Annotated in this window: 56 protein-coding genes and 1 pseudogene (1 of these 57 running past the window's edge); 37 read left to right on the top strand and 20 right to left on the bottom strand. The window is 32.5% G+C overall.

What is annotated here, in order from left to right; genetic code table 11:
- Both DT250_RS27235 and DT250_RS27240 read left to right on the top strand, forming a co-directional pair.
- Nucleotides 1-186, top strand: partial view of an alpha/beta fold hydrolase gene (locus DT250_RS27235; protein ID WP_046955760.1) — the final stretch only. 573 nt of this gene lie to the left of the window's left edge; the window shows 186 of its 759 coding nt (coding positions 574-759); its start codon lies off the left edge, out of view; its stop codon occupies nucleotides 184-186.
- On the top strand, nucleotides 183-1,028 hold the full coding sequence (locus DT250_RS27240) for a DUF2785 domain-containing protein (protein ID WP_088122076.1): 846 nt from the start codon (nucleotides 183-185) through the stop codon (nucleotides 1,026-1,028). The genes DT250_RS27235 and DT250_RS27240 overlap by 4 nt, the downstream gene beginning before the upstream one ends.
- A 442-nt stretch (nucleotides 1,029-1,470) precedes the next feature.
- On the opposite strand, the gene DT250_RS27245 is transcribed toward DT250_RS27240, so the two are convergent.
- Complete coding sequence (locus DT250_RS27245) at nucleotides 1,471-3,171, bottom strand: pyruvate oxidase (protein ID WP_088063317.1); 1,701 nt, start codon at nucleotides 3,169-3,171, stop codon at nucleotides 1,471-1,473.
- Between the two features lie 82 nt (nucleotides 3,172-3,253).
- A complete protein-coding gene (locus DT250_RS27250; RefSeq protein ID WP_097907514.1) occupies nucleotides 3,254-3,991 on the bottom strand; it encodes a ZIP family metal transporter in 738 nt (245 codons plus the stop codon).
- Nucleotides 3,992-4,126: 135 nt separating this feature from the next.
- Here DT250_RS27250 and DT250_RS27255 point away from each other — a divergent pair, with 135 nt between their 5' ends.
- The 3 genes from DT250_RS27255 (at nucleotide 4,127) to DT250_RS27265 (ending at nucleotide 6,572) form a co-directional block, all read left to right on the top strand.
- Nucleotides 4,127-4,915: a class I SAM-dependent methyltransferase gene (locus DT250_RS27255; RefSeq protein WP_149213998.1), complete on the top strand. Its 789-nt coding sequence runs from the start codon at nucleotides 4,127-4,129 to the stop codon at nucleotides 4,913-4,915.
- A 48-nt stretch (nucleotides 4,916-4,963) separates the two neighbouring features.
- Entirely contained in the window at nucleotides 4,964-5,593 is a 630-nt protein-coding gene (locus DT250_RS27260) for an immunity protein Imm33 domain-containing protein (RefSeq protein WP_097907516.1), read from the top strand.
- Between the two features lie 112 nt (nucleotides 5,594-5,705).
- Nucleotides 5,706-6,572: an MBL fold metallo-hydrolase gene (locus DT250_RS27265; protein WP_088609705.1), complete on the top strand. Its 867-nt coding sequence runs from the start codon at nucleotides 5,706-5,708 to the stop codon at nucleotides 6,570-6,572.
- Nucleotides 6,573-6,735: 163 nt separating this feature from the next.
- Here the strand turns inward: DT250_RS27265 and DT250_RS27270 are convergent, their stop codons facing one another.
- Both DT250_RS27270 and DT250_RS27275 read right to left on the bottom strand, forming a co-directional pair.
- Nucleotides 6,736-7,677, bottom strand: a complete 942-nt coding sequence (locus DT250_RS27270; RefSeq protein WP_149213999.1) for a nucleoside hydrolase — start codon at nucleotides 7,675-7,677, stop codon at nucleotides 6,736-6,738.
- Between the two features lie 33 nt (nucleotides 7,678-7,710).
- Entirely contained in the window at nucleotides 7,711-8,313 is a 603-nt protein-coding gene (locus DT250_RS27275) for a DUF2441 domain-containing protein (RefSeq protein ID WP_149214000.1), read from the bottom strand.
- Between the two features lie 212 nt (nucleotides 8,314-8,525).
- On the opposite strand from DT250_RS27275, the gene DT250_RS27280 reads away from it, so the two are divergent.
- From DT250_RS27280 to DT250_RS27295, 4 genes are all read left to right on the top strand, one after another.
- Entirely contained in the window at nucleotides 8,526-9,011 is a 486-nt protein-coding gene (locus tag DT250_RS27280) for a DUF2798 domain-containing protein (RefSeq protein WP_088063326.1), read from the top strand.
- Between the two features lie 181 nt (nucleotides 9,012-9,192).
- A complete protein-coding gene (locus DT250_RS27285) occupies nucleotides 9,193-9,618 on the top strand; it encodes a DMT family transporter (protein WP_060488717.1) in 426 nt (141 codons plus the stop codon).
- A 19-nt stretch (nucleotides 9,619-9,637) separates the two neighbouring features.
- Nucleotides 9,638-10,333 carry a Crp/Fnr family transcriptional regulator gene (locus DT250_RS27290; protein WP_149214001.1) on the top strand — a complete coding sequence of 232 codons (696 nt, stop codon included), beginning with the start codon at nucleotides 9,638-9,640 and terminating at the stop codon, nucleotides 10,331-10,333.
- Between the two features lie 16 nt (nucleotides 10,334-10,349).
- Nucleotides 10,350-10,820, top strand: a complete 471-nt coding sequence (locus tag DT250_RS27295) for a DMT family transporter (protein WP_149214002.1) — start codon at nucleotides 10,350-10,352, stop codon at nucleotides 10,818-10,820.
- Nucleotides 10,821-10,937: 117 nt separating this feature from the next.
- Here the strand turns inward: DT250_RS27295 and DT250_RS27300 are convergent, their stop codons facing one another.
- On the bottom strand, nucleotides 10,938-11,762 hold the full coding sequence (locus DT250_RS27300; protein ID WP_149214003.1) for a class I SAM-dependent methyltransferase: 825 nt from the start codon (nucleotides 11,760-11,762) through the stop codon (nucleotides 10,938-10,940).
- A 37-nt stretch (nucleotides 11,763-11,799) separates the two neighbouring features.
- Nucleotides 11,800-12,240: a MarR family winged helix-turn-helix transcriptional regulator gene (locus DT250_RS27305; protein WP_088609711.1), complete on the bottom strand. Its 441-nt coding sequence runs from the start codon at nucleotides 12,238-12,240 to the stop codon at nucleotides 11,800-11,802.
- A gap of 530 nt (nucleotides 12,241-12,770) precedes the next feature.
- Here DT250_RS27305 and DT250_RS27310 point away from each other — a divergent pair.
- The gene (locus tag DT250_RS27310; RefSeq protein ID WP_149214004.1) at nucleotides 12,771-13,178 is read left to right on the top strand and encodes a GNAT family N-acetyltransferase; all 408 of its coding nucleotides are present in this window, start codon (nucleotides 12,771-12,773) and stop codon (nucleotides 13,176-13,178) included.
- A 313-nt stretch (nucleotides 13,179-13,491) separates the two neighbouring features.
- Nucleotides 13,492-14,093: pseudogene (locus DT250_RS27315) on the top strand (MBL fold metallo-hydrolase).
- A gap of 124 nt (nucleotides 14,094-14,217) precedes the next feature.
- On the opposite strand, the gene DT250_RS27320 reads toward DT250_RS27315, so the two are convergent.
- Nucleotides 14,218-14,841, bottom strand: a complete 624-nt coding sequence (locus tag DT250_RS27320; protein WP_088063330.1) for a TetR/AcrR family transcriptional regulator — start codon at nucleotides 14,839-14,841, stop codon at nucleotides 14,218-14,220.
- A gap of 117 nt (nucleotides 14,842-14,958) precedes the next feature.
- Here DT250_RS27320 and DT250_RS27325 point away from each other — a divergent pair, with 117 nt between their 5' ends.
- The gene (locus tag DT250_RS27325; RefSeq protein WP_149214005.1) at nucleotides 14,959-17,190 is read left to right on the top strand and encodes an MMPL family transporter; all 2,232 of its coding nucleotides are present in this window, start codon (nucleotides 14,959-14,961) and stop codon (nucleotides 17,188-17,190) included.
- A gap of 47 nt (nucleotides 17,191-17,237) precedes the next feature.
- Here DT250_RS27325 and DT250_RS27330 read toward each other — a convergent pair whose 3' ends face one another.
- On the bottom strand, nucleotides 17,238-17,420 hold the full coding sequence (locus DT250_RS27330) for a DUF4021 domain-containing protein (protein WP_000998381.1): 183 nt from the start codon (nucleotides 17,418-17,420) through the stop codon (nucleotides 17,238-17,240).
- A gap of 185 nt (nucleotides 17,421-17,605) precedes the next feature.
- Between DT250_RS27330 and catA the strand changes: the two genes are divergently transcribed.
- From catA to DT250_RS27345, 3 genes are all read left to right on the top strand, one after another.
- Nucleotides 17,606-18,256, top strand: a complete 651-nt coding sequence (gene catA / locus DT250_RS27335; protein WP_088063332.1) for a type A chloramphenicol O-acetyltransferase — start codon at nucleotides 17,606-17,608, stop codon at nucleotides 18,254-18,256.
- A 221-nt stretch (nucleotides 18,257-18,477) separates the two neighbouring features.
- Entirely contained in the window at nucleotides 18,478-19,404 is a 927-nt protein-coding gene (locus DT250_RS27340) for a GNAT family N-acetyltransferase (protein ID WP_088063333.1), read from the top strand.
- A 152-nt stretch (nucleotides 19,405-19,556) separates the two neighbouring features.
- Nucleotides 19,557-20,069: a GNAT family N-acetyltransferase gene (locus DT250_RS27345; protein ID WP_088063334.1), complete on the top strand. Its 513-nt coding sequence runs from the start codon at nucleotides 19,557-19,559 to the stop codon at nucleotides 20,067-20,069.
- A gap of 39 nt (nucleotides 20,070-20,108) precedes the next feature.
- Here the strand turns inward: DT250_RS27345 and DT250_RS27350 are convergent, their stop codons facing one another.
- Entirely contained in the window at nucleotides 20,109-20,996 is an 888-nt protein-coding gene (locus DT250_RS27350; protein ID WP_088063335.1) for a DMT family transporter, read from the bottom strand.
- Between the two features lie 171 nt (nucleotides 20,997-21,167).
- On the opposite strand from DT250_RS27350, the gene DT250_RS27355 reads away from it, so the two are divergent.
- The 5 genes from DT250_RS27355 (at nucleotide 21,168) to DT250_RS27375 (ending at nucleotide 25,331) form a co-directional block, all read left to right on the top strand.
- Nucleotides 21,168-21,728 (top strand): helix-turn-helix domain-containing protein, encoded by a 561-nt coding sequence (locus tag DT250_RS27355; protein WP_046959396.1) that lies wholly within the window; start codon nucleotides 21,168-21,170, stop codon nucleotides 21,726-21,728.
- A 34-nt stretch (nucleotides 21,729-21,762) separates the two neighbouring features.
- Nucleotides 21,763-22,710 carry a hypothetical protein gene (locus DT250_RS27360; RefSeq protein ID WP_088063336.1) on the top strand — a complete coding sequence of 316 codons (948 nt, stop codon included), beginning with the start codon at nucleotides 21,763-21,765 and terminating at the stop codon, nucleotides 22,708-22,710.
- Nucleotides 22,711-22,877: 167 nt separating this feature from the next.
- Nucleotides 22,878-23,027, top strand: coding sequence for an aspartyl-phosphate phosphatase Spo0E family protein (locus DT250_RS27365; protein WP_000424361.1), 150 nt, complete (start codon nucleotides 22,878-22,880; stop codon nucleotides 23,025-23,027).
- A 114-nt stretch (nucleotides 23,028-23,141) separates the two neighbouring features.
- A complete protein-coding gene (locus DT250_RS27370) occupies nucleotides 23,142-23,870 on the top strand; it encodes an alpha/beta fold hydrolase (protein WP_097906917.1) in 729 nt (242 codons plus the stop codon).
- A 60-nt stretch (nucleotides 23,871-23,930) separates the two neighbouring features.
- Entirely contained in the window at nucleotides 23,931-25,331 is a 1,401-nt protein-coding gene (locus tag DT250_RS27375; RefSeq protein WP_149214006.1) for a protoporphyrinogen oxidase, read from the top strand.
- A gap of 60 nt (nucleotides 25,332-25,391) precedes the next feature.
- Here DT250_RS27375 and DT250_RS27380 read toward each other — a convergent pair whose 3' ends face one another.
- The gene (locus DT250_RS27380; RefSeq protein ID WP_088063338.1) at nucleotides 25,392-25,940 is read right to left on the bottom strand and encodes a hypothetical protein; all 549 of its coding nucleotides are present in this window, start codon (nucleotides 25,938-25,940) and stop codon (nucleotides 25,392-25,394) included.
- Between the two features lie 487 nt (nucleotides 25,941-26,427).
- Here DT250_RS27380 and DT250_RS27385 point away from each other — a divergent pair, with 487 nt between their 5' ends.
- Nucleotides 26,428-26,979, top strand: a complete 552-nt coding sequence (locus DT250_RS27385) for a GNAT family N-acetyltransferase (RefSeq protein ID WP_046954301.1) — start codon at nucleotides 26,428-26,430, stop codon at nucleotides 26,977-26,979.
- Nucleotides 26,980-27,017: 38 nt separating this feature from the next.
- Here DT250_RS27385 and DT250_RS27390 read toward each other — a convergent pair whose 3' ends face one another.
- Together DT250_RS27390 and cspD are read right to left on the bottom strand one after the other, a co-directional pair.
- Nucleotides 27,018-27,203 (bottom strand): cold-shock protein, encoded by a 186-nt coding sequence (locus tag DT250_RS27390; protein ID WP_000286202.1) that lies wholly within the window; start codon nucleotides 27,201-27,203, stop codon nucleotides 27,018-27,020.
- An 86-nt stretch (nucleotides 27,204-27,289) separates the two neighbouring features.
- Nucleotides 27,290-27,493 carry a cold-shock protein CspD gene (gene cspD, locus DT250_RS27395; protein ID WP_000176365.1) on the bottom strand — a complete coding sequence of 68 codons (204 nt, stop codon included), beginning with the start codon at nucleotides 27,491-27,493 and terminating at the stop codon, nucleotides 27,290-27,292.
- Nucleotides 27,494-27,864: 371 nt separating this feature from the next.
- Here cspD and DT250_RS27400 point away from each other — a divergent pair, with 371 nt between their 5' ends.
- Both DT250_RS27400 and DT250_RS27405 read left to right on the top strand, forming a co-directional pair.
- On the top strand, nucleotides 27,865-28,761 hold the full coding sequence (locus DT250_RS27400; protein ID WP_060488737.1) for a CPBP family intramembrane glutamic endopeptidase: 897 nt from the start codon (nucleotides 27,865-27,867) through the stop codon (nucleotides 28,759-28,761).
- Nucleotides 28,762-28,778: 17 nt separating this feature from the next.
- On the top strand, nucleotides 28,779-29,420 hold the full coding sequence (locus DT250_RS27405) for a nucleoside/nucleotide kinase family protein (protein WP_088609724.1): 642 nt from the start codon (nucleotides 28,779-28,781) through the stop codon (nucleotides 29,418-29,420).
- Nucleotides 29,421-29,456: 36 nt separating this feature from the next.
- Here the strand turns inward: DT250_RS27405 and DT250_RS27410 are convergent, their stop codons facing one another.
- On the bottom strand, nucleotides 29,457-30,218 hold the full coding sequence (locus tag DT250_RS27410) for an arginase family protein (RefSeq protein WP_088063339.1): 762 nt from the start codon (nucleotides 30,216-30,218) through the stop codon (nucleotides 29,457-29,459).
- 188 nt (nucleotides 30,219-30,406) lie between these two features.
- Between DT250_RS27410 and DT250_RS27415 the strand changes: the two genes are divergently transcribed.
- Complete coding sequence (locus tag DT250_RS27415; protein ID WP_116300182.1) at nucleotides 30,407-31,033, top strand: PRK06770 family protein; 627 nt, start codon at nucleotides 30,407-30,409, stop codon at nucleotides 31,031-31,033.
- Nucleotides 31,034-31,091: 58 nt separating this feature from the next.
- Here the strand turns inward: DT250_RS27415 and DT250_RS27420 are convergent, their stop codons facing one another.
- Nucleotides 31,092-31,958 carry a LysR family transcriptional regulator gene (locus tag DT250_RS27420; RefSeq protein WP_060488742.1) on the bottom strand — a complete coding sequence of 289 codons (867 nt, stop codon included), beginning with the start codon at nucleotides 31,956-31,958 and terminating at the stop codon, nucleotides 31,092-31,094.
- A 129-nt stretch (nucleotides 31,959-32,087) separates the two neighbouring features.
- Here DT250_RS27420 and DT250_RS27425 point away from each other — a divergent pair, with 129 nt between their 5' ends.
- From DT250_RS27425 to DT250_RS27435, 3 genes are all read left to right on the top strand, one after another.
- A complete protein-coding gene (locus DT250_RS27425; protein ID WP_088063340.1) occupies nucleotides 32,088-33,131 on the top strand; it encodes an aspartate-semialdehyde dehydrogenase in 1,044 nt (347 codons plus the stop codon).
- A gap of 167 nt (nucleotides 33,132-33,298) precedes the next feature.
- Complete coding sequence (locus DT250_RS27430; protein WP_149214007.1) at nucleotides 33,299-34,405, top strand: C45 family autoproteolytic acyltransferase/hydrolase; 1,107 nt, start codon at nucleotides 33,299-33,301, stop codon at nucleotides 34,403-34,405.
- A gap of 66 nt (nucleotides 34,406-34,471) precedes the next feature.
- Complete coding sequence (locus tag DT250_RS27435) at nucleotides 34,472-34,735, top strand: hypothetical protein (protein WP_142291730.1); 264 nt, start codon at nucleotides 34,472-34,474, stop codon at nucleotides 34,733-34,735.
- A 102-nt stretch (nucleotides 34,736-34,837) separates the two neighbouring features.
- Here the strand turns inward: DT250_RS27435 and DT250_RS27440 are convergent, their stop codons facing one another.
- On the bottom strand, nucleotides 34,838-35,740 hold the full coding sequence (locus DT250_RS27440; protein WP_088063342.1) for a LysR family transcriptional regulator: 903 nt from the start codon (nucleotides 35,738-35,740) through the stop codon (nucleotides 34,838-34,840).
- 262 nt (nucleotides 35,741-36,002) lie between these two features.
- Between DT250_RS27440 and DT250_RS27445 the strand changes: the two genes are divergently transcribed.
- The 5 genes from DT250_RS27445 (at nucleotide 36,003) to DT250_RS27465 (ending at nucleotide 42,231) form a co-directional block, all read left to right on the top strand.
- Nucleotides 36,003-36,689 (top strand): MOSC domain-containing protein, encoded by a 687-nt coding sequence (locus DT250_RS27445; protein WP_149214008.1) that lies wholly within the window; start codon nucleotides 36,003-36,005, stop codon nucleotides 36,687-36,689.
- Between the two features lie 261 nt (nucleotides 36,690-36,950).
- Nucleotides 36,951-37,835 (top strand): GNAT family N-acetyltransferase, encoded by an 885-nt coding sequence (locus tag DT250_RS27450; RefSeq protein ID WP_088063343.1) that lies wholly within the window; start codon nucleotides 36,951-36,953, stop codon nucleotides 37,833-37,835.
- A 33-nt stretch (nucleotides 37,836-37,868) separates the two neighbouring features.
- A complete protein-coding gene (locus DT250_RS27455; RefSeq protein WP_001027689.1) occupies nucleotides 37,869-38,465 on the top strand; it encodes a DUF1349 domain-containing protein in 597 nt (198 codons plus the stop codon).
- A gap of 222 nt (nucleotides 38,466-38,687) precedes the next feature.
- Complete coding sequence (locus tag DT250_RS27460) at nucleotides 38,688-40,442, top strand: ABC transporter ATP-binding protein (RefSeq protein WP_149214009.1); 1,755 nt, start codon at nucleotides 38,688-38,690, stop codon at nucleotides 40,440-40,442.
- Nucleotides 40,435-42,231, top strand: coding sequence for an ABC transporter ATP-binding protein (locus DT250_RS27465; protein WP_088063345.1), 1,797 nt, complete (start codon nucleotides 40,435-40,437; stop codon nucleotides 42,229-42,231). Before DT250_RS27460 ends, DT250_RS27465 begins: the two co-directional genes overlap by 8 nt.
- Nucleotides 42,232-42,555: 324 nt before the next feature.
- On the opposite strand, the gene DT250_RS27470 is transcribed toward DT250_RS27465, so the two are convergent.
- Together DT250_RS27470 and DT250_RS27475 are read right to left on the bottom strand one after the other, a co-directional pair.
- Nucleotides 42,556-43,341: a sulfotransferase family 2 domain-containing protein gene (locus DT250_RS27470; protein WP_088063346.1), complete on the bottom strand. Its 786-nt coding sequence runs from the start codon at nucleotides 43,339-43,341 to the stop codon at nucleotides 42,556-42,558.
- A gap of 456 nt (nucleotides 43,342-43,797) precedes the next feature.
- Nucleotides 43,798-44,013, bottom strand: a complete 216-nt coding sequence (locus DT250_RS27475) for a spore germination protein (protein ID WP_088063347.1) — start codon at nucleotides 44,011-44,013, stop codon at nucleotides 43,798-43,800.
- Nucleotides 44,014-44,158: 145 nt separating this feature from the next.
- Here DT250_RS27475 and DT250_RS31860 point away from each other — a divergent pair, with 145 nt between their 5' ends.
- The gene (locus DT250_RS31860) at nucleotides 44,159-44,332 is read left to right on the top strand and encodes a hypothetical protein (RefSeq protein ID WP_176551435.1); all 174 of its coding nucleotides are present in this window, start codon (nucleotides 44,159-44,161) and stop codon (nucleotides 44,330-44,332) included.
- A 41-nt stretch (nucleotides 44,333-44,373) separates the two neighbouring features.
- On the top strand, nucleotides 44,374-44,499 hold the full coding sequence (locus DT250_RS32410) for a hypothetical protein (protein ID WP_255294011.1): 126 nt from the start codon (nucleotides 44,374-44,376) through the stop codon (nucleotides 44,497-44,499).
- 303 nt (nucleotides 44,500-44,802) lie between these two features.
- On the opposite strand, the gene DT250_RS27480 is transcribed toward DT250_RS32410, so the two are convergent.
- A complete protein-coding gene (locus DT250_RS27480) occupies nucleotides 44,803-45,063 on the bottom strand; it encodes a hypothetical protein (RefSeq protein WP_061672984.1) in 261 nt (86 codons plus the stop codon).
- 283 nt (nucleotides 45,064-45,346) lie between these two features.
- Between DT250_RS27480 and DT250_RS27485 the strand changes: the two genes are divergently transcribed.
- Nucleotides 45,347-46,084, top strand: a complete 738-nt coding sequence (locus DT250_RS27485; protein WP_088063348.1) for an N-acetylmuramoyl-L-alanine amidase — start codon at nucleotides 45,347-45,349, stop codon at nucleotides 46,082-46,084.
- Nucleotides 46,085-46,312: 228 nt separating this feature from the next.
- On the opposite strand, the gene DT250_RS27490 is transcribed toward DT250_RS27485, so the two are convergent.
- Complete coding sequence (locus DT250_RS27490) at nucleotides 46,313-46,897, bottom strand: LysE family transporter (protein ID WP_088063349.1); 585 nt, start codon at nucleotides 46,895-46,897, stop codon at nucleotides 46,313-46,315.
- Between the two features lie 115 nt (nucleotides 46,898-47,012).
- On the opposite strand from DT250_RS27490, the gene DT250_RS27495 reads away from it, so the two are divergent.
- Nucleotides 47,013-47,570, top strand: coding sequence for a helix-turn-helix domain-containing protein (locus tag DT250_RS27495; protein ID WP_088063350.1), 558 nt, complete (start codon nucleotides 47,013-47,015; stop codon nucleotides 47,568-47,570).
- Between the two features lie 407 nt (nucleotides 47,571-47,977).
- Here the strand turns inward: DT250_RS27495 and DT250_RS27500 are convergent, their stop codons facing one another.
- Nucleotides 47,978-48,529, bottom strand: a complete 552-nt coding sequence (locus DT250_RS27500; protein ID WP_088063351.1) for a BclA C-terminal domain-containing protein — start codon at nucleotides 48,527-48,529, stop codon at nucleotides 47,978-47,980.
- 210 nt (nucleotides 48,530-48,739) lie between these two features.
- Between DT250_RS27500 and DT250_RS32570 the strand changes: the two genes are divergently transcribed.
- On the top strand, nucleotides 48,740-48,928 hold a 189-nt coding region (locus tag DT250_RS32570), incomplete at its 3' end, for an exosporium leader peptide-containing protein (protein WP_304488584.1).

A 48,928-nucleotide genomic window follows, 5' to 3' on the forward strand; every position in this document is an offset into this window, starting at 1 on the left:
GTTGAAGAGGGATGGCCATCTCAAGAAATATTGGAAATTGAGCAAAGACTCCAAGCAGAATTCCAATGGCTATCAACGTCAAGCAAGTACCGGATTGCTAGTCGAAGTGGACATTATATTCATCATGATGAGCCAGAAGTTGTTATAGAGGAGATTATGTTAATGTTGAAGGAGATGGGGAAATGAGCGATACAAGGACTAAATTGATGCTGGATTTGCAAAGAATTGAGAAGGATGAGTATCAGTTACGCGAAGGTGAGCAGCATCAAGATTTCTTACCTTTGTTACTTCAATATATTGGCGATCCTCAGCCAGAATTACGGGATAACCTGATTTATTCGATGTTTTATATGTGGATTAGAGAAGAGAATAGATTCAGTGAAGAGGAGTTACGAAGCCTCTTAACTGTTCTGACTGATGAGAACCATTTGTTCTATAGTATTGGTAGCGAGGATGATCAGTCAGTTTTTACAAGGACGTTCTCTGCTTTACCTATCGCTTTGATTGTGCAACGTCACAGACAGAATCCATTTTTTAATCAAGCGGAAATTGAGCAATTAATACATGCGATGCTCCGTTATTATAAAGAGGAGAAGGATCTGCGAGGTTACATTTCAGTAGGAGGCTGGGCTCACAGCGCGTCTCATGGTGCGGATGTTTTTGTCGAGCTGGTGCAGTGCGAGGAGAGCAGCGTCGCACTGCTGCGTGAGGTTCTTGTCGCTATTTCTGGCATGCTTCATAATGGTAGACACATTTTTAGCGATGAGGATGATGAGCGGTTGGTAAACATCGTGGATACGATGATTGACAAAGAGTTACTTCCACATCAAGAAATCGCTGATTGGATTAGCGGCTTAGCGCAATGCTGCAATTTGCCGAGAAGTCGCAGTCAGGTGATTGCTCGCGTGAACAGCAAAAATTTTTTACGCAGTCTCTATTTCAGAAGGGGAAAAGATAGCCGAGGGAATGAGCTTAACACTGTCATACTTAGTACTGAGGCAATTTTGAACAGGTTTTCTTTCAGTTAAAGGGTTAGAGGGGCCGTCCCAAAAGCCATCGGAAATTGGCTTTTGGGACGGCCCCTTTTTATGTCAAGAAAAACAAGAAGAAACCATCCATTGGTAAAATGGAAGTACCACCCACCACGCACAAAAGGAGAGGCAAGGGCTGCAATTAAGGCAGTTTTTCCTCATTGAACTAAAGGGTAGCATTTCTGTAAAGATTGTGAAAAAATGCTTATTGAACTAACGCATGCGTTAGTTCAATAAGGTCTAAAAATGTTGTTTTAGTAAATGAGGTCATATGTAGTACAAAAAGGATAGATAATGCATATACTTTCTGCTTTATCTATCCTCTTCTTTTTCGTCTATACAATGTGCAACATTATATAACTATTATTGATATACATATGCTAAATACCTATTTCTTGGTTCTAAATAAAACAAATCGTTTTCAGCTATCTTTTTTTGTTTAAAGTGGTGGTAAATCAATCTTACCTTCTTCAAATAATTCTTTTATCATATGCTTCGTATAACCAGCGGCTTGACCAAAGGTGATTTTTGCTGGCATTGGTGCTTCATTTACATCTACAACTACATCAATAATACACGGACTATTTTGTTTTACCGCACTTTCGAAAGCAGGAAGTAGTTCATCTAAATTCTCAACACGGTATCCAATACCTCCGCACGCCTCTGCGTATTTTGCAAAATCAGGGTTTGTTAAGTCTGTACCAAATTCGATATTCCCCATAACTTCTTGTTCGAATTTAATCATGGCGATTTTATTATTGTTTAAAACGACGACAACGATTGGTAGTTTATATTTAACAGCTGTTACGAAATCGTTCATTGTCATTCCAAAACCACCGTCACCACAAACCGCAAATACTTGTTTATCCGGGAAAGCAATTTTTCCAGCAAGTGCACCAGGTAAACCGCAGCCAAGTGTTGCGAGCCAGCTAGAAATAATAAATTGCTGATTTGTCATACGAAAGTGCCTTGCTGTCCATACTGTTACATTTCCGACATCGACTGATAATATTGCATCATCATGAGCTACTTGTTGCAGTGCATGCATAACGCGTTGTGGTTTAATTGGAGTAGAAGAATCTTCTTCTTGATTGTGTAATTTTTCTTCCCACTTTTTCATCATTTCTTGATGATGCTCTAAGAAGGAATGGTCCTCGTGTTTTTCTACATTTTCAATTAACCATTTTAATGTTTTATCAGCATCACCAGCTAAGCCAATATCTGTTACGTAACGTTTTCCGATTTGGGCAGGATCAGTATCGATATGAATTGTTTTTGCTTTTTCGGGCAAGAAACCTGTGAACGGATAGGATGTACCAATCATAATTAAAGTATCCGCATGTTTCATTGCTTCATAAGAAGGTTTCGTTCCAATTAATCCTAATCCACCGATACAAAGTGGATGTTCATCAGGAATAATTCCTTTAGCTGGTAATGTAAGTACGATTGGAGCACCGATGTGTTCTGCGAAAGTAAGTAAAGAGTCTCTCGCATGTTTCGCACCTTTTCCAGCTAAAATTACAGGCTTTTTCGCTTCATTTATTGCGAGTTTTGCAGCATGTAAATCTTCTTCTTGCGGAAATAATTCAGGTAATGTAAAAGAAGTATTTGTAACACGAGCACCACTTTTTACTTCGAATTTCGGAACATCATCTGGAATCGTAAGAACAGATACACCTTTTTTCGTATAAGCCATTCGAATCGCTTGATTCACGACAGCAGGCAACTGTTCTGCTGACATAATGCGCTGGTTATATACCGCAACATCATCGAATAATCTTTCTAAGTTTACTTCTTGGAAAAAATCCGTCCCGAGTAAATCTGTTTCTACTTGACCTGAAATTGCTAGAACAGGGGCTTTATCGAGTTTAGCATCATATAAACCATTTAATAAATGAATAGCACCGGGCCCTGCGATTGCCATACAAACGCCGAGTTTCCCTGTTAATTTCGCATAGGCAGCTGCTGCAAGTGCACCAGCTTCTTCATGGCGCACTTGAATAAATTTGATTTTATCTTGTTTTTTTCGTAAAGCTTCAATTATAGAATTGATGGAATCTCCAGGCATTCCGTATATATGTTCTACTCCCCAGTCAATTAAAAGGTCAACTAGAGCTTCACCGGCTGTTTTCCCAAACATAATTTTTCCTCCTTATAATTAGGTAGATACTATTATGTTTTGGAGAAAAAGGAAAAATATACAAATGATTATATTATTATCTTTAATGATGACCAGCGAATAGTGTAAATACTGTTATTAGTAAAAATCCACTAGTTGCCCATGTTAAAAATGTCAGGAATGAGAGTTGTCTTTTTGCCTTCCAAAGCATTTCATGAATTGTAACATAGCTAAGGGAACCGATAGCACTTCCCATAATGAGCCCTTGTAGATGAAGAGCTTTTCCTTCCATCAAAATGCCAAAAACAGTACCGGTACCGAGAATAAGTGAAAGTAATAAAGTTGTTAGTAAAAATGAAATATATTTATGCTTTGTAAAGAGAAAGGGGATAATTAAAGCTAATCCTTCAGGAATATGGTGAACAACGATTGCTATTAAAAAAGGAACTGCAGATTCAGCATGATTAATAAAAGCTGTACCTAAAGCAAATCCACTTGGCAAATTATGAATAAATATAGCAAAAGAAAGAAAAAGAAAAGTTTGCCATGCTTGTTGATCTTTTTTATGTATCATTGGATGATGACAATAGTTATCTAATAAGCTCATAACTAAAATACCGATAGCTATACCAAGTATAGGCCCAATTATTTCATAGCTTGCAAATGTTTCAGGAATTATTTCAAGGGATAAAAGCCCAAGCAAAATTCCGCCGCATAATGCGTATAAACGATGCATTTTTTCTTCAATTAGCTGGCGTGTAGCAATGCCAACAGCACCGCCTAATAGTAATCCACCAAATGAAAAAAACGTAACAATCATTGGAATCCATAATCGTTCCATCGTATCACACTCCGATTCTTCCACTTATTTTTAGCTTACGAAAAGGAAAGTTAGATTAGTCCAAGTAATTATGTTTGATTATAGAGAAAAAACTAATAATTCGTTATAATTTATATATTAAACTTAAGTGGAAATATGAAATGGGGAATACGTTTGCAAACAAAATGGAGTCTATCTGAATACGAAAATCCAAAACGATATGATATAGAAAATAAAAGTCTGTCAGATTTTCCGTTCTTACTATCATGGGCGCAAAAACTAAATATACAAAATGAATGGATTCTAGATATTGCCTGCGGAACAGGAAGGGTTACAATTCCATTTATAGAAAACGGATATCAAATGATTGGTGTAGATATACATGAAGGTATGCTTGCTGAAGCAAAGAGAAAATCTATGGATTGTAAAAAAGTAAAATGGTTACAACAAGACTGTTTACAATTAAAGATTGAAGAAACGATTCCATTAGCATTTATGGTTGATCATGGATTTCAACACTTTCTTACGAATACAGATCAAAATAAGTTATTAACATCTATTCATCATGTGTTAGCTGATAATGGTATATTCCTATTCGATACACGTTTTCCTTCAAAAGAAGAATTAATACAACCATTTACAGAAGAATATTGGACAACTATTATTGATGAAAAGGAAAGAAAATGCGATCTATATACTGAAATGACATACGATTCAATTCAGCAAATACAGCATTACATAACAACAAGAAGATTTTATGAGGGTGATATGCAAGTAGAAGAACTGAAAACAACGATTGATCTTCGCTATACGTATCCACAGGAGTTAGAAAGATTATTAGTAGTGAATGGTTTTGAATTATTACATATATATAATGATTGGGAAGGAAATGAGTTAGGGGAAGACTGCTATTCTATGGTAGTAGTTTGCCGGAAGAAAAAATAGTGTTATTTTTAAAATATGAGTGTGAAAAGCTTTTAAGGAGAGAAAAAGATGACTTGGTACTTAGATAATGTTTATGAAATAAATAAAGAAGCGCCCTATACATTCTATCTTCCTAGCTCAGAAGTTTTGGAGAAATTAAAGGTTGGAGATTTGGTAAAGTTAATTTTTGTAACTAAAATCGAAGACGAAGATGGGTTTCATGGTGAACGAATGTGGGTGGAAATCACTGAAAGAAATGAGAAAAAGTTTGTAGGGGAACTGATCAATGATCCATATCGTTTAGATTTAAAAATAGGTGATAAAATTTCATTTGGAATTGAAAATATATGTGATACGGAATATAATGATCCAGCTTCAAAAGATTGGGATTTTTATTTTGATACGAAGGTAATTGTTAGTGATGATGTACTTGAAAAAAGAGAATTTAACTTTATGCTTAAAGAGGGTTCAAGAGAAGAAGGTGACTCTGGTTGGTCAATATTAAGTGGCTATGAAAGTGATGACTATGTCAATAATCCTAAAAACTTTCAAATTATTTCAATTGGAGTCATTTTGAATATAGATGATTCTATTTTAAACTTTCTTGAGGAACCACCTTTATGTGCATATGAAAGAAATGATGAAGGTAGATTCTATAAGATTGAAGACTATGATTGGGATGCTTATTTAAATGGATAGATGAAGTTACTATGTTCTAAAGAAAGCGATATATATTATTTCATGCTATGTGCTGGATGAAGGTTTTACAGATAATAATTGAAGAGAATAGTAGTAAATGGAGGAACTAATTATGCAGCAAATAAAAAAAATAGGAAACTCATTTTGGTATATGACACCTGTTTCTGAAACAGATAGACCTATATTAGGAATGGTCGTTGGACAAGAAAAAACTTTAATGATTGATGCAGGAAATTCAGAAGAACATGCACAATTATTTTTAGAAATGCTAAAAGAACAGAATGTATCAAGTCCTGATTTCGTAGCATTAACTCATTGGCACTGGGATCATATTTTTGGGTTGCCTGTACTACAAGATGCATTAACTATTGCGCATGCAGAAACGAAGAAAGAAATGCAGCCACTAGTATCTTATGAATGGACAGATGAAGCGTTGGACGCACGCGTAAAAGATGGGACTGAAATTGCATTTTGTGCAGATTGCATTAAAAAAGAGTTTGAAGAAAAAGCGAGAAATATTAAAATTATTCCTCCGACCTTAACGTTCCAGGATCAAATTGAATTAGACCTTGGTGAAGTGACATGCGTGTTAAAACATGTCGGCGGAGATCATGCACATGATTCAGTTGTTATTTACGTGAAAGAAGAAAAGATTTTATTTTTAGGAGACTGTATATATGCAGATATCTTCTCTTCAAAGTGGAACTATTCGATGAAACGAACGTTTAAATTAATAGAAGAGTTGGAGTCATTTGATGCTGAAACTTATATTCTTTCTCATGGGACAGCTATAAGTCAGGATGAGTTTTTACAAGAAATGCATTTGTTAAAAACAGTAGGAACTTATACAGAAATTCATAAAGGCGATGAAGAAAACATAAAGACAGCGTATAAACGAGACGTAAATAGAGAATTAAATGAAGATGAATTAGAAACAATTACGTTTTTTGTAAATGGTTATGAAATGAATAATCAGTAAGACACTACACTAATCAAATATAATTAAACTGCATAAAAAGAGTATTGAAAGTTAATTCAATACTCTTTTCAATAGTTAAATATGTAGTTTCAAACAAATTCTAAATATGGGGTTTATCGTCTAAAATAATGCCATTCTATTTATTTTTCATATAGATAGTGGTTCAAGTGGAAGCTTTCTTCGCTAATTCAGTTATATAGTTAAAAAATCCATTGTGGTTTACATCATATACTACATTTACAGGTCGTCCGTCAACAGTTTCCACTGTACGCCCCTGGCTAGGTCCATATGTATGAATAATACTATTAATTGTTTGTAATTTTGCAAGGTCAGATTTCCCGATAAAGGCAGCAGTCAATACATCCCACAAATAGTAAGTAGAGTTAGTTGAGAAATGAACGAGGGGAGGAACCATTGCATAGCATTGACCAAGAAAATCAACACCAATATATTTACGCTCTTTTGCCCAACTTTCACGTATGTCTATAGTTAATGGAACTTGGTTTGTACTTTCTAGCGTTACTAAGTCGATTTTAATTTTTGATTCCCACACACGAGCTACTGCTTCAGGATCCCAAAACGAATTCCACTCAGCCGTTCCATCATGTTCTGGTTCATGTACATTGCCGGCAGTACGAAATGTTCCTCCCATCCAAACAAGGCGCTCAATTTTCCCCTCGATTACAGGTGCTTCATATAGTGCACGCGCTAAATCGGTAAGAGGCCCTGTAAATAATAAAGTTGTTTTCTCTTCAGCTTGTAGTAGGGTTTCAATTAAATGATGATGTGCAGGTTTTTCTGCTACGGGTGTTACAACTTTTCCAGACTCATTTAAAATGGGTAAAGCATCTACATAAAATGCATGCATCCGCCACTCTTTTGGAAATGGATTTTTTGCACGGGAATTTGATGCGGCTACTTCAATATTTCCTTTGCCGAAGCGATCAATAATTTTGCGACTTGCAGACATTGCTGGTTCTAAATAGCAATCTGCAGGGATAACTGAAACACCTGTAAGTTTGACATTATCCATCTGGAGTAATAAAAATAATGAAATTAAATCATCTACACCACCATCATGATTGAAGTACACTTTTTTCATCATTATAATCTCCATCCTATATGATTTAGTTAGGAATTAAATATGAATTGCGGAAAAATCATCAATAATTTCCACCACTTCAATTTTTCCATTGATCAGTAACTCAGGAAGTTCATTACTAACGTTTCCTTTCCAATACTCTCTTGCTTGTTCAATTTTTTGAGAGAAAGGAATACCATCTTCTTTCGGTAAAAGATTTCCGTCACCTTCAAAACAATTTCCAATTACTCGTAGTTTAACAATCTGCAAAACTTCTCGATTGTAAGAATCAAATAATGCTTTCCATTTTAAAGTATCTTCATAGCTCTTTGCAGCATATAAACAAGATAATCTTGAAGGGTATTCAGGGAATTCTTGTAGTCTTACCATTTCTACAATCGTTTCTCTAACGGCTCTAATTGTTTGATTCATATAATTCATAACTACTTTAGCATTTTCATTATTTATATGTAATTCTTCATTTGTATAATGTTCTTTTAAAATTTGCATGGGATCTTCACCGTTAGAATTCAAATGTCCCCTTTCAAAAAAGAAATGAAAGAGGGTATTCGTTTGATTTTTATCGAAATGAATGATTTGTCCAATATTCATTTTTTCCCTTGTAACGATGTGGTATACGTAAAATTCTATGTCATTCATGGTTATCCTCCTAGTAGTAATGTATTTCAATGTTAAATTTAGTAATTCAACATTGAAATATATAAAACCTTTATAAGTAAGAGTGAGAATTTGATCAGAAAGTATAGTGAATATATGATAACACTTTAAATTTGTTCACAAAATGTTCACTTACGAAGAGGTTTCCATAATCGATATAATGACAAAGACTTAAACAGAAAGGATGATAGAAATTGCCAACAACAAGAAAGGAAAACCTCCAATTTGGTATGATGATGTGCCTTGGGATGGTTATTGTAATGACGTTTTATAATTTATTACTGAATGGAGCAGGAGGGCCAATTCATATTAAGGAGATCGCATTAGAACTAATAATTGGATTCATTATTGCATTATTAATTGAAATATGTATCGTTGGACCTTGTACGAAAAAACTTGTATTCATGTTACCGTTTGATAAATCGAAGAAAATAAATATTATAGTTGCGATGGCGACAGCTATGGTAATTGGAATGGTTTTCTTTATGTCTTTTTACGGAATGGCTATGATGTATTTACATGGTGGACTACAAGGAGACTCATTTGTATCGATGTATTTTTCAATTTTCATTAAAAATTTCATTTTGGCGTATCCATTACAATTAATTATTATGGGGCCACTTGTGCGTTTCTTATTTGGAAAGTTTGTTATGAAGAATAAACCTGTTAATATAGCGTAGTTATAAATATTAAAATATTATATAACGATAAAACAATAAAAAACACATCTCAAATATTTTGAGTTGTGTTTTTTATTGTTCATTTGTAGCTATTTTCATATTGATGTGACATTTGTCCTTTTGCCTTTATAGGATTATAGCTTTTAATTAAGTCAGAAATAGAAGATTAGGAGATGATTTTTTGAAAGGCGTTGTATTTGCTATTTTAGCTGGCGTATTTATTACACTTCAAGGTACATTTAATGCAAAACTTAGTTCACATATCGGTATATGGTCGACAAGTATTATTACGCATTTAATTGGATTCATTATTGCAACAACAATATTTTTGTTAAAGAAAGAAGAGAAAATAGCGGATTTAAAGGATGTGAAAAAAATATATTTAGTAGCTGGTGCACTTGGCGGATTAATTATTTGTGCAGAAACAGTAGCGATACATGCAATGGGAGTTACATTAACCGCTGGAACACTTATGGTTGCTCAATTATTAACAGCAACTCTAATTGAAATGAAGGGATTATTTCAAATAAAAAAGATACAGATGGAGAGATATCATATTGTGGGAACAATAGTAATGATTATAGGTATTGTTGTATTTAATATGTAAATGAAAGGAGGAAATGAAAATGGAGAATAGATCAGATTTAATTATCCATTATTTGAAAACTAATAAAATGCTTGAAATTTTTTCAGAGATAGATACAGCTTATTTTCAAGTAAATCATTTTGAAAAAGGCGAGCTTATTTGCAATATAGATGACGCAATGGATCGTTTATATTTTGTTGTTAAAGGTAAAGTAAAAGTTTATACGATTACACCAGAGGGAAAGAAACTGATCCTTCGTTTTATCAATCCATTGGCGGTTGTTGGCGATATTGAATTAATACAAAATAGCAAAGCGCATAATGTCGTTGAAGCTTGTTCAGATGTTATAGCCATCTCTATTTCTCATGCTGTAATTAGAAATAAGTTATTACATGATCCTATATTTATGAACTTCTTGCTTGAAAACATTGCAAACACATTAAAAATATCGACTCGTTTTACAGCACTTAATTTACTTTATCCAGTAGAAGTACGTGTAGCTAGTTATTTACTTTCTATTTCTACTGATAGTAACGGGAATATGTATAAAAAAGATTTGGATGCAACTTCGATATCAAGTATTGCGGATTTTATAGGAGTAAGTTATAGGCACGTCATACGGGTGTTACAAAAATTTTATAAAGAAAAATTAATTGAAAAGAAAAATGGTGTTATTGTAATTAAAGATTTTTTTAGAATGAAGGAAGTTGCTAAAAATAATATATATGAGCAATGAATAGGGGAGAGGGAATATGATTGGATTTAGTTTAGCTATAATAGCTGGCGTATTAATTAGTTTACAATCTATTTTTAATGCAAAGGTAAATGAAAGTGTAGGACAGTGGTTAACAACAGCATGTGTTCTTGGAATAGGTCTCATAAGTTCTATTCTATTTTATATCAGTACAGAAAACAGTATTAGCATTAAAGTGTATACTACAAATTATTTGTTTTATGTAAGTGGATTGTTTGGCATCGGGTTAATTATTTGTATAATGGGTGCAATAAAGAGTTTAGGTCCAGCGTATACGGTGTTAATTAGCCTTATTACTCAATTAGTTGTTGCGTTATGTATTGATACATTCGGATTATTTGGAATGGAGAGCATTCCATTGCAAATAAATAAATTAGTTGGGATAGGTCTATTAATTGTAGGGGTAGGAATTTTTAAAAATCTATTTTCGAGTAAGAAAGCTATTCATATAAATGAGGATAAGAAGTAGTGAATATATTTTGGTGAAGAGTTTACATCTATACAATACAATTATAAGTCAGTAACTAAAGCAGTTGAAAAATAAGAAAAGAAGAAGACCTTGTAAACTTAAGATCTTCTTCTTTTCTTATTTTCTATTGAATCGCACATGAACAAACTTTAACATCTTTATTAAGTTTACAATTCGCATCATAATGCGCGTACTACCATCCCAATCTTTATTTGTAGGTATATCTTTAAAGAAAGGAGAGCAGCTTAATACTTTTATGGTAGAAGACCATTTTTCTATTGATTTTGGATTGTTTACATAAAAATGCATCATTGCGCCGTTATTACCGGATTTCTTTACAGTAGCATTTGAAAGGTTCAGTGCAAATTTTGATTCAGCGTCAAAGTATAATTCGCCTCCAGGAAAACGTTTTGACACAGCGACTATGATTTTCTTCAAATCCTCTTCTTTAAAGTAATAAAACACGCCAGCTGATATAAAAAGAATACCGTCGTTTGGATCATATTTTATATCGTCAAACCAAGAAGTATCAAAAAATGATTTAGCGATGCTCGTGTTTCTTGGTGTATCTTCAATTAATGTTTTTCGAAATGAAATAGCATCGGGCAAATCAAGATTATACCAATGTATCGTACCGTTATCAATTCTAGAAAAAGTAGTGTCTAGTCCAGAACCGATATTTACAATAGTAGCATTTGGATGTTTTATAATGAATTTTTTTATCGTATCATCAATTTTTCGTGCGCGAGTAATGTATGTGATACATCCGTATTCACCAAATGTATTTGCTATTGTTGAGAAGTCAAAATCACATTCTTTAATAATTCGAATTGCTTCCGTATCATCTAAAATATCTTTATTTTTCTCACTGCCATAGGCACGTCCCCATAGCGGAATAAGCATCGTACCTTGTACTGAATGAATATCTATTTCTTTAACCATGAAACATCCTCCGTGTAATAAAAAATTATTTATATTTTTAATCGTTATTTAACATTTTTGAGAGCATTTTATTTGTTTTATACAATCCGTAAGTTAAATCACGTTGATCTTCTTCACTTAGTTTCTCAAGATTATTAGTGAAATTATTATATATTTGTTTCCATCTCTCATAATGTACCTTTTCAGCCTTTTCTGTTAGAGAGATTAATATAGCTCTTTTGTCTACCGTATCTTGTTTTTTTATAATGTATCCATTTAGTTCTAAATTACGAACTGTTACGCTTAATTGTTGTTTAGGTATGTTTAAATAACTGGCAATCATTTTTAAATTTACAGGCACCTTTTTTTGTGCGATATATTCCACTACGTGTTGCTCTATATGTGTAAATTCAGATGATTTTTCCGATAATAATTTGAAAGTACCTGACATATTTAATAATAAATTCATGTATTCGTTTAATAATTCGTTTTGGGTCATCATTTTCGCTTCCTTTATGCATTTAGTAATTATTTTATTACTATTTTAATGATAAAACAAGTGATTTAATCCATCATAGTAAATTAATGTTTACTATTATTTATTTTTAAAATTATATGAATTGAAATAGAAGAGTATGAGAGATGCTTTTAGGAGAGGAGAGTATGACCGGAAAGGGAATATTACTAAATACATATAACTAATGCATGCAATGTCTTTTTCAGTTATTATGTTGTAAATAATTTTATGATAAAATCTTTAACATAATGAAATAAAGGGGTAGTATTCTATGGGGTATTTCTCAAATGGTTTATTAGTTCTGTTTGTGCTTATCGTATGCAGTTGTATAATTTTTGGTTGATAATATAATGAGAGTCTTATAAAAAAGAAGTTATCTTAAGTGAGATAACTTCTTTTTATTTTATGTTAAGAAGGAATTATATTGTTCTTAGGGAAGTTTGTATAAATTAATTTCATATTAAAGATAATTGTATGAAATAAAAACAAACGAGAAAATAAGGAGTATTTACATGAATAATAGTATAAATTATACAATGGAACACCCAACAAATTTCAATGGATTATTAACTGTATATGAATCTTTAGGATGGGATTCTCTTCAATTAACGGTTAACGAGTTAGAACAAATGTGTAAACAAAGTTGGTATGCAATGTATGCTTTTGATGATAAGAAATTAGTAGGGATGGGGCGTATTATATCAGATGGTGTAATAACAGGCGTTATTTGTGGTATATGTGTATTGCATGATTATCAGTCCATTGGTATTGGAAAAGAAATCGTAGAACGATTAATCCAGCACTGTGAACTAAATAAGGTTATTCCTCAACTTATGTGTGTGGAAAAATTGCAATCTTATTATGAATCTAAAGGGTTTGAGGTATTCTCTATTGGGATGACAAAACCTATTAAAAGATAGTGTGGCTTTATATTTCCGATGTACTTGTGCATATTTTCAAACTTCATCATAAAGGAGACTGACTATATGGAGATTGCTAAAGGGGTAGAAATGTTACAACTTGAGTTTCAAGAATTTATCCCGCTTTAATGGGCAGTAAGACCCCCACCTCAAAATTCACGAAAGCAAAGAATTTAGGTGGAGGACCCCCACCTCAAAATTCAACGAAAGCAAAGAATTTAGGTGGGGGATCAACTGCCCATTAAAGTCCGATTGGTTCAACTAATAATCAGTTGGGGATGAAGAAAACCCCCACTGATTAAAGTTTCACTTTATTATTCACCCAATTCTTTTATGGGAGATGAAATGGCAGTTTTAATAGATACTGGTTTTCCTGGACAATTTGAAGATATACAAGTAGGGATGGAAAAGGTTGGGGTATCATTTGATAAGTTAAAAGTCGTGATTTTGACGCATCAGGATATAGATCATATAGGTAGTCTTCCAGAGTTATTGCAACGCTGTGGAAGTAATATTAAAGTTTATGCGCACGAGTTAGATAAGCCATATATTGAGGGAAATTTACCTTTATTGAAAGATGGAAAAGTCGAGAATCCACCAAAAGGAAAAGTGAGTAATACTGTGATTGATGGGCAAGAACTTCCGTATTGCGGTGGGATACTAATTCTACATACCCCAGGACACACTCCAGGTCATATTAGTTTATATTTGAAACAAAGTAAAACCCTTATTGCAGGAGACTCGATGTATAGTGTGAATGGAAAGTTAGGAGGAATTCACGCCCCAACAACTTTAAATGTTAAGGAAGCACAGCAGTCTTTGAAGAGGTATTCAAATCTTGATATTGAATCGGTAGTTTGTTACCATGGGGGATTAAGTAAGGAGAATATAAAGATTCAAATTCAAAATTTGTAAAAGTTGAAGAGGAATTTTTTGTTAAACTGAGCTGAAGTATAATCTAATTAATAGTAAATAAATAAAAGAGCATGTTTGAAAAAAATTCGAACATGCTCTTTTATTCAAGAAAATCTATTTAATATTAATGACCTAACCCGTTCCAATAAAAAGAAACGATTTCTTTTGCTAAGTTATCTATATTTGAAGGAATATCATTATGGCTCTCATCCTTAAAATTTCCCATTGATAATAAAGAAACGAAAGCGTAAGCAGCAAATGTAGCATTTCCTTTTGGGATTTCTCCAATTTGCATTGCGTTATCGAGTGCTTTTTCTAATACTTCATACATGTTGTCTTCAGCGTCTTTTAATTCTTTCAATTGTTCTTCAGATAATGATAGTTTTGCATCTTTCATAAAATTCTTCATATCAATATCCATCGTTGCGTGTAAGTAGACTTTAGCGAAGTCCAATAATCTTTCTTTTAAAGTCTTATTTGTAGAAAGGATTTGAGACATATTCTCGCGTATACGTATCATCATTTGAATCATAGTAGCGGTAAATAAATCTGCTTTTGTTGAATAGTAATAGTAGACGGTTGCTTTCGTAACACCACAAACTTTTGCAACTTCATCCATGGAAACGACTTGATAATTTTGAGTAAGAAATAGCCGAGTTGCAACTTCCAAAATGGTTTCTTTTGTAGACTTTGTATTTTTATTTTGACGAGGCCTTCCGAGAGGACGTTGTTTTTGTTCCAAATCCATTCGCTCCTGACATGTATTGTTGAGATAATTATAACACAAAGTTTTATTCATTCTTGATTAATTAACCGACCAGTATATATAATTAATGTTAGAGGAAAAAAGGAAGGTGGGGTTTTTATGAAAAAGCACCCGTTACATATGTTAGGGAGGCTTGTAGCAGGGAAGCATACGCAGTGGATAACTTTATCGGTTTGGATTCTTATTACATTATTACTTTCATTTACATTGCCACAAGTAAACAGTACGAAAGAACCGAATCCGAAAAATTTACCTGAAACAGCTATGTCGCAGCAAGCGGAAGCACTAATGAAAAACGAGTTTCCGAATAATGCAGGGAATCCTTTGTTAGTAGTATGGTATAAAGATGGTGGATTACAGTCACAGGATTATAAACTCATACAAGACGTTTATAAAGAATTAAAGGCCAGTCCTTTAAAAGAACAATCAACGTTACCACCATTTGATACAATACCAGAACAAGTATTATCAAAAAGCGCATCAAAAGATGGTACATCATTTGTCACACCGGTATTCTTTAATAAATCTGCCGGAACAGATATATTAAAAGGAAATCTTGAAGATTTAAGAAAGATAGTAAATAGTAAGGTGAAGGAAGATCCATTTAAACAAAAAATAAGTGAATCTGGTTTACATGTTCGATTATCTGGACCTGTAGGTATTCAAACTGATGCGGTTAGCTTATTTAGTCAAGCTGATGTGAAGCTGTTAGTTGCTACTGTACTACTCGTATTAGTCTTATTAATTTTACTGTATCGTTCACCAATTTTAGCAATTTTACCTTTACTTGTTGTGGGCTTTGCATACGGTATTATTAGTCCTACACTTGGTTTTTTAGCTGATCACGGATGGATTAAAGTAGATGCCCAAGCGATATCAATTATGACAGTATTATTGTTTGGTGCTGGAACGGACTATTGTCTATTTTTAATTTCGAGATATAGGGAGTACTTGCTAGAGGAAGAAAGTAAATATAAAGCATTGCAACTTGCAATTAAAGCTTCTGGCGGAGCAATTATAATGAGTGCGTTAACTGTTGTACTTGGATTAGGAACATTATTACTCGCTCATTACGGTGCCTTTCATCGATTTGCGGTACCATTTAGTGTTGCTGTATTCATAATGGGAATTGCTGCTTTAACAATTTTACCAGCGTTATTATTAATTTTCGGTAGAACTGCATTCTTCCCATTTATACCGAGAACAACTTCAATGAATGAGGAATGGGTAAGAAAGAAAAAGAAAGTTGTAAAAGTTAAAAAATCAAAAGGTGCTTTTAGTAAAAAACTTGGAGATGTCGTAGTACGAAGACCGTGGACAATAATTATGCTCACTGTATTTGTTTTAGGTGGATTGGCTTCATTTGTACCACGTATTCAATACACATATGACTTATTAGAATCGTTTCCAAAAGATATGCCTTCACGTGAAGGGTTTACGTTAATTAGTGATCATTTTTCAGCTGGAGAACTAGCACCAGTAAAAGTTGTTGTTGATACGAAAGGAAAAGAGCTTCCTATTAAAGAAGAACTAGAGGGATTTTCTTTTGTAAATACAGTAAAAGACCCAAAAGAGGGTAAAGAAAATAAGCAAATACAAATGTATGAGGTTTCTTTAGCTGAAAATCCATACTCAATTGAAGCGTTAGATCAAATCCCTAAATTGAAAAGTAGTGTAGAAAAAGTATTAAAAGATGCTGGGATTAGTAATGCAGAAGATCAACTATGGATTGGCGGAGAAACAGCATCATTATATGATACAAAGCAAATTACGGAACGTGATGAAGCAGTTATCATTCCAGTAATGATTAGTATTATAGCTTTATTATTACTTGTTTACTCACGATCAATTGTCGCGATGATTTATTTAATTGTAACTGTTGTATTATCGTTCTTCTCGGCACTAGGAGCAGGGTGGCTATTGCTTCATTATGGTATGGGAGCGCCGGCCATTCAAGGTGCGATACCGTTGTATGCATTCGTATTTCTGGTTGCTTTAGGTGAAGATTATAATATCTTTATGGTTTCAGAAATATGGAAAAACAGAAAGACACAAAATCACTTGGATGCTATAAAAAATGGCGTTATACAAACAGGTAGTGTCATTACATCCGCAGGTTTAATTTTAGCAGGAACTTTTGCAGTGTTAGGTACACTTCCAATTCAAGTTCTTGTTCAATTTGGTATTGTAACTGCAATTGGTGTACTACTAGATACATTTATTGTTAGACCATTACTTGTACCAGCAATTACAGTTGTTCTAGGTCGCTTTGCTTTTTGGCCAGGAAAGCTTTCAAGAAAGAGTGAAGAAGTACAAAAGGTGGATGCATAGTTAAGAAAGCCAAGGATATTTTCCTTGGCTTTCTTCTATGTATTTTATTAATTTTTTGAAGTCAAATCATCAGTTACAGCATGATCAGCATCTTCAATAGCAGTTTCTGGCATTCCATATAAGCCGTTCATTGCTTGTTCTTCTACATTAAGGTTTACAGTATTATTATTTTGAATAGGTGTATTGTTTGCGATAGCATTATCTTTTTTATTTACATTTTTGTCATTCATGTTTGAATCCTCCAAACGTCAGTTGATTTATTAATAGTATGTGGTTGGATTTCAATAAATATGTGAATGAATTTTTGTAGATGTTATATAATTAAATAAAAACTTTAACTATTAGGAGTGAACAGGTTTGGTGAAAACAAGAAAGTTAGCCTTCTAAAATAAAAAATTTTTAGGAGGCTATTACAATGAAGTTTTATATAATTGACAGAGAAAATTGGAATAGAGAGCAGTATTTTGAACATTATTTAAAGTTGAAATGTACGTTTAGTATGACTGTGAATGTTGATATTACGAGGTTATTAAAGGAATTACATCAAAAAGGAATAAAATTTTATCCCGTTTTTATATATTTAATTTCTAGAGTAATAAATAATCATAAAGAATTTCGAACATGTTTTAACGATGAAGGAGTTTTAGGATATTGGGAGGAAATGATACCAAGTTATACAATCTTCCATAAAGATGATAAATCTTTTTCAAGTATATGGACGGATTATTCTAATGATTTTCACATTTTCTATAAAAACTATGAAGAGGATATGAGGTGCTATGCTGGTGTTCATGGTCTCTTCACAAAAGAAAATGTTCCGCCAAATGTTTTTCCTATTTCTAGCATACCTTGGGCTAGTTTTACTGGATTTAATCTTAATATTAATAATGATGGTGATTTTCTATTACCAATTATAACTTGTGGGAAATATTTTAATGAAGAAAATAAGGTTATGCTACCAGTTTCATTACAAATTCATCATTCGGTTTGTGATGGATATCATGCGAGTCGATTTATAGAGGATTTACAGGAGTTAAGTAATAGTTGCAACGAGTGGCTAAAGTAATATCTAATTTTTAATTATACACAATTGAAAATGAATAAAAGAGGAGAACATGTTTATATAGCATGGTCTCTTTTTTATTCATTAATGCTAAGTAACAGTGGAAAATATAGGTTGATTTGTAGTTTAATAGTAAATGAAGTTATTAATTTTAATTTTCTTTATTTTATAACTATACGGTTCGCAAAACTTATTATCTTGTAACAATGAAGGAGAAAACAAAAATGATAATAATATCTATAGAAAAAGCTACAATTTTAGATGCTGAAAAGTTAACAGAAATAATGACAAGAACATTTGATGAAGAAGCAAAACGATGGCTATGCGGTCAAGGTGATGTCATTGACTATAACATCCAACCACCAGGCTATTCTTCAGTTGAAATGATGAGATATTCAATCGAAGAACTGGATTCTTTTAAGGTAATAGTGGATGACAAAATAATCGGAGGAATTATAGTTACGATTTCTGGTAAGTCATACGGTCGAATTGATCGTATTTTTGTAGATCCTGATTATCAAGGAAAAGGAATTGGATCACATGTTATTAAATCAATTGAAGTGGAATATCCAAGCATAAGGGTTTGGGATCTCGAAACATCCAGTAGACAACTTAATAATCATCATTTTTATGAAAAAATGGGCTATGAAATAATTTTTAAATCTGAAGATGAGTATTGTTATGTAAAAAGAATAACTGTAGAGTCAGCTAAAGAGAACCTGATTAAAAATAATGATATGAAAAATAGCCAATATGAAAACTGTAATCTAGCAAATACAGAGTATTATCAAGTGAATTTAAAAAACAGTTCCTTTGTTGGTAGCAATATGATGAATATGAAGATGAGTAATTGTAATGTGAGTCAATCAAAGTTTAGAAATATAAATTTTAAAAGTTCTTTATATGCCGATTTAAATCTTTCCGGTAGTAAATTTTCTTTTGTGACTTTAGGTGGAGTTCATTTTAAAGATACAAACCTTGGAGAAGGTAAACATCCTATTTCATTTAATAGATGTGATTTGGAAGGTAGTGCGATAAGTAATAGTAATCTGAAAAATATGGAAATAGAAAATTGTGATATAACTGGTATGAAAATAAATGGTATTCCAATTGAAAATCTGCTGGAGTTATATAATAGAGTAAAAAGTTAACTAAATTGTAGATAAGGATAAGCTGTTCAAAAATTGGATGTTATACTGAAATGATTATGTAAAAATAACATAAAGAAATATAGAAGAGAAGGGGTTTCACCCGGGGGTCTAGAATGAATAATGTATTGTTATGAATATGGAGGGGAGAAAATATGGAGATCAAACTAAGAGCGGTAGAAATACAAGATGCTAGAGCAATTCATCGTATATGCATACAAGATGATGTATTACCTTATATGGTTTTCTTACCTAGTATGCGTGTAGATGCGATGGAAAATAGAATTCGTAATTTAGCGCCAAATCAATTTGAATTTGTTGCAGAGTATGATGGAAAAGTTGTTGGATTTGTTGGATTAACCCAAAGCCCAGGACGTAGATCTCATTCGGGGGATTTGTTTATGGGGGTAGATAGTGAATATCATAATAAAGGCATTGGGAAAACACTTCTTACAAAAATGCTTGATTTAGCTGATAATTGGTTAATGTTAGAGCGAGTAGAGCTTGGTGTTTTAGAAACGAATCCGAAAGCGAAATCGCTATATGAAAAATTTGGATTTGTAGAAGAGGGAATAAAAGTAGGGAATTTGAAGGCTCACGGAAAGTTTATTAATGAAATTATGATGAGTCGTTTTAGACCTGATGGTTTAATTGTACATAATGAATAGTGAAAAGCATGACAAATTAATGTCATGCTTTTTTATTTGTTAGTTGTGATTCGGTAGTTTTGGTTGTAATAAGAATAATGCTAAACCAATAAAAATAAATGTAATGCCTAGCCCTTGTTGTAAAGAAATAGTCTCATTTAATATAAAGTACGCTAGTATACAAGTTCCAATCGTTTCTCCTAAAATACTCATAGAGATTACAGTAGCACTCATCCATTTTAATAACCAATTAAAAACTGTTTGCCCTAAAATTGTAGCAATAAATGCTAAGCCGATAAAGCACAACCAAGTTTGTGTAGAGTAATGGATGAAAGATTCTTGCTGCATGTAGGAAAAAATACCGAGAAAACAGGCGCTACTTCCATAACTAATTACCGAATACGGTATAAGTGATAAATCTTTACGAACATGTTGGCTAATGAAAAAGTAAGTGGTAATAATTCCGGCCGCAATAAAGGCTAAAATGTCCCCGTATAAAGCTTCTCCACTAATTTGGAAGTCTTGCCATCCGATGACGATACTTCCTGAAATAGCGATGAGGCAACCAATGACCGCTCCTTTCGTAAATCTCTCTTTAAATAGAAAGTAACCACCAATCATTGAAAATAAAGGTTGTAACGTTACGATAACTGTAGAACTCGCTACAGAAGTATATTGTAATGATTCAAACCATAGTACATAATGTGCAGCTAAAAATAGCCCGGATATGAATCCGAATCCCCATTGTCTGTTTGTTACTGTTTTTAGCTCGTTTCGATTATTTTTATTAAATAGTAATAACGGTAATAGAATCAGTGCAGCAAAAAATAAACGGTAAAAAGCAATGATAGCCGCAGGAGCATCTGCCAATTTTACGAAAATTGCTGAAGTTGATAGGGCGAATACGCCGAAAAATAAGATGCAATATGAAAGAATAGGTGATTTCACAGTTTGTCCCTCCGATAGATTGTTTATTATAATGAACTAAATACGATATAATGTACAAAGGTAAGTATATAAGTCCTTAAGGCGATAGGAAAGGATTATTTGCCTTTGTTTACTATGTCAGCACAAAGACAACGAAACATGCAATATGATGAACGAAAGGAAGGTTTTACTATGATACATGATAGACTCGGACAAACTGTATTAAGTTATCGTAAGAAAAATAATATGACAATTCGTGAATTTGCTGATTATGCAGGAATTAGTACTTCACTAATTAGTCAAATTGAACGAGGATATGCGAATCCTTCTTTAAGTGTATTGGAATTAATTGCGAAAGCATTAAATGTACCGCTATTTACACTTTTTATTAATGAGATTGATACAGATTCACTCATTTCTAAGAAAAAAGATCGAAAAAAAGTGTATCGGGAGAACAATGATCACATTGTATATGATGTATTAACACCGGATTTTATGAAAGCACGAATTGAAATGTTAATAATGGATTTAAATAAACGAGCAAACACAACGGAAAGTCACTATTCACATGAAGATAAAGAAGAGATTGCTGTTGTTATGAAAGGAGAAGTGTATGTGGAGTTAGAAGGAAAAGAATATTTTTTAGAAGAAGGCGATGTTGTACGTATTCCGCCAAATGTGAAACATCGCTTTTTGAATAAAAGTGATGAATCCAATCATATTTTATTTGTATTGACACCATCTTTAGGATGAGTATTAAGTGATTTTTATTACGGGGGAAAAATAGATGGAAAATAAAACTGTTTTAAGAGAGGGTCTTTCAATTATTTCTCAGTGTAAAAAACAAACAAATGATATTTGGCATGCGCATTTCGGAGCAGCTGCAATTGCTAGTTATTTTTTTATGAAAGATAACAATATGGAAGAAGAGATAAATCGTAGTATGTATTCTCAAACAAAAATGATGTTGAACAATCAAAACTTAGGTGAAATCATCGATAGTAAAAAAGAAATTGATTTTCAAAGTGCTGAAAAACTGATTATAAAATCAATGGAGCATACAATTGATGAACTTCATTGGGTGGGGCATAATGTCATTTATGCTGCATTAAGTTTATTAGCTATGAAAGAGTTACAAAAATGGGGGAATAATCAAGCAATTGAGGGAATTACTAACCTTATATTATCGTTTCGAAAAACAATTCCTGGTAGATCGTGGATTGGTTTTACGACGAAGGAAGTAAAACAATTAAGTATAAACGATGAGATAGAAAGTGAATTCAAAAATCCGAAACAATTATCTAAGTTTATTTTAAAGGAGCTCTCGCAATTTAATATTATTTATAGAGCGGAAGCGCATCATGATTTAATTGGTCATTTGCTTACTTTTTCTCATGCAATTAATATTATGTATGATTTAGGGCATAGAGATATATTCCAACGAGGGATACGTCCACTGTTAAAACTAGTATACGTGTTACGTGCTAGTCAATATCTTATGCCGAATACTGAAATTAACTTGCACTCACCTATAGATCGTTTACCTTTAATCGAATCAAAACGTGCTTATGTATTACCAACAGAAAATCAATTTTGGCTAAAAGACTATAGTGCGTTTGATTGGGATTTCGGGCATGTTTTTAAATTCTCATATAGTTATTTTGATCATATAAAGAGAGCTCCAGAATATAAAGATATTACATTAGAGAAATTCCGATTTGTTATTAATACATAATGAAGTCTAATGATCTGTATAAAGGGTTAAATTTAAAATTTTTTGTTGATAGGTATATTATTTTTTTATTTGTAAGATTTTACATGCTTATTTTACTTTTACTAATTATGTAAATAGGCTATACTAAAATACATATATTTTAGTATTGGAGAGAGAAGTAAAACGACATGGAATTAGTGAAATTGGAAAAAGTCATTGAAATAAAGAAAGAAGAACTTTTATATTTAGTATCGGATTACGGAATTCAACATGAAAAAGTATTGGCATTAAGTCAAGAAATAGACAAATTGATTAATTACTTTATGTTTTTAAAATAAAAAGAACTATGGCATGATTTGAAAATGTTATAGTTCTTTTTTATTTGGAAATTCAGATGTATATTCTATATACTGATAATAGATAGAATATTCTGTTTTGAAGGAGGGAGATATATGATATTACATACGCACATTTCAGGCGAAGGGGAACCAATTATGCTTTTACACTCTGGTGGTATGACAGGTTTAGTAGAGTATGAAGAGCAGGTAGCATTTTTTCGAGAAAAAAACTATCAAATCATTCGTCCTGATTTAAGAGGACATGGAAGATCAGGGGGGACGTTGGAGAATTATTTCCTACGATCTGTAAAGGATTTACATGATACGTTAGTACATTTACAAATTGATAGATGTCATATAGCTGGTGTTTCACTAGGAGGATTAGTCGCTTTATTATTTGCAAAAAAATATCCAGATAAAGTGAGAACATTAACTTTTTCAGGTATTTTTCCGGTTAAGAGAGAAAATTGGGAAGAGTCTCAGGAGTATGAAGCAAAGTGTCATCAGGAATTGATGGAAAATAAAGAAGTTATAACGTATATGAATGAAATTCATGAGAAAAGTGACTGGAAAGCATTACTTGAATCGTGGCAAGTTAAAGATTGGTACCCATTTGATGAAACAGGTGATGTAGCTAATCTTCAAATACCTACACTTTGTATTGCTGGGGGAGATGCAGAAGATGAAGTTACAGCTACTACAATGTTCAAACAATTAAACGATAATATTTATATTGCTGTTATTCCGTTTGCTGGTCATTTAGTGCATAACGATCAACCAGAAATATATTCGAATATATTGTCTAATTTCTTACAGAATGCACAAGCTGCTAGTCGAATATAAGGACTTTTGGGTATAATAATAAAGGAATTATTAATTGTATCGGTTAGGAGCGCAGTACATATGAAAACAGTTGTTGTTATCGGTGGAGGTATAACGGGACTTTCTACTATGTTTTATTTAGAAAAATTAAAAAAGGATAATAATATCGACTTAAATTTAATCCTTGTAGAAAAAGAAGAGTACTTAGGTGGTAAAATCCATAGTGTAGAAGAAAAGGATTTTATTATGGAATCAGGAGCGGATTCTATCGTTGCTCGTAATGAACATGTTATGCCGCTTGTAAAAGAGTTGAATTTAGAAGAAGAAATGGTATATAACGAAACGGGTATTTCTTACATACATTCTGATAATACTTTACACCCAATTCCATCTGACACTATATTTGGGATACCGATGAGTGTGGAGTCTTTGTTTAGCAGTACGCTAGTATCAACGAAAGGGAAAATTGTTGCTTTAAAAGATTTTATAACGAAAAATAAAGAGTTTACAAAAGATACTTCACTTGCTGTATTTTTAGAAAGCTTTTTAGGGAAAGAGTTAGTGGAAAGACAAATTGCTCCGGTGCTTTCAGGAGTATATTCCGGTAAATTGAATGAACTTACTATGGCATCGACATTACCGTATTTACTGGATTATAAAAATAAATATGGAAGTATTATTAAAGGTTTTGAAGAGAATAAAAAACAGTTTCAATCAGCAGGAAACAAAAAGTTCGTATCATTTAAAGGTGGACTATCTACGATTATTGATCGTTTAGAAGAAATGCTGACTGAGACAGTCGTTAAGAAAGGTGCTGTAACGACTGCTGTAAGGAAACAAGGTGATCGCTATGAAATCTCCTTTGCAAATCATGAATCAATTCAAGCTGATTATGTTGTTTTAGCAGCTCCGCATGATATCGCAGAAACTTTATTACGGTCTAATGAGTTAAACGAGCAGTTTCATACATTTAAAAACTCATCTCTTATAAGTATTTACTTAGGATTTGATATACTTGATGAACAATTACCGGCGGACGGCACAGGATTTATCGTAACGGAAAACAGTGATTTACATTGTGATGCGTGTACATGGACAAGCCGGAAGTGGAAGCATACATCGGGAAAACAAAAGCTATTAGTAAGAATGTTTTATAAGAGTACAAATCCAGTATATGCAACGATTAAAAATTATAGTGAAGAAGAATTGGTACAAGTCGCTTTATATGATATTGAAAAGAGTCTGGGAATTAAAGGGAAACCAGAAGTAGTTGAAGTTACAAATTGGAAAGATTTAATGCCGAAATATCATTTAGAACATAATCAAGCTGTTCAAATATTACAAGAAAAAATGACGGATCTTTATCCTAATGTATACTTAGCTGGAGCTTCATATTACGGTGTCGGAATTGGTGCGTGTATTGGAAATGGGAAGAACACTGCAAATGAAATAATTGCAACATTAAATGAATCGTCAAACTAACATAGAATACATAAATAAATAAATAAAACGTCCCTCCAGTATATTGGAGGGACGTTTTATTTATTTCACTTGAATTGAGATTTTTTTATTAGTTATATTATTCTCAGTAATCGTTAATGCTATGTTCCCAGATTCTTTAAATGAATATGATGAGAGTTGATAAAGCTCTTTTATGCCATGTTTCTCTTTTAATTTATTGGCTGGAAGTGATGTTATGTTCGGTTTCCATGATTCTTGTTTACCTGAAGGGTATTTTACTATTATTTCTGGATTATTTAATTGAATTGTTTCCCAAGAGGCAAAATGTAATTCAACTGCTGTATCTTTTTTTAGTAACTCTTCTGAGAAATATCCAAGCTCCCCAACATTACCGAAAACAGTAAAGTTTTGATTTTGTAACGTGATATCTAAATGTTTAGGTTGATAGGTTGCTGCGTGATAGATTCCATATGAAAGCGAAAGAGTGGAAGCGATTAACATGCCGATTGAAAATGTCATAAAGCTATTACCTTTAAAACTAGTCATCATGAATGAATTTGGGGCGAACTTTTTTGCAAATAAAAATATGAGTAATATGAGTAAGAGGGATAAGCCGATGAATATATACATAGAACATTTACACCTCCACAGAAAAACATAACGTTAACTACATTTTACCATAAATGTATGGATCAGGGGTGTGTTTTAGAAGGGAAAAGTGAGCACGGAATCGAAATTATAAGACGGAGTGGTGAAAATGAAAATAATACAATTAATTTTTATAAATAAAGGTAAGAGTAGGGAATGTGATTGTATCCTTTTGTTAATGAGTTAGATACACTACTTAGAGAAACTGGTTTTTTAAGTGTAAACTGGAGACAAACAGCTCTTGGGCATTAGTTGCAAATAAATAGAGCATAAAGAGGTGATCATAGTATTTTGATCACCTCTTTATTTTTTCTAATCATGCAAAAGCAAGAAGGGTTATTTTTAGTTTGTATTGAATTAAGAGGATAAGCTTCTCTAGAAATATTTGATAAATGGGACATTGAGGACTTTCCTAATTATAAATACTTTTTCTGCTATAATGAATGAGTAGAAAGAAAGGAGTGATCCTGTGGCGTTTCCTATATTAGAAACAGAACGTTTGCGTTTAGTTGAAATAGAACAATCTTATTGTCAAAAAATATATGAAATCTTTTCATTGGATGAAGTAACGTGTTATTACGGTATGAATTCTTTTACGGAGTTTGGACAAGCTTCACGTATGATTGAATCTTTTTCAAAAAATTACTTTGAGAAAAAGGCAATACGATGGGGGATTGTATTAAAAGAAACAAATACTTTAGTGGGTACAATTGGATTAAATAATTTACAACTATGGAGTAAACGATCTGAAATTGGATATGACTTACATCCTCGTTATTGGGGGAATGGTTATGCGTCAGAAGCGGCTCGAGAAATTATTCATTATGGATTTCGAGATTTAGGCTTATTTAGAATTGGAGCTATTACATACCCTGAAAATGTTACTTCTTGTAAAATGTTATCTAAAATAGGCTTTCATAAGGAAGGGTTATTACGTGGCTATATTCATCAAGGAAATAAGCAACATGATGCACTATTGTATTCTATAGTTCGAACGGATGTAGAGGATATAAATTTATAATAAGAACCCCCTCTTATAAAAGAGGGGGTAAGTAAAAATTAACCTATTTTAGGTAATAAACGTTCTCCGCTTTTCATGCTACTTTTACATAAAGGGCATTTAGGCTCTTCTTCAAATGAAAAATTCTTTCTCATCCATCCTAAACAATCCTCTGATTCACATTCCCAGACAGGGGTTTGTTCTGGTGGTACTTCAGCTACATCGTTCTTTCGATTGCGATACATATAACCACTCCTTTTATGTAAAAAATTTTAGTTATATATTAAAAAGGTTGTTAACCGAGCTGGTAACAACCTTTTTATTGTTTGAATTATAGCTTTACAACGTTTTTAGCTTGAGGTCCACGGTTACCGTCTTCAACTTCGAAGCTAACTTCTTGACCTTCGTCAAGAGACTTGAAGCCGTCGCCAGTGATAGCTGAGAAGTGAACGAATACGTCGTTACCGTCTGCAACTTCGATGAAACCGAAACCTTTTTCGCTGTTAAACCATTTTACTTTACCTGTTAATGTCATGGTAATGCCTCCTAAAATTTAAAAAGATTACAATATGATCGGCCTTATTTGAATGAAAAATAAAAGTTCACATATTATCAAACACCCATAAGGAGTACAAAATAATCCTGATTGATACTTGATAATATGCAAAGGAAATATGGTGTTAAATTGACCTTAATTACTATCTTACAACAAATGGTGGGAAATAGCAAGTGCTGGTAATACCAGTGAATAATCTTGGTGATAATAGTAAAACGCACAAAGTTATCTCTTTTATTTATATATTATTCCAAATTTAGGTTTATGCTAAACGGAGAGCATTTTTATTGGAAGTTTGTATTAGAGAAACGATATATAGTATTAATATATTTGTTATGGAGGCGAGAATATTGCAATTTACTCAATTTAAAATAATTGATGCAGCTAAAGAAGGAAGAAAAAAAGTTCATCCAATATTCGCTGTTATACTTGCAATTGTATTTTTAACTTTAGGTGAATTGTTCATGTTATTTATGTTGTTTTTACCGAAAGCAGAAACACTTTTAATGAAGGCAATTTATAGTGATATTGAGATGATATTGACGTTTGGCGGAGCTGTATTTTTTGTTTTTTTATGGGTTAGATTTGTAGAGAAAAGATCAATTTCATCCATTGGTTTTTGGAGAAATCAGTGGATAAGAAAATATTTGAGAGGTGCATTAATAGGTTTTGTTTTCATTTCAATACCAGTAATGATACTTTTATTAACAGGAATTGTACAACTACAAATGCAACAAATTACGCCAACCGCTATAATTGGAATTGTGGGATCTTTAGTTGCTTTTTTAATACAAGGTGCAACAGAAGAAATTGTTGTTCGAGGTTGGTTATTTCCAGTCCTTTCTGTTAGAAGCCGTATATGGATTGGGATTGTTGTAACTTCTTTTTTATTTGGTTTTCTGCATTTACTAAATCCAGGTATTACAATTCTTTCAATATCGAATATAATATTAGTTGGTGTATTTGCAGCTTTTTACGCTTTAAAGGACAGTAGTCTTTGGGGGATATGCGCGTGGCATTCGTTGTGGAATTGGGCACAGTTTAATATTTATGGTTTTGCAGTAAGTGGAATGGCAATGTATTCTACACCACTTTTTAAACCTGTAACAAAAGGATCGGAAGTCCTTCATGGGGGCTCGTTCGGTATTGAGGGGAGTATCATTACAACAATTATGCTTTCTATCGCTTCAATTGTTTTATGGAGACAGTTATGGGGAAAAAATGCAAAGCAAAGAGATTTAAGTTAATGAAAGTGGGAGAAACTATGGGGATTATAGCGTTTGAGGGAGCAAGTGCGGTTGGTAAGAGTAGCACGTGTCGTGAGTTAGAAAAAAATTATGGTGCGTACATTATACCTGAAGTGAATTTATTGTTTGAAAGACCAAAAAACGAACATAGAACATGGTATTTTGAAAAACAAGTAGAGCGCTGGAAAATAGCAGCGCAGAAATCAGAGCAATATGAATTAGTAATACTTGATGGCGACATTTATCAACCACTTAGTTATAATTGGTGTTTCCATTTTGATATATTTAATCAGCCGTTATCTTTAATAGAAAACTTTTATAAAGAAAAGCTGATACATAGGGAAATTGGTTTTCCCGATCAATATTTTTATTTATATACGAATGATGAAGAACTTAGAAAACGGAAAGAATCTGACGAGACAAAAAGAAGAAGAAACTTTGAAAAACATTTACATATATCAAAATCGTTTCAACGTTATTATGAAAATTTAAATGCTGTTACAGACGGATATTGCAAAATGATTGATGCGAAAAGTGTAAAATCGAATGAATTAGAAATTGTGAAAAGTTTAAATAGTTTAAATGTGTGTGAAGAGAGACGTTTTGATGTTTCGAGGTTAGATGCGATTACGAAGTGGTTAAAAGAACATCGTGCATAAAAACAACGAGTGCCTTATAAGGTGCTCGTTGTTTTTTTATGTATTATATATTGATTTTAAAATTTGTAAGTTTGCTTTTTCATTTTTCTTAATAGCATTTGCATATTTAGCTAGAAAGAGCTGAGAAGGATAAACCGGTAGTTCACCACAAATATCGATACCATAAACATTTTTATTCCTAATAAGAGAATGTAAACATTTTAATAGTGTAGAAAGTTTCATATGTCCTTGATCCCAATTTGTAATAGTTACTTTTGAATCTAAAACATCTTTATCAATGCTTACATATATAGTATCTGTATGAATATGCGAAAGTATCGTATGTGTAGATACTTCATAAGTTGTATCTATCGGGAATACTTCTACGCATGAATAATCATTAGAATGAATGGTTAAAGAAGAAGGTCCGATAATAATTACTTTCTTTAATTTTGGGTTATTTTGAAGTGTGAACGATACCCATGACCCGCAAGAAATAAGAGTATGTTCATTTTCTTCTTTTAAGTTCATGTCAGTGTGATGATCAAATAAAATAAGGCTAAATGGTTCATCTATTTCTTTTAGTAGCAAATAAGATACATAATGATAATTTCCAGAACCGATAAAGGTGATTCCTCTTTGCTTTCTACGATATAACTCCCGTTTTATACTCTTTAAAGAAGGAATCTCGCAATACAGGTTTGTGTGCTCTAAATGACTAAAATCAATATCCTCATGTGAATAAGAATGAAGTTTATTTTGTAATAAATATGTATCGTCAAAGTTTAAAAAAGTTAAACCGCTATACAATAAACTCATATTTATTCATCTCCTTAATATGTAGGCTAGCATATATTTTTATAAAATTAAAACGAAATGCTTAGAAATGGATCTGCATTTGAAAAAGATGGATATTTTGACAGAATAATCTTTCAATTGATAAAGAAAAGAAATATAATATAAGGAAATATATATGTGGTTCGAGAAATAGAAAATATGAATGGGATATGTGGGAGGAAACAAGCAAGATGAAAACATTTTTTAAAATAATAGGTATTTTAGCTGGTATGGCGGTAATCGGCGTAGGTGTAACATATGGTATGCTGTATTATCTAAATAATAGTAAACCAGCTGCGAAAAAGGCATCACCAGCTGCTCCGGCAGCAGAAGTACTAGCTGATAGTAATGTAAAAGCTGAAGATGCAAAGCTTTTAGAAAATGGCAATCATTCATTACCAAATAGCGGTTTTAATAAAAATTTTAAATGGACAGATGAGAACATACAGACAGCATTACATGAAATGGCACATCAAAAAACGAAAGCTGATCAAAAGTGGGGCTATATTTTTATCACACAAGAACGAATTGAAAGTTTACTTGATATTGTAAAGAGTAATGATCTAGTACAAGGAAATACATATGCAGATATTTTAGAGAGATGGAAACAAGGGAAATATGAAAAGATGGACGCAGATCACAACAAGATTTGGAAATTACAAAGCGGGAATTTAGGCGAAGGAAAAGGAGTAATGTCAGAAGCGGAACAAAAAGAGTTAATTAATCAATTGTTTATGCAAAAAGGTACATATTCAGGTAGTAAATTAATTGCAGATGGGGGACAGACTAATAAATAAGATAATATTGGAAGAGAGTAAGTGCTTATTAGGCAGTTACTCTTTTTTTGTGCACCTTTTAGTCTCGCTCTAGTAAGGAAAGAAACGATTGTAAAACGGGTGAAATCCATCTAGATTTATGATAGATTACATGGCTTTGAATAACTGTTGAAGTTTCGATAGGCTGAAAACAGAGTTGTTCTTTTTGACAACTTTCTTGTACAACAATGTAAGGAAGAATTGAAATTCCTAACTCACACATCACAGATTGTTTAATGACTTCAACGTTGGAAGTTTCAAATGTTTTAGCTGGAATATTTCCGCTTTGACGTAAAAACCGATCTACCATCGGTCTATAGCCGCAGCTTTGTTCTGTAAAGATAAATTGAGTATCATTTAGTAAACAAAATGGATTAGAGTGTGTAGAGTAATGGGGAGGTAAAATCCATCCAAATGCTTCATTACAAAAAGTACGCGTAATAAAATCATTATGTTCCATACTTTCTCCAATTATGAAAATAACATCTGTTTCTCCTTCACGTAGCTTATTCATTGCTTGTTCGTTTGTAGTTGTTTCCAGTATGATATTTACTTTCGGATTCTCCTGTTTGTACATACGTAATAATTGTGGTAATCGGTACACTGCTAATGATTCGTTAGATGTAATCGTTAAAGTTCCCTCTAAATCATCACTATTTTGAGGGATTTCTTGCGCTTTTTCATAAATAGCTAGTAATTCTAGAGCATAAGGATGAAATTGATGACCTGCTTTTGTAAGAAGTACTTTTTTCCCTAATCGATCGAATAGAGGGAGACGTAAATCGTTTTCTAATGCTTTCATATGCGCTGTTACAGTAGATTGCGCATAACCTAACGCATGAGCAGCTTTAGAAAAACTACCATACTTAACGATGGCACAAAATGTTTTAACATGTCTCATTTCCATAAGCTATCCCTCTTTTATTATCATGATTTATGAATGATTATATCACGTATTTCAATTTTCCAAATGATTAAATTCTTTATAAAATGAAATTATAGAAATATTCATTTAAATTATATTGGAGGAGAAATGATGATCAAAAAGGGCTATCATGTAGCTGTAGTTGGTGCTACAGGTGCAGTAGGACAAAAAATTATTGAACTGTTAGAAAAAGAAACTAAATTTAATATAGTTGAAGTTACATTGCTTTCGTCAAAACGATCCGCTGGCAAGTTAGTGCAATTTAAAGGACGAGAGATAATGATACAAGAGGCAAAAGCAACTAGCTTTGAAGGTGTAGATATTGCCTTTTTTAGCGCTGGAGGAGAAGTGTCTAGACAATTTGTTAATCACGCAGTCACTAGTGGTGCCATCGTAATTGATAACACAAGTGAATACCGAATGGCGCACGATGTACCACTCGTTGTTCCAGAAGTAAATGCGCACACTTTAAAGGAGCATAACGGTATCATAGCAGTTCCGAATTGTTCAGCATTACAGATGGTGACGGCACTTCAACCAATTCGAAAAGTATTCGGATTGGAACGAATTATTGTTTCCACATACCAAGCTGTGTCAGGTTCAGGAATTCATGCGATTCATGAATTAAAAGAACAGGCAAAGTCAATGCTTGAAGGTGAAGAGGTTAAGAGTACTATACTGCCAGCGAAAAAAGATAAAAAACACTATCCGATTGCGTTTAATGTATTGCCTCAAGTAGATATATTTACAGATAATGATTTTACATTTGAAGAAGTAAAAATGATTCAAGAAACGAAGAAAATTTTGGAGGACCAAAACTTGAAAATGGCAGCTACTTGTGTGCGTGTTCCGGTCGTATCCGGGCACTCAGAATCGGTTTATATAGAACTTGAAAAAGAAGCAACTGTTGCAGAAATAAGAGAAGTGTTGCTGGATGCACCAGGTGTTATACTGCAAGATAATCCTAGTGAACAGCTGTACCCAATGCCATTATATGCAGAAGGGAAAATAGATACATTTGTCGGGAGAATTAGAAAAGACCCTGATACACCAAAAGGATTCCATCTTTGGATTGTTTCCGATAATTTATTAAAAGGGGCCGCTTGGAACTCGGTTCAAATTGCAGAAACGTTGGTGGAAGAGGGGATAATATAGTATAGGTAAATTAGGAAACTGTTAATGATTACAGTTTCCTAATTTTTATTTTATAATTGTTTTCTTTATTCCAGCCAAATTTGATTTGAAAGACAGTAAAAAACATCAAGAATGAATAAAATTCATTTGGTATGATATGGATAAATTAGATGTAAGGTGGGATTTAGATGTACCAAGTTAAGGGGTACTTTTCATCATTAAAAGGAAGTCATTATGATATTGGAAAGCAACAAGGAGAGTTTGTGAAAAATCATCCGTATCTCATTCCACAATTTATACAGCAAGAACATTTAGTATCAGATAATTATTGGACAGAATCTAGAAATATATTAAATCAATATTGTCCAGGAATTAATGAAGAAATTGAAGGGTTTTGTGAAGTGTTGAAAATTCCTGCTAGAAATCTGATGTATTATTATCAAACACTATTAAAAGCAGGATGTAGTCATTGTGTCGTATTACCTAAAAAGACAGATTCAAAGCACACATATGTATTAAGAAATTATGATTTGTTACCCAAAATAGATGATATGCGTTTTTGCTCAACACATGTTGAAGGTGCATATGTACATAATGGCTTTTCTACTTTTTATTTCGGTCGAACAGAAGGAGTTAACGAGCATGGGTTAGCTGTTACATTTTCAGCATGTGGTCAACCAGTAGGAAATATTGAAGGCTTACGAAAGCCAGTGTTAAGTGGTTTACAATGCTTTGCGGTAATTCGAGTATTATTGGAGAAATGTAAAAATGTGCAGGAGGCGATATCACTAGTTGATGAAATGCCAATTGCAAGTAATATTAATCTAATTGTAGCAGATCCTTTAGACGCAGCGCGTATTGAAATATTTGACGGATATAAATCAATAACCACAATTGATGAGGAAAGCCATGATTTTATCGTATCAACAAACCATGCGATTAGTTTACCTATTCAAAAATTGAATAATAGAAGATTAGAACAATCCACAAACAGATATCACATATTGTATGAATATTTAAATCAAAATGAACTAGTGAGCATGGATTCTTTAAAAGAATTAGTAGAAAGAGAGTATCCTACTGGGCTGACAGTACATAATTATGAAGAATGGTTTGGAACTTTGCATTCTGTCTTATTTGATTTGCATAATCGTATAATGAATATTTGCTTCGGATCTCCACTATTCAACGACTGGTACTCATTGAAAGTTGGAGGAAGTCTTTCATTTTCTCAGGTAAATGTGAAATTTAATAATAAAACGTATACTGACTTTTGGAGAGAAGAATGCTATTAATTGATTCAAGAAGAATAAATGAGATAAAATGGTAATAGTAAGGTGTATGTACGGGAGGGATTGCCATTGCTAAAAGTAATGTTACCGATTGTTCTTATCTTATTTGTTGCCGTTTCAATGTATATTACTTATGAAAAAAGAAAAAAAGCAGGGGTAAAAGGATTGAAGAGTGCGTTAACTTCAATTTGTTTCTTTACACTAGCAATCTTAAATTTGCTTGCATATTGGTTTAACTTTGGCGGTATTTTTATTTGGTTAACTTCAATTGTTTTATTACTAGTCGGGGCATATTTTACGAAATATATTCCAATATCTAAAAAGGTACATTGAAATTTATTTGAGTTTAAAAGTTATGTTGTATTTTGTTTTGAAAAGAGATTATCCTACTAGAGCGTTGTGAAACGGTTTTATAGGATAATCTCTTTTGTTCGTTTAGCTTTGTAAAGAACGTACTGTTCTTTTTAGTTGTTCAATAAATTCTCGAGTTGCAGCACACATATATTTATCTTTTCTATAAATAAGCCCAATTTCTATTGTTGGGGTAGGATTTTCTATTTTAATTGCTTGAATGTTTTTATTTTGTAAAAAGTCTATATACGGTTTTGGTAACACTGTAATTCCCATTCCTTTTGAAACCATTTGGATTAAAGATTCCATCGTACTAATTTCTAAAATTGGTTTTGGTTTAAAGTTAAATTTTTGACAATGAGATGTAATTAGTTCGGTTAAAAAGAAATTTTTAGGTAAAAGAATTAAAGGGTAGTTCTGTAATTCAGCAATAGATACATGATTACGTTCAGCTAATTGATGATCGGTTGGTACGACTAATGTAAGTTCACTTTTGTATAGAGGGATAGAAATAATCTCCTTATCTTGCACCGGGAGAAATGTAATGCCAATATCTAGTTCGTTTTGTAATAATTTTTCACGAATATCTCCTGTACGAAGCCCTAATACAGAAAGCTCTATATTGGGATATGAATGATTAAAATTTAATATAGCTGGTGGTAGTAAATAATTTACGACGGTTAACAAAGAGCCTATTGTTAAGGAACCTTGCTGTAATCCGTTTAGATCTTGAATTGCAGAACGAGCTTGTTCGACTTCATGAAAAATGGTTTTACTATGTAATAATAAAATCCTTCCTGCATCAGTTAAAGATATTTTTTTACCAATGCGATCAAAAAGCGGCATTCCTACTTCATGTTCTAATGCACGTATTTGCTGACTTAAAGAAGGTTGTGAAATATTTAGTTTCTCAGCTGCTTTTGTGAAATGCAATTCTTTTGAAACAGCTAAAAAATATTCAAGTTGTCTTAATTCGATTGGAATCACCTCAAGTTTAATGATAGGTTATACCTATCATTATTATATAAATAATTGGATTGAACAATGATTTTGTTGAGCTTATAATCACTTTATTAGAGAGGGATTGAAAAGTTTTGAAGTAAGGATAGATAAGTATAGGAGCAAGGATATTTGAGTGGTTATTACATTTGCTGACCTTTTGTCATTTTAAATGAAAAATAGACAGAGAGTTTGAAAGTATAAATTAATCTATTGAAAAATTGTAGGGTAAGTAAGAGGAGCGATTAAGATGAATAAAGTATATGAGGTACTATCTTTAAATATAGGGTTACCAAAAGAGGTTACATACGGCGGAAAGGTAATTCATACAGGTATAAATAAGAAGCAAGTAAGGGAACCGGTGTTTTTATCCTTTTTAAAATTTAATGGAGATGGGCAAGCGGACTTAGTTCATCATGGTGGAGTAGATAAAGCAGTTTGTGTGTATTCTGGAGAACATTATAGCTACTGGGAAAAAGAGTTGAATCAAGCCCTTGTATATGGAGCATTCGGAGAAAATATAACAATTAATTGTCTGTGTGAAGAGGATGTTTGTATTGGTGATACATTTCAAATTGGAGAAGCAATTGTACAAGTAACACAGCCAAGACAACCTTGTTTTAAATTAGCTAAGAAATACAATATTCCAAAGTTACCACTTTATTTTCAAGAAACAGGATATACAGGATTTTATTTTCGTGTATTAAAAGAAGGATGGGTATCACCTGTTGATACGTTAAAGTTAATAAAGTCTGATCCAAAAGGTGTTACAGTAGCATTTGCTAATCGTATTATGCATAAGGAAAAACAAAATATGGAAGGGCTAAAAAGGATTTTAGAAGTACATGCACTTTCTACAAGTTGGAGAAATACATTTGAAAAGCGAATGAGAGGAGAAGAAATTAATACGAGGGAGAGACTAGAAGGAAAAAAATAATAAAAAATATTTTTTTATAAATGGTGCATTTCTATGAGTAAAAACGAAGTAGAAAGCACTATTTTTATATAATAAACTTATTAATATTCAAAAATCTTAATATTGTTTTATTCGACTTATTTTCGAATAGTCAAAACATAAAATTAATTAGACTCTTTTTTTATATTTTATGATAGTATATTGATTGGTAAGACCTATTACATTAAGAGCAGGTTATATAGCTAAATCTAATTTGATGGAATTAACGTATGGAGGGACAACATGGGGAATGTTGAAATTTTTGAAAAATTTCTTTTAGAAGAACCAAAAAGAGAGCAGTTATTTCCTTTATTTGAAGAAGTGTTTGGAATTACAATTCAAACATTGAATGATTTTTCAGAGAGAGGTTATTGGGATGATACATACAAAGCTTTATCATTTTTACATGACGATAAAGCGATTGCAAATGTTGCGGTATTTTCGCTACCATTGCTAGTAAATGGTGAAAGAATAAATGCAGCCGGCATTCAAACGGTAATGACTCACCCTGATTTTCGTAGACAAGGACTCATGACACAATTAATAAGTAAAATGATAGAAGAAATTGATAAGAAATGTGAATGTACCTTATTATTTACGGAAAAACCTGAACTATATGCATCATTTGGGTTTAAAGTTGTGCAGGAGTATTTGATGACTATTCTATATGATAAAAAGAATAATAATGACTCCTTACTTAGAAAATTAGATTATTATATGGAAGAGGATAGAAAGTTAATACATGAAACTATTGATAGTAGCCAAAGACTTTCAAATAATTTTTCAACATTAAACTTCCGTCCTTCGTTTTATTTGAATATGTATGATTCGGGATGGAATGAGAAATTGTATTATTCAGAGAAACTAGATGCTCTAATTGTGTATGAAGTAGATAATGAAAAGTTGAAATTATATGGAGTATTTGCACCAGTAATTCCAGTTTTAGATGAAATATGCGGAGAAATCGCTGAAAGATTTACAGAAATCGAATTTTACTTCTCACCAGATCAATTAGGGATTGAGGATGTACAATTTACAGAATTACAGTCTAATAAGTATTTAATGGTTCGAAGTAATAAAGAGTTAGATTTTAAAGGTTATAAATTCCCTGTATTAGCGGAGTTTTAAATGTTTGTATAAAGGCTTTATTATGGAGGAACTATGAATATATCGTATATACCTAAACATGTTGAGCAGCTCACTATAATGAATGTCCCTGAATATTATAAAATTAATGACAACCGGTCGTTTATCGTCCGTTCGAAAGCAGAAACAGATTTCTGGCTTAAAACACATTATGGTTTTGAAGTAATGAATGGTCATGTATTTTATAATGAAATGATGACAGACTTTCAAGCTGAAGTTCAATTGTGTATGGATCCAAATTCAAAATACGATCAAGCAGGTCTTTTTGTTATGATTTCGGAAAAGTGTTGGTTGAAAACTTCATTAGAGTATATTCCGGATGGCCCTTCTCATTTAGGAGCTGTCGTAACGAATAATGGATATTCTGATTGGTCAACACAAGACTTTCCAACAGAATTAGCTACCCAACAACTTCATTTTCGAATTGTTCGTAAACGTGGCGATTATATAATATATGTAAAAAATAGCTGTCAATGGGAACAAATAAGAATTGCTCATTTGATGGAGGATATAGGGAATGCGCCTGTTAAAATAGGTTTTTACACGTGTAGTCCTTCTAAAAACAATGGATTTGAGACTGAGTTTTTAGATTTTACAATTGAAGAGATATAGATGAAAAACCGTATTCTTTCTACTTAAGAATACGGTTTTTCTATTTGCGTAATATAAAGCACATTTATTGACCGGAAAGTCATTAATGCTTATCATTTAATAATGTTAAATATTAATTTGCATAATATAATAGAAGTACTGGAAAAATCAAAAATTATATGGCTTAAGTAAGGAGGGTATGAATTATTAAATGGTAATTTCATAGGAAAAAGGAGATTAAGTATGAAATCATTTCGCAAATTATTACATTATTTAAAACCATACATGTTCTTCGCGATTATTGGACCACTATTTATGGTACTTGAGGTTGCGATGGACTTAATTCAACCGACTATTATGCAACATATTATTGATGTAGGGATAGCGAATCGTGATTTGAATTATGTAATAAAAATGGGGCTTCTTATGATAGGAGCTGCAGCACTCGGTTTAGTTGGAGGACTTGGGTGTATGATGTATTCTACAAAAGCAGCTGTTAATTTCGCTACAGACATACGAAAAGATGTATTTGCGAAAGTAGAAACATTTTCTAGTGAAAATCGTGATTCATTTGGAACTGGGAAATTATTAACGATTGTGACAAATGATATTACTTCTATTCAATCGGCGATGACGATGACATTACGTGTACTTGTTCGTGGTCCTTTGTTATTTATCGGAAGTATAATAATTGTTTTTGTAACAGCACGCGAGTTATTTCCTATATTACTTGTGGTTGTTCCAATTTTATTACTTGCGATTATATTCATTGCAAGTAAAGCGAGCGGAACGTTCAAAAAAGTGCAAGAAGCATTAGATAAAGTGAATACAAAGCTACAAGAAAATTTATCTGGAGTACGTGTTATTAAAGCGTATGTAAGACAAAAATATGAAATTACTCAGTTTGGAAATGTTAATACAAATTTAACGAAGATAAATATTCGAGCGGTGCAGCTTATTTCCATAATGATGCCAATCATTATGTTAGTTGTAAGCGGCGGGATTGTCGCAACATTATGGATTGGTGGAGAAAAAGTATTTGATGGAACGCTTCAAGTAGGAGCTATTTTAGCGTTTATAAACTATTTGAATATTATTTTAATGTCACTTATGTCTATAAGTATGGTATTTATGCAAATCGCGCGAGCATTTCCATCTGCGGATCGTGTACGGCAAGTTTTAAATACTGAGGTTGATATTACGACGGAAACAAATGCGGTTGCACCTAAGCAAATCGAGGGACAAATTGACTTTAAAAATGTTAGTTATAGTTACACGAAAAATAATGAATATGTTTTAAAAGATATTTCATTTAACATATGTAAAGGTGAAAAAGTAGGAATTATCGGTTCTACAGGAAGTGGTAAATCTACTTTAGCAAAACTGTTACCGCGTTTATACGATGTTGTTCAAGGGGAAGTATGCATTGATGGAATAAATGTTAGAGCATACGATTTACAAAAACTTCGTGCTTCAATCGGGTTTGTACCTCAAAAGGCATTATTGTTTTCAGGTAGCATAGAAGAGAACTTACGTTATGGTAAAGAAGATGCAACGAATGACGAACTGGAAGTAGCGGCTTCATCAGCTTGTGCGACTGAGTTTATTAACAAGTTGGAAGATTCATATCAATATCATTTAACACAAGGGGCGACGAATTTATCAGGTGGACAAAAACAACGTGTATCAATTGCAAGGGCACTTGTGAGAAAGCCATCCATTCTTATATTAGATGATTCTACATCAGCAGTTGATGCGAAATCAGAATCTAACATTCAATCGGCATTAAGAACAGAATATAAAGGAACAACAACATTATTAATCGCCTCTAAAATTTCATCTATAATAGATGCTGATAAAATTCTCGTTTTAGATAACGGTGAATTAGTAGGTGATGGTACACATGAAGAATTGTTAGAACAATGTGAGGTATATCAAGAAATTTATCTTTCCCAAGGTGGCAATTTACATAAAGAAGGTGGGAAAGAACATGCGTAATTTTCAAGGGCAATTTGCTAATAAAGGTGGGCGTAACGCGCCTAAAATGGGTGAAGCTAGAAACACTAAAGGAACTGTATTGCGAGTATGGAACTATATGGGGTATCAAAAGGCTGCTCTTACGTTCGTTATATTTTTAGTATTTGTTACGACGTTACTTGGGTTATTAGGTCCTTATTTAATGGGAGTAATTATAGATCAATATATTGTACCGAAAGATTTAAACGGTACGGCGAGAATGTGTTTGTTACTTATCGCGATTTACGGTGTAACAGTATTGTTAACTTGGCTACAAACATTTGTCATGGTTAACGTTGCATTAAAAACAATACAAAAAATACGACAAGATATTTTCGAGAAAATCCAAACGCTTTCTTTACGGTTCTTTGATGTACGTTCTCAAGGGGATTTAATGAGTCGTGTGACAAATGATATAGATAATTTGAATCAAGCGTTAACACAAAGTGTTGTACAAATTATTTCATCAGCATTAACCTTTATAGGTGTAACGATTGCGATGTTCGCATTAGATTGGATTTTAGCAATTGTTACATTAATTACAGTACCTATTATGTTTTTCGTTACAAAAAAATTAGTTGCTTATAGTGGTAAAAACTTTGCAAAGCGTCAACGAGATTTAGGAGAATTAAATGGTTTTATTGAGGAAGCTATAACAGGAGCGGATGTTACAACGTTATATGGGAAAGAAAAAGAAACCGTACAAACTTTCAATAAAATTAATGAACAATTAAGAGTTTCAGCTACGAAGGCGGATACATTTTCAGCTTTTATTTTTCCAAGTATGAACTTTATAAATAACTTAGGTATGGGGCTTGTAATTGGGACTGGATCAGTAATGGTTTTAAATGGAATGACAACAGTAGGTGTCATTGCAGCTTTTATTAATTATTCTCGTCAATTCTCAAGACCACTTAGTCAATTCGCAACTTTAATGAATACGATTCAATCGGCAGTTGCTGGTGGAGAACGTGTCTTTGAAATTATGGATGAAGTACCAGAAATCCAAAATAAAAAAGATGCGTTCATGGTACAAAATTTACAAGGACATGTTGCACTTGAGAATGTTACATTCGGTTATGAGGAAAATAAAACGATTTTAAAAGAAGTGAGTCTTAAGGCACAGCCAGGGGAGACAATTGCTTTAGTTGGTCCAACTGGATCGGGCAAAACAACAATCATTAATTTGCTAACTCGCTTTTACGATATACAGCAAGGGCAAATTCATATCGATGGAAAAGATATAAAAGATTATGATATTAATTCGTTGCGAAGTAAAATAGGAGTAGTTTTACAAGATACGTACTTATTTGCTGGGACGATTATGGATAATATTCGTTATGGTCGATTAGATGCTAGTGATGATGAAGTAATCAATGCAGCTAAGGCAGCATCTGCACATTCTTTTATTAAACATTTACCGAATCAATATGAAACAAAAATTGCTTCAGAAGGATCGAATTTAAGTCAAGGACAAAAACAACTTCTTGCGATTGCGCGGGCGATTTTAGCAGATGCAGATATATTAATTCTCGACGAAGCAACATCAAATATTGATACGAGAACAGAATTGCAAATTCAAGAAGGACTAAATAATTTAATGAAAGGTCGAACAAGTTTTGTAATCGCTCATCGACTGAAAACGATTGAGAAAGCAGATCAAATCCTTGTTATAAAAGATGGAAGTATTTTGGAAAGAGGGAATCATGAATCTCTTATGGAAGATAGAGGGTTTTACTTTGATCTGTATACGAGTCAGTTTAAAATTTAATAAAAACTTTTATAAGGTGCGGTTTCTCCAGGAAGGAGCAACCGCATTTTTATATTTGTAAACATTACTATTTAAATATTCGTTCACTAAATGTTTTAACTGCGTCTTTCTTGCATACAAAGTAAAACATACGAATGGTGGCAACCTTAATGAGTATTTCACGTTCTATTTAAATGTTTTAATGATTTATTAGATAATACAATTTGAATTTTATTAAAAAAAGACACTGTTTCCAGTGCCCCAACTTACTACGAGAGTTTTATGAGGAAACTTAAATAGGTGAATCTAAGTTTCTCTATAATATATGAAACTACAATTAGAAAATCACATATTTTTTAAAGGAGTTAATGGGTAATTGTACGTGCTAAAATCTTTATTAAAAATATCCTGTACTAATTGGATAGTTTCATGGTCATAAAAGCTATCGTATGTTGGGAGGCGTGGGAATAAAGGATCGGTAATATCAGCATCTGCAAAATTACCTCTAAAAATCGCCCTGTCTTTCTGATGATGCCATGATTTGGTTAGTATGTGTAAAGGAGAAGTTTTTAATTGATATGTTTGTTCTAAGCGCTCAATTTCAGTAGAGAAATTTTCAAGGTAGATATACTTTGTAACAAACTCTTCCTCACCTGGTTCATATTGCTGCATTAAATGTGGATCTACTTGTTCTAAATCTATCATTTGCTCTTTTAAGTAGTAGAGAAAGATTTTAAATGAAATAGGTTTATTACAAAATTCATTACCATAATAAAAATTCCGAATAGGATTCCATGCTGGGGTTTCTATGTAAGGGGGGGCAATTAGTGAAAAAAATGAACTTACAGCTCTTGTATAGGGGTTTCTCACTAATTTATAGGTATCTTTTCCGTTTGTATATAAAGCTGCAGCTAGTTCAATAAAGTAGTCCGAGGAGTTTTTGTATATTTCATTTTCATAATTATGGATGAAAGAATCGTATTTTATGGCTTCTTTAAATAAATTTATTTGATAAAAAAACCAATGTGCAAGAGAGGTACAGCCACTTTTTTGACTCCAAAATAAAATCAAAGGGAAGTTAGAATTAAAGAGGGGAACGCGTCCGTATTTAATAATATTTGAAAAAGACATTATTAGCCTCCATTCAGTTATGTCAAGTACTTTTAGTTTATGAATAAAAAACTTGGCATATGAACAAGAAAAGAGAAGTAGAATAGATAATTTAAAATAATACAAATTTAAAAATAAAAGAGTTATTTGAAAAGAAAAAAAGAGCTTACAAATGGATAAACTCTTAGAAAAAATAGGTTTTATGAGCACAGAATTACCATATACCTTATGTTTTATTCTGCATGATCGTGAAAATAACATTGAATAAAAGGAGCATATATTTAAATGTGCTCCTTTAAAAGGTGGCAGCTCACAAGGCCTAATTTATAAGCTGAATACGTGTGCAGCCCGTATTTAAAAAGGACAGCTAGCAAAAGCTAACTGATAAGCCTTCGGGTATGAAGGGGAAACAGAAACTATATATACATTATTAACGGGATATTGGCTTTTATTCGGAAGTAGAAGAAATAAATAAGTTTAGGCGGTTCCAACTTGGCTTTGGTCGGCAACATCAGAATCAAATGTGTTGGTTGCACTAACACCGTTAAATGTATTAAGCACAAAAGCAACATTAGATGCACCCGAACCATTATAAGCTTTTGTATTTTCTTTTGGAGAAACATTATAAAAATCACCTAAGTTGAAAGAACCGTTACTATTTTGTACAACCATATTTCCGACAATAGATGGCATAACTTTCACCTTCTTTCCTAGGAAGTATTTAAATTAGTATATGGTGTATGTGTCTAGTGGTTCATATAAAACGGAGAATTTTGAAATGAAGTTTAATTGAAAAACCAATAAAATAATCCTTTGAATAGAAAGCGAGGTTAAAAGAATGGGAGGTAATGTAAAGCTTTTAAATGATGATGGGATATTGGGTATGGAGTTTAAGGAAAGAACGATACGTATTTATAGCACAGAAGGTAATGTGATGGAATTACTTTCAACAAAAGAACGGCTTCAAGAGGATATCGATTTTCTTGAAGAATGTAAAAAGGAAATGAAGTAAAAGTTCAATAGAGTAAATCGAACGGAGGGGGACCGTATCGTATGAATCAATTGTCATTTTTTGAGGACATCGATGAAAAGGAAATGCGAAGACTTGTGGTGAAGGAGCTGAAAAACTACAAAGCATTGTGCGTCTGGATGAAAAATCAAGAAGATCAGGAAAATTAGCGAAGAGAATGTGTTTATAAGTTAGTACATTTATATATTGAAAAACTAGTTAAGCAAGGAGAAATAAAGGAAGTAAAAAGAAGCGGAAGAAAAAGATGATTCTGTAAAAAGCAACCAGTTGGGTGCTTTTTCTTTTACACAAAACAAACGAACTCAATGAAAAAAACAGCGATGTATGAGATTTTTATACTAGTCAGTTTAAAATTTAATATAGTGCGGTTTCTCTAGAAAGGAGAAACCGCACTATTATATTTGTAAAGATAATTAGAAATGTAGAGTTGAAACTTATATATATACGAATTGTTAGCAAAAACTAGCAACTTCAGTGACAGGTGGAAGAAATAATTTACGTGGTATTGTAATAATCTCAAGAGCCATCTGAGCTGAATAGAGAAGTATTGGAGTTAATTCTAAAGCGTGAGTTAATAATAATATAAAGCTTGTTAGGATTGCAAAGCTCCCCCAAAAGAAACTTTTTGAAATGTTACGGAAATCTTTTATTAAGGAAAAGAAAGAAACAAATGCTGTAACAAAGAGAATCAAAAATTTATATTTATCAGCCATTAAACCCCTCCTAAAGAACAGTAGCTTATATTATAACGTATTTTTATGTATTATAATAAAAAGATTTCAAAATAAACAGTTTAAATGCGTAAAAACCACAACTGAAAAATATTAGTTGTGGTTTTTATTTATGAGTCCTTTGCTTTAGAAAATAGATAATCTAGAATTAAAAATTAAAAAATAGATTAGTGCCCTTATTATTGTTTGCTGGAGCTTTACTGGATATTTGACCGGACAATAAGACGAGCTTTGAATATATTAATAAAAAAGGGGATGTTGAACAATGGCTAGATATAGTTTACATGGAGGTCACAATAGTATTGTACAGGGTGCAAATTATGGGAATCGGAAAGAACATATTATGGATCGACAAGTTAAGGATGCAGTTGTTGCTAAATTAAGAGCAGTAGGGCATACAGTTTATGATGATACTGATGAAGTAGGGACAACACAAGCGCAAAATTTAAATAACATTGTATCTAAAACAAACTCACATGATGTAGACTTAGTAGTTTCATTTCATTTAAACTCATATGATACGAATGCTAATGGTGTTGAAGTACTGTATTATGACCAACAAGCTTTATCAGCAAAGATAGCAGCGCAACTTTCAAAAGATATTGGCTGGTCAACTCGTGGCGCGAAGGAGCGAAAAGACCTTTATGTATTAGCGAATACGAAAGCACCTGCAATCTTAATTGAACTTGGATTTATCGATAATGAAGCAGATATGTCAAAATGGAATCCAGATAAGATTGCAAATTCAATTGTTTATGCGTTAACGGGGCAATCTGGCGGGACAACTCCGCCATCGAAAAAAAATATCATTCAATCAGGAGCTTTTTCACCGCATGAAACCCCCGATGTAATGGGAGCATTAACGTCACTAAAAATGACAGCTAACTTCATCTTACAATCGGATGGTCTAACATATTTTATCTCTGAACCAACTTCAGATGCGCAACTTAAAGGAATGACGGATTACCTTGATCGTAAAGGCTGGTGGTATGAAGTTAAGTAAAGATTTTAGTTTAGTGGAACAGAATATTTAAAAATCAATAGTCAAAAAAGAGGATTACTTATAATGAGTAATCCTCTTTTTATTTTATCTCGTATGAATAAGAGTAGATATAGAAGATTACCGCCTTAAAACTAAATAAGTAATGCATGTAAGCGGGAGGTTCATTTGGTATATCAGCTATATTTGTAAATCATACTTTTAAACAGAAATAAAATTTAGAGTTTGAATTTAATTGATTACAATTGAAAAAGCACTAAAAACTAATAAAACGGCCATAATGATGTTAAAAGATTTAGTATGTTTTAATAAAAGTTTTTGGAACATGGAACCAAATAAGCTCCAACTAAATGTACTCATTAACCCGACTACACCTAGAAATAATGAGAAGAGTAGAAAACTTGAATATGAATTATAGTAAGGGAGAATAAAAGTTGACACTACAGTCAGGCCGAATAGTATCCCTTTAGGGTTAACAAACTGAAGAAAAATCCCCACTGTAAATAAGTTTTTATTATGTTTTTCATCGGAATCTGTACTAGTTTTACTAGTGAGTATTTTAAAAGCTAAATATAGCATATATGCTACACCTAAAATTTTTAAAGGGAATTCGATTATGGGTAGGATATTAATTAGTACAATATTAAAGAAGCTACATAAGGAGGTGAGGATGAAAAAACCGAAAGCTACTCCAAAACAAAATTGCATACTCCTTTTTAAACCATGTTGATTAGCGTATGTCATAGCTAAAAAATTGTTAGGACCGGGTGTGAAGCTACTTATAAAAACAAATAACAAAAAAGAAAATATAGGCATTTCAAAACCCCCTAATGATTTGTGTGTGTTATAATGACCGAAAAGAACAATATAACGTGCGCTCTTTATTATACATAACGGTCGTTATATTGTATATAGTGTAGGGGTGTTTCTTATGGAAGAAATTCAACTTATTTTGGCGAAAAATTTAAAAACAATACGAGAGAAAGAAAAAATGAGTTTGGAAAAGGTCTCGCAATTAACAGGTGTGAGTAAAACGATGATTGGACAAATTGAACGAGGGGAGTCAAGTCCAACATTAACAACGATATGGAAAATTGCTAATGGTTTGAAAGTGTCTTTTACTTCTTTAATCAATAATCCGCAACCAGATACGAAAGTTGTTTTACGAAATGATGTTCAAGTATTATCAGAAGACAATGGGAGATATAAAGTGTATCCTTCTTTTCCTTTTCAAGATGATAGGAACTTTGAAATCTATACGGTTGAAATTGAAACAGAAGGAAAATTAAGTTCGGAAGGCCATAAAGAAGGGACCGAAGAATTTATAACGGTGTTTGAAGGGGAATTGATAATTGAAATAAATGATTGTCAATATACATTAAATAGCGGAGATGCAATTTGCTTTAAGGCGGATAGACCGCACTCTTATCATAATTCCGGAAGTACGCTAACTCGGTTAAGTATGACCATTTATTATCCAGCTGCATAAACTTACAATTGCATCAAGAATATAAAGAAATGTGTGTTGATAAACCATCTATAAGAGATGGTTTTATTTTTTAAAATTCATAAAAAAAGACACTCGTTTGAGTGTCGACATAGTATTGCTCTCGCGTATAGGATTGGAGTATGTTTCTCAAATACGTTTTGAGATGGTTCGCATTTTGGGAAACTGTCTTCTTATTCAATGTAACATTGGCAGGGAGAAGTGTAAATTGATAATGTATATACGGAAAATTTAGTATAGATGGTTATTACTATGAGTATAGTACAAATTGTTTTTATTGCTTAATCACTGTCGTGAAATTATTGAAATATTATTAGCTTTAGGAATGACGTAATAGTTACTACTTTAGCAGCTAAGAATGTTTATTATAAAAAAGAATGAATCATTTATTAATCGATTCGTATAATTGTTAAAGAGGCACCTGTTGAACCACCTCCAACTAAATTAACTATGGATAATACGCCGAATATTTGAAGGGAAATTGTATTACCAGCAATTAAATTGGTTATTAAATTATTATTATAGTTTGAAGTTGATATTGCGGGTGAAAAAATAGATCCGGGAAGTGGAGTCGAAGAGTTTAATAGTAGCCTTGTACCAGCAAGTAGAGAAGTTGTTGTATTAATTTGATAGGTTAAATAATATCTTCCAGTAACAGGAATTGTATATATATCATTTGTAGCGTTCACTGTAAAATTACCGAGACTTTGGTTATTAGAAAGTGGAATATTAGTTCCACCTAATATGACTGAGATGGGACCACCTAATGTATTATTAGCGAACATAGAGTTTATTGTAATAATGGGTCCAGTAATGCCTGTAGGACCGGTATTACCTGTGGGCCCAGTAGGACCTGTCAGTCTGTATGGAAGAATAATTTCAAGAGCCAGTGATAATAGTTCTTTTTTCATTTTTTCATTCTTATCTTGAATATAAATCACCTCATTTTTAAATTAGAATGTAACCGATTTAGTATTTTGAAATGGAATTATCATTTTATTATATTAATACTACTAGTTATAGCAACGGTAAAAAGTTTACTATATGTAAAAATCATTTGAGAATGAAAAAAGTAGTTATGAAATTCTTCTAAAATGATAGATGTATTATTTTGTTAAGTAGTAAACAAAAATGTGGAACGAGGTATTAAAGTGAAGCGAGAAAATAAATTATCAATAAATAAAGCTATGATAGAACCTGAAAACATTGGACCTACGTTTCCAGTTCTTCCCCCAATTTATATTCCAACGGGCCCAACGGGAATGACCGGTCCGACGGGTCCAACTGGTTTAACGGGATCACCGGGAGTAACAGGCCCGACCGGTTTAACGGGATCACCG

The sequence above is a fragment of the Bacillus sp. AR2-1 genome, from assembly GCF_008368755.1.
Lineage (GTDB): Bacteria > Bacillota > Bacilli > Bacillales > Bacillaceae_G > Bacillus_A > Bacillus_A wiedmannii.

Excerpts from the sequence above, each read along its gene's own strand:
- DT250_RS27260 (WP_097907516.1), top strand. The coding sequence starts at position 4,964 with ATGACTTGGTACTTAGATAATGTTTATGAAATAAATAAAGAAGCGCCC.
- DT250_RS27420 (WP_060488742.1), bottom strand. The coding sequence starts at position 31,958 with ATGGAAATGAGACATGTTAAAACATTTTGTGCCATCGTTAAGTATGGT.
- DT250_RS27245 (WP_088063317.1), bottom strand. The coding sequence starts at position 3,171 with ATGTTTGGGAAAACAGCCGGTGAAGCTCTAGTTGACCTTTTAATTGAC.
- DT250_RS27405 (WP_088609724.1), top strand. The coding sequence starts at position 28,779 with ATGGGGATTATAGCGTTTGAGGGAGCAAGTGCGGTTGGTAAGAGTAGC.
- catA (WP_088063332.1), top strand. The coding sequence starts at position 17,606 with ATGAAGTTTTATATAATTGACAGAGAAAATTGGAATAGAGAGCAGTAT.
- DT250_RS27455 (WP_001027689.1), top strand. The coding sequence starts at position 37,869 with ATGAATATATCGTATATACCTAAACATGTTGAGCAGCTCACTATAATG.
- DT250_RS27295 (WP_149214002.1), top strand. The coding sequence starts at position 10,350 with ATGATTGGATTTAGTTTAGCTATAATAGCTGGCGTATTAATTAGTTTA.
- DT250_RS31860 (WP_176551435.1), top strand. The coding sequence starts at position 44,159 with ATGGGAGGTAATGTAAAGCTTTTAAATGATGATGGGATATTGGGTATG.
- DT250_RS27445 (WP_149214008.1), top strand. The coding sequence starts at position 36,003 with ATGAATAAAGTATATGAGGTACTATCTTTAAATATAGGGTTACCAAAA.
- DT250_RS27360 (WP_088063336.1), top strand. The coding sequence starts at position 21,763 with ATGGAAAATAAAACTGTTTTAAGAGAGGGTCTTTCAATTATTTCTCAG.
- DT250_RS27425 (WP_088063340.1), top strand. The coding sequence starts at position 32,088 with ATGATCAAAAAGGGCTATCATGTAGCTGTAGTTGGTGCTACAGGTGCA.
- DT250_RS32410 (WP_255294011.1), top strand. The coding sequence starts at position 44,374 with ATGAATCAATTGTCATTTTTTGAGGACATCGATGAAAAGGAAATGCGA.
- DT250_RS27495 (WP_088063350.1), top strand. The coding sequence starts at position 47,013 with ATGGAAGAAATTCAACTTATTTTGGCGAAAAATTTAAAAACAATACGA.
- DT250_RS27290 (WP_149214001.1), top strand. The coding sequence starts at position 9,638 with ATGGAGAATAGATCAGATTTAATTATCCATTATTTGAAAACTAATAAA.
- DT250_RS27490 (WP_088063349.1), bottom strand. The coding sequence starts at position 46,897 with ATGCCTATATTTTCTTTTTTGTTATTTGTTTTTATAAGTAGCTTCACA.
- DT250_RS27415 (WP_116300182.1), top strand. The coding sequence starts at position 30,407 with ATGTGGGAGGAAACAAGCAAGATGAAAACATTTTTTAAAATAATAGGT.
- DT250_RS27240 (WP_088122076.1), top strand. The coding sequence starts at position 183 with ATGAGCGATACAAGGACTAAATTGATGCTGGATTTGCAAAGAATTGAG.
- cspD (WP_000176365.1), bottom strand. The coding sequence starts at position 27,493 with ATGACATTAACAGGTAAAGTAAAATGGTTTAACAGCGAAAAAGGTTTC.
- DT250_RS27485 (WP_088063348.1), top strand. The coding sequence starts at position 45,347 with ATGGCTAGATATAGTTTACATGGAGGTCACAATAGTATTGTACAGGGT.
- DT250_RS27325 (WP_149214005.1), top strand. The coding sequence starts at position 14,959 with ATGAAAAAGCACCCGTTACATATGTTAGGGAGGCTTGTAGCAGGGAAG.
- DT250_RS27460 (WP_149214009.1), top strand. The coding sequence starts at position 38,688 with ATGAAATCATTTCGCAAATTATTACATTATTTAAAACCATACATGTTC.
- DT250_RS27250 (WP_097907514.1), bottom strand. The coding sequence starts at position 3,991 with ATGGAACGATTATGGATTCCAATGATTGTTACGTTTTTTTCATTTGGT.
- DT250_RS27275 (WP_149214000.1), bottom strand. The coding sequence starts at position 8,313 with ATGAATGACATAGAATTTTACGTATACCACATCGTTACAAGGGAAAAA.
- DT250_RS27465 (WP_088063345.1), top strand. The coding sequence starts at position 40,435 with ATGCGTAATTTTCAAGGGCAATTTGCTAATAAAGGTGGGCGTAACGCG.
- DT250_RS27470 (WP_088063346.1), bottom strand. The coding sequence starts at position 43,341 with ATGTCTTTTTCAAATATTATTAAATACGGACGCGTTCCCCTCTTTAAT.
- DT250_RS27450 (WP_088063343.1), top strand. The coding sequence starts at position 36,951 with ATGGGGAATGTTGAAATTTTTGAAAAATTTCTTTTAGAAGAACCAAAA.
- DT250_RS27310 (WP_149214004.1), top strand. The coding sequence starts at position 12,771 with ATGAATAATAGTATAAATTATACAATGGAACACCCAACAAATTTCAAT.
- DT250_RS27355 (WP_046959396.1), top strand. The coding sequence starts at position 21,168 with ATGATACATGATAGACTCGGACAAACTGTATTAAGTTATCGTAAGAAA.
- DT250_RS27265 (WP_088609705.1), top strand. The coding sequence starts at position 5,706 with ATGCAGCAAATAAAAAAAATAGGAAACTCATTTTGGTATATGACACCT.
- DT250_RS27345 (WP_088063334.1), top strand. The coding sequence starts at position 19,557 with ATGGAGATCAAACTAAGAGCGGTAGAAATACAAGATGCTAGAGCAATT.
- DT250_RS27365 (WP_000424361.1), top strand. The coding sequence starts at position 22,878 with ATGGAATTAGTGAAATTGGAAAAAGTCATTGAAATAAAGAAAGAAGAA.
- DT250_RS27475 (WP_088063347.1), bottom strand. The coding sequence starts at position 44,013 with ATGCCATCTATTGTCGGAAATATGGTTGTACAAAATAGTAACGGTTCT.
- DT250_RS27255 (WP_149213998.1), top strand. The coding sequence starts at position 4,127 with ATGAAATGGGGAATACGTTTGCAAACAAAATGGAGTCTATCTGAATAC.
- DT250_RS27270 (WP_149213999.1), bottom strand. The coding sequence starts at position 7,677 with ATGATGAAAAAAGTGTACTTCAATCATGATGGTGGTGTAGATGATTTA.
- DT250_RS27410 (WP_088063339.1), bottom strand. The coding sequence starts at position 30,218 with ATGAGTTTATTGTATAGCGGTTTAACTTTTTTAAACTTTGACGATACA.
- DT250_RS27390 (WP_000286202.1), bottom strand. The coding sequence starts at position 27,203 with ATGTATCGCAATCGAAAGAACGATGTAGCTGAAGTACCACCAGAACAA.
- DT250_RS27340 (WP_088063333.1), top strand. The coding sequence starts at position 18,478 with ATGATAATAATATCTATAGAAAAAGCTACAATTTTAGATGCTGAAAAG.
- DT250_RS27380 (WP_088063338.1), bottom strand. The coding sequence starts at position 25,940 with ATGTATATATTCATCGGCTTATCCCTCTTACTCATATTACTCATATTT.
- DT250_RS27305 (WP_088609711.1), bottom strand. The coding sequence starts at position 12,240 with ATGACCCAAAACGAATTATTAAACGAATACATGAATTTATTATTAAAT.
- DT250_RS27375 (WP_149214006.1), top strand. The coding sequence starts at position 23,931 with ATGAAAACAGTTGTTGTTATCGGTGGAGGTATAACGGGACTTTCTACT.
- DT250_RS27330 (WP_000998381.1), bottom strand. The coding sequence starts at position 17,420 with ATGAATGACAAAAATGTAAATAAAAAAGATAATGCTATCGCAAACAAT.
- DT250_RS27320 (WP_088063330.1), bottom strand. The coding sequence starts at position 14,841 with ATGGATTTGGAACAAAAACAACGTCCTCTCGGAAGGCCTCGTCAAAAT.
- DT250_RS27430 (WP_149214007.1), top strand. The coding sequence starts at position 33,299 with ATGTACCAAGTTAAGGGGTACTTTTCATCATTAAAAGGAAGTCATTAT.
- DT250_RS27480 (WP_061672984.1), bottom strand. The coding sequence starts at position 45,063 with ATGGCTGATAAATATAAATTTTTGATTCTCTTTGTTACAGCATTTGTT.
- DT250_RS27300 (WP_149214003.1), bottom strand. The coding sequence starts at position 11,762 with ATGGTTAAAGAAATAGATATTCATTCAGTACAAGGTACGATGCTTATT.
- DT250_RS27370 (WP_097906917.1), top strand. The coding sequence starts at position 23,142 with ATGATATTACATACGCACATTTCAGGCGAAGGGGAACCAATTATGCTT.